General features: G+C 40.5%; 50 protein-coding genes (1 of these 50 only partly in view). 16 read left to right on the top strand and 34 right to left on the bottom strand.

Features of this window, described 5'->3' with window-relative positions:
- The 31 genes from FHS59_RS20245 to FHS59_RS20105 form a co-directional block, all read right to left on the bottom strand.
- Positions 1–237, bottom strand: the 5' portion of a protein-coding gene (locus FHS59_RS20245) for a DUF6943 family protein (protein WP_246388528.1). 198 nt of this gene lie to the left of the window's left edge; the window shows 237 of its 435 coding nt (coding positions 1–237); its start codon is at positions 235–237; the stop codon falls past the left edge of the window.
- Positions 238–849: 612 nt separating this feature from the next.
- Complete coding sequence (locus FHS59_RS23400) at positions 850–1068, bottom strand: GDCCVxC domain-containing (seleno)protein (protein WP_100626886.1); 219 nt, start codon at positions 1066–1068, stop codon at positions 850–852.
- A complete protein-coding gene (merTP, locus tag FHS59_RS20240) occupies positions 1065–1673 on the bottom strand; it encodes a mercuric transport protein MerTP (RefSeq protein WP_184497485.1) in 609 nt (202 codons plus the stop codon). Before merTP ends, FHS59_RS23400 begins: the two co-directional genes overlap by 4 nt.
- Positions 1670–2038 carry an ArsR/SmtB family transcription factor gene (locus tag FHS59_RS20235; protein ID WP_184497483.1) on the bottom strand — a complete coding sequence of 123 codons (369 nt, stop codon included), beginning with the start codon at positions 2036–2038 and terminating at the stop codon, positions 1670–1672. Before FHS59_RS20235 ends, merTP begins: the two co-directional genes overlap by 4 nt.
- A 1102-nt stretch (positions 2039–3140) precedes the next feature.
- Positions 3141–3932: a cation transporter gene (locus FHS59_RS20230; protein ID WP_014022292.1), complete on the bottom strand. Its 792-nt coding sequence runs from the start codon at positions 3930–3932 to the stop codon at positions 3141–3143.
- A gap of 10 nt (positions 3933–3942) precedes the next feature.
- Entirely contained in the window at positions 3943–5175 is a 1233-nt protein-coding gene (locus tag FHS59_RS20225; RefSeq protein WP_184497481.1) for an efflux RND transporter periplasmic adaptor subunit, read from the bottom strand.
- Between the two features lie 48 nt (positions 5176–5223).
- Positions 5224–9636, bottom strand: a complete 4413-nt coding sequence (locus tag FHS59_RS20220) for a CusA/CzcA family heavy metal efflux RND transporter (RefSeq protein WP_184497479.1) — start codon at positions 9634–9636, stop codon at positions 5224–5226.
- A gap of 187 nt (positions 9637–9823) precedes the next feature.
- Positions 9824–10153 (bottom strand): DUF6660 family protein, encoded by a 330-nt coding sequence (locus FHS59_RS23635; protein WP_394353576.1) that lies wholly within the window; start codon positions 10151–10153, stop codon positions 9824–9826.
- Between the two features lie 45 nt (positions 10154–10198).
- Complete coding sequence (locus FHS59_RS20215; protein ID WP_014022288.1) at positions 10199–10609, bottom strand: Fur family transcriptional regulator; 411 nt, start codon at positions 10607–10609, stop codon at positions 10199–10201.
- Entirely contained in the window at positions 10609–12708 is a 2100-nt protein-coding gene (locus tag FHS59_RS20210) for a Piwi domain-containing protein (RefSeq protein ID WP_184497477.1), read from the bottom strand. The genes FHS59_RS20215 and FHS59_RS20210 overlap by 1 nt, the downstream gene beginning before the upstream one ends.
- Positions 12708–15662, bottom strand: coding sequence for a type I restriction endonuclease subunit R (locus FHS59_RS20205; protein WP_184497475.1), 2955 nt, complete (start codon positions 15660–15662; stop codon positions 12708–12710). Before FHS59_RS20205 ends, FHS59_RS20210 begins: the two co-directional genes overlap by 1 nt.
- Before the next feature lie 4 nt (positions 15663–15666).
- A complete protein-coding gene (locus FHS59_RS20200) occupies positions 15667–16539 on the bottom strand; it encodes a DUF3226 domain-containing protein (RefSeq protein WP_184497473.1) in 873 nt (290 codons plus the stop codon).
- On the bottom strand, positions 16539–18665 hold the full coding sequence (locus FHS59_RS20195; protein ID WP_184497471.1) for an AAA family ATPase: 2127 nt from the start codon (positions 18663–18665) through the stop codon (positions 16539–16541). The genes FHS59_RS20200 and FHS59_RS20195 overlap by 1 nt, the downstream gene beginning before the upstream one ends.
- Positions 18655–19920: a restriction endonuclease subunit S gene (locus tag FHS59_RS20190; RefSeq protein WP_184497469.1), complete on the bottom strand. Its 1266-nt coding sequence runs from the start codon at positions 19918–19920 to the stop codon at positions 18655–18657. Before FHS59_RS20190 ends, FHS59_RS20195 begins: the two co-directional genes overlap by 11 nt.
- A complete protein-coding gene (locus FHS59_RS20185; protein ID WP_184497467.1) occupies positions 19921–21690 on the bottom strand; it encodes a type I restriction-modification system subunit M in 1770 nt (589 codons plus the stop codon). It abuts the gene before it with no gap.
- Positions 21691–21692: 2 nt separating this feature from the next.
- Positions 21693–21986, bottom strand: a complete 294-nt coding sequence (locus FHS59_RS20180) for a helix-turn-helix domain-containing protein (RefSeq protein WP_140938354.1) — start codon at positions 21984–21986, stop codon at positions 21693–21695.
- Between the two features lie 119 nt (positions 21987–22105).
- Entirely contained in the window at positions 22106–23923 is a 1818-nt protein-coding gene (locus FHS59_RS20175; RefSeq protein ID WP_184497465.1) for a DUF3987 domain-containing protein, read from the bottom strand.
- Positions 23924–23926: 3 nt separating this feature from the next.
- Positions 23927–24784, bottom strand: coding sequence for a BT4734/BF3469 family protein (locus tag FHS59_RS23185; protein ID WP_317168217.1), 858 nt, complete (start codon positions 24782–24784; stop codon positions 23927–23929).
- A 49-nt stretch (positions 24785–24833) separates the two neighbouring features.
- Complete coding sequence (locus tag FHS59_RS20165) at positions 24834–25130, bottom strand: helix-turn-helix domain-containing protein (RefSeq protein ID WP_053224400.1); 297 nt, start codon at positions 25128–25130, stop codon at positions 24834–24836.
- Complete coding sequence (locus tag FHS59_RS20160; RefSeq protein WP_073093951.1) at positions 25127–25426, bottom strand: helix-turn-helix domain-containing protein; 300 nt, start codon at positions 25424–25426, stop codon at positions 25127–25129. Before FHS59_RS20160 ends, FHS59_RS20165 begins: the two co-directional genes overlap by 4 nt.
- A gap of 231 nt (positions 25427–25657) precedes the next feature.
- On the bottom strand, positions 25658–26674 hold the full coding sequence (locus FHS59_RS20155) for a DUF6617 family protein (RefSeq protein WP_184497463.1): 1017 nt from the start codon (positions 26672–26674) through the stop codon (positions 25658–25660).
- Positions 26671–27765, bottom strand: a complete 1095-nt coding sequence (locus FHS59_RS20150; protein WP_184497461.1) for a site-specific integrase — start codon at positions 27763–27765, stop codon at positions 26671–26673. The genes FHS59_RS20155 and FHS59_RS20150 overlap by 4 nt, the downstream gene beginning before the upstream one ends.
- Positions 27762–28115, bottom strand: a complete 354-nt coding sequence (locus tag FHS59_RS20145) for a helix-turn-helix domain-containing protein (RefSeq protein ID WP_184497459.1) — start codon at positions 28113–28115, stop codon at positions 27762–27764. Before FHS59_RS20145 ends, FHS59_RS20150 begins: the two co-directional genes overlap by 4 nt.
- Before the next feature lie 242 nt (positions 28116–28357).
- Positions 28358–29740 carry a tRNA uridine-5-carboxymethylaminomethyl(34) synthesis GTPase MnmE gene (gene mnmE, locus FHS59_RS20140; protein ID WP_184497457.1) on the bottom strand — a complete coding sequence of 461 codons (1383 nt, stop codon included), beginning with the start codon at positions 29738–29740 and terminating at the stop codon, positions 28358–28360.
- A complete protein-coding gene (locus tag FHS59_RS20135; RefSeq protein ID WP_184497455.1) occupies positions 29737–30189 on the bottom strand; it encodes a thioredoxin family protein in 453 nt (150 codons plus the stop codon). Before FHS59_RS20135 ends, mnmE begins: the two co-directional genes overlap by 4 nt.
- The gene (locus tag FHS59_RS20130) at positions 30186–31100 is read right to left on the bottom strand and encodes a metal ABC transporter permease (protein WP_246388527.1); all 915 of its coding nucleotides are present in this window, start codon (positions 31098–31100) and stop codon (positions 30186–30188) included. Before FHS59_RS20130 ends, FHS59_RS20135 begins: the two co-directional genes overlap by 4 nt.
- Positions 31087–32379, bottom strand: coding sequence for a metal ABC transporter permease (locus FHS59_RS20125; protein ID WP_184497453.1), 1293 nt, complete (start codon positions 32377–32379; stop codon positions 31087–31089). Before FHS59_RS20125 ends, FHS59_RS20130 begins: the two co-directional genes overlap by 14 nt.
- 1 nt (position 32380) lies before the next feature.
- A complete protein-coding gene (locus tag FHS59_RS20120) occupies positions 32381–33169 on the bottom strand; it encodes a metal ABC transporter ATP-binding protein (protein WP_184497451.1) in 789 nt (262 codons plus the stop codon).
- The gene (locus tag FHS59_RS20115; protein ID WP_184497449.1) at positions 33166–34080 is read right to left on the bottom strand and encodes a metal ABC transporter solute-binding protein, Zn/Mn family; all 915 of its coding nucleotides are present in this window, start codon (positions 34078–34080) and stop codon (positions 33166–33168) included. Before FHS59_RS20115 ends, FHS59_RS20120 begins: the two co-directional genes overlap by 4 nt.
- The gene (locus tag FHS59_RS20110; protein ID WP_184497447.1) at positions 34077–34739 is read right to left on the bottom strand and encodes a metal-dependent transcriptional regulator; all 663 of its coding nucleotides are present in this window, start codon (positions 34737–34739) and stop codon (positions 34077–34079) included. Before FHS59_RS20110 ends, FHS59_RS20115 begins: the two co-directional genes overlap by 4 nt.
- A 320-nt stretch (positions 34740–35059) precedes the next feature.
- The gene (locus FHS59_RS20105; RefSeq protein ID WP_184497445.1) at positions 35060–36184 is read right to left on the bottom strand and encodes a glycosyltransferase family protein; all 1125 of its coding nucleotides are present in this window, start codon (positions 36182–36184) and stop codon (positions 35060–35062) included.
- A gap of 20 nt (positions 36185–36204) precedes the next feature.
- Between FHS59_RS20105 and FHS59_RS20100 the strand changes: the two genes are divergently transcribed.
- Together FHS59_RS20100 and FHS59_RS20095 are read left to right on the top strand one after the other, a co-directional pair.
- On the top strand, positions 36205–37020 hold the full coding sequence (locus FHS59_RS20100; RefSeq protein WP_184497443.1) for a 2,3,4,5-tetrahydropyridine-2,6-dicarboxylate N-succinyltransferase: 816 nt from the start codon (positions 36205–36207) through the stop codon (positions 37018–37020).
- A gap of 10 nt (positions 37021–37030) precedes the next feature.
- The gene (locus tag FHS59_RS20095; protein WP_184497440.1) at positions 37031–37633 is read left to right on the top strand and encodes a tetratricopeptide repeat protein; all 603 of its coding nucleotides are present in this window, start codon (positions 37031–37033) and stop codon (positions 37631–37633) included.
- 170 nt (positions 37634–37803) lie between these two features.
- Here FHS59_RS20095 and FHS59_RS20090 read toward each other — a convergent pair whose 3' ends face one another.
- Positions 37804–38514 (bottom strand): tetratricopeptide repeat protein, encoded by a 711-nt coding sequence (locus tag FHS59_RS20090; protein ID WP_317168216.1) that lies wholly within the window; start codon positions 38512–38514, stop codon positions 37804–37806.
- Positions 38515–38740: 226 nt separating this feature from the next.
- On the opposite strand from FHS59_RS20090, the gene FHS59_RS20085 reads away from it, so the two are divergent.
- The 6 genes from FHS59_RS20085 to FHS59_RS20060 all read left to right on the top strand — a co-directional run bounded on the left by FHS59_RS20085 (position 38741) and on the right by FHS59_RS20060 (position 45023).
- A complete protein-coding gene (locus FHS59_RS20085) occupies positions 38741–39148 on the top strand; it encodes a DUF4332 domain-containing protein (RefSeq protein WP_184497438.1) in 408 nt (135 codons plus the stop codon).
- Positions 39149–39238: 90 nt separating this feature from the next.
- Entirely contained in the window at positions 39239–40783 is a 1545-nt protein-coding gene (locus tag FHS59_RS20080) for a helicase HerA-like domain-containing protein (RefSeq protein WP_184497436.1), read from the top strand.
- A gap of 33 nt (positions 40784–40816) precedes the next feature.
- On the top strand, positions 40817–42031 hold the full coding sequence (locus FHS59_RS20075; RefSeq protein WP_184497434.1) for a BaiN/RdsA family NAD(P)/FAD-dependent oxidoreductase: 1215 nt from the start codon (positions 40817–40819) through the stop codon (positions 42029–42031).
- Positions 42028–42375: a hypothetical protein gene (locus FHS59_RS20070; RefSeq protein WP_184497432.1), complete on the top strand. Its 348-nt coding sequence runs from the start codon at positions 42028–42030 to the stop codon at positions 42373–42375. Before FHS59_RS20075 ends, FHS59_RS20070 begins: the two co-directional genes overlap by 4 nt.
- A 133-nt stretch (positions 42376–42508) precedes the next feature.
- Positions 42509–43474, top strand: coding sequence for a YheT family hydrolase (locus tag FHS59_RS20065; protein ID WP_184497430.1), 966 nt, complete (start codon positions 42509–42511; stop codon positions 43472–43474).
- Positions 43475–43517: 43 nt separating this feature from the next.
- Complete coding sequence (locus tag FHS59_RS20060; protein WP_184497428.1) at positions 43518–45023, top strand: FMN-binding glutamate synthase family protein; 1506 nt, start codon at positions 43518–43520, stop codon at positions 45021–45023.
- A 153-nt stretch (positions 45024–45176) separates the two neighbouring features.
- Here FHS59_RS20060 and lhgO read toward each other — a convergent pair whose 3' ends face one another.
- On the bottom strand, positions 45177–46376 hold the full coding sequence (gene lhgO / locus FHS59_RS20055) for an L-2-hydroxyglutarate oxidase (protein ID WP_184497426.1): 1200 nt from the start codon (positions 46374–46376) through the stop codon (positions 45177–45179).
- Positions 46377–46489: 113 nt separating this feature from the next.
- Between lhgO and FHS59_RS20050 the strand changes: the two genes are divergently transcribed.
- The 8 genes from FHS59_RS20050 (at position 46490) to FHS59_RS20015 (ending at position 56036) form a co-directional block, all read left to right on the top strand.
- Positions 46490–49018 carry a DUF5686 and carboxypeptidase-like regulatory domain-containing protein gene (locus tag FHS59_RS20050; protein WP_246388525.1) on the top strand — a complete coding sequence of 843 codons (2529 nt, stop codon included), beginning with the start codon at positions 46490–46492 and terminating at the stop codon, positions 49016–49018.
- Positions 49019–49040: 22 nt separating this feature from the next.
- A complete protein-coding gene (locus FHS59_RS20045) occupies positions 49041–49610 on the top strand; it encodes a hypothetical protein (protein WP_184497424.1) in 570 nt (189 codons plus the stop codon).
- A gap of 113 nt (positions 49611–49723) precedes the next feature.
- Complete coding sequence (locus FHS59_RS20040) at positions 49724–50908, top strand: 6-bladed beta-propeller (protein WP_184497599.1); 1185 nt, start codon at positions 49724–49726, stop codon at positions 50906–50908.
- Between the two features lie 109 nt (positions 50909–51017).
- The gene (thrS, locus tag FHS59_RS20035; protein ID WP_184497422.1) at positions 51018–52967 is read left to right on the top strand and encodes a threonine--tRNA ligase; all 1950 of its coding nucleotides are present in this window, start codon (positions 51018–51020) and stop codon (positions 52965–52967) included.
- 86 nt (positions 52968–53053) lie between these two features.
- On the top strand, positions 53054–53608 hold the full coding sequence (gene infC / locus FHS59_RS20030; protein ID WP_074224012.1) for a translation initiation factor IF-3: 555 nt from the start codon (positions 53054–53056) through the stop codon (positions 53606–53608).
- Between the two features lie 25 nt (positions 53609–53633).
- Entirely contained in the window at positions 53634–53828 is a 195-nt protein-coding gene (gene rpmI, locus FHS59_RS20025; protein WP_184497419.1) for a 50S ribosomal protein L35, read from the top strand.
- Positions 53829–53932: 104 nt separating this feature from the next.
- Complete coding sequence (gene rplT, locus FHS59_RS20020) at positions 53933–54277, top strand: 50S ribosomal protein L20 (protein WP_026951716.1); 345 nt, start codon at positions 53933–53935, stop codon at positions 54275–54277.
- A 124-nt stretch (positions 54278–54401) separates the two neighbouring features.
- Entirely contained in the window at positions 54402–56036 is a 1635-nt protein-coding gene (locus tag FHS59_RS20015) for an apiosidase-like domain-containing protein (RefSeq protein WP_184497417.1), read from the top strand.
- A 25-nt stretch (positions 56037–56061) separates the two neighbouring features.
- Here the strand turns inward: FHS59_RS20015 and FHS59_RS20010 are convergent, their stop codons facing one another.
- Positions 56062–57378: an Nramp family divalent metal transporter gene (locus FHS59_RS20010; protein ID WP_184497415.1), complete on the bottom strand. Its 1317-nt coding sequence runs from the start codon at positions 57376–57378 to the stop codon at positions 56062–56064.
- Between the last annotated feature and the right edge of the window lie 293 nt (positions 57379–57671).

Here is a 57671-nt window from a genome sequence, read left to right as displayed (position 1 = left end):
GACGAAAGGAATTACAGAGCCTTTCAGGAAATAGTGGAAGGATTTTGATTTCCATATTCCAAAGCAAAGCCAGTAGAGAAATTCCCTGTGCTCGTCACATTCTGTGAGGCAAACAAAGCAATTTGGGCAAGCGTTGTTGAGCGGTTTCCCGCTGTTCAATCCTTTATTCAGGATAAAGAAGTGCGGCTGTTGGTAGCTGCTGTCCAGTCGGTGTGTTTTGATACGAAACGATTTCATACAGTGAGCCATTAAAGTTTTGCTCGCTACGCTTCGCATACATTTTTTCAAAAGAGAAAAGAAAAAAGGGAAAAAAAGAAAAGAGAAAGCTCTTGAAAAGGCGGGCGGAGGTCGGCTGTCAAGGTTTTTGAGAAAAATACTACCCGAAGGGTGGAGATTTTTTTCAAAACCCGTAGGGCTTGACCTTTACAGTCCGATAGTGTGTTGGGATTGTGCGAGCCCGCCTAACTTTGCTTTTCTCTTTTTAAAATTTTCCCTGTACGAGTAAAAAAAAGAGCCCCCTAAAAAGGAAGCTCTGAAAGGCACAACTCGAACCAAAAGACACGTAGCGTATAATCGGTGATACCGAAACGCTGAATGCCTGCATGGAACGGATGACCTGAGGTGCGAACGCCCGCCAACAACCACCGGCTGCCGAAACGGACTCTGAATAAGAACTTATACATAATGCCCCGTCATCACAGGACGGTGCGATTGCAGCAAGGGCTGTGGGAAAAAAATACTACCCGTAGGGTGGAGATTTTTTTACCAAACAGGCGTAGCGAACCCTTGCAGCTCTCGCATCCGCAGGCCTGTAACTTTGCTTTATGTTTGAGTTATTTATTGTCTGATTTACCGACAGCATGAACTGTTACCACCTTCTTGGATTGGTGGGCATGCCACTGTACCATAAGAGCAGTAAACGCAACAATCACCTTGTAACGGTTTAAGTATCTCCTTACAATTTTCGCACTCATAGAAATACTGACACGCATCTGTAGGCATGGTTTCTTCTTTCTCATGTCCACATTTAGGACAAGTAATTGTTGATTTAAGGACTACTTCACTCATTTTGATTTGTTTACCGATTCTACTTTGTAACCTGTTTTGTTAACAGCTGATTTTACTTGCTCAATGTCTGTTTTAGATTCATCAAACGTTACCACTGCATTTGCTTTTTCATAAGAAACCTCTAATCCTAAAATACCAGGAAGCTTACCAATTTCAAGTTTTACATGTTCTTCGCATCCCGTACAGGTCATTCCAACAATATTGATTTCGTAGGTTGATTCGAAATTGACATTTTCTGATTCTGATAGTTTGGTTTTGGGGTAAAAAGTATCTGAGTAATAAGGGAATGCAAGCATGATCGCTGCAAATACCGTCACTATACCAAGGAATTTCTTTGACTGCCAAAAAGAGGGCTTTTCTTCATCACAAACGCAGGCAATTTCTTCCTCCGTTCTTGGCCTCAATTTCTGATACCATGCAAATGCTAAAACGACTACTGTTATTCCAATCAACCAAGGGCGAAAAGGTTCTAACCAAGAAAATGTTGCAGCTACTCCACTTGAACCTGCAAGTAGTGCCAACACTGGTGTAATGCAACAAAGTGATGCACTAATAGCCGTCAATACGCTTGTAATTACTAATGAGCTTGATTTCTTGTTCGTCATATTGTTGATTCTTTTTCTGATGTTAATAGCTCCAATATTGGATTTAGAATGAGGTTGTTGGATTCGGAAATAGAGTAGAATATTGTTTGACCTACTTTGTTTGTTTCAACCAGCCCTGCATCTTTGAGCTTTCTCAAATGCTGAGAAATTGCAGGAACTGTCATATCCAGAATTTCGCTAAGATCACATGGACACATTTTGGATTCCTTGTCCAATAGAAACAGAATTTTTAGGCGTACTTCATTACCAGCAAGGTTGAGTGCCCTTGCTATTCGGATTACTTCATCATCTACTGTTTCAATGGCTGTCTTACACTGTTTGATCTGTTGTTCATCAGCATAAACCCTAATACAAGTTTTCGTCATATAGAATCGTATTTAAGAGATTACTTAAATAAATACAAAGAAAGGAAAAGGAGTTTAATATTTAAGCAAATACTTAAATATATCAATCAGAGATAAGCATGATTGCGAAAGCTGAGTGAACGCAGGTAAACCAAGGCGAAGCCATTTCTGCGAGCCGCCTGCGAGCGGAGCAAGGGTGGTGGCTGCAAAAGCCCGAAGAATGAGGGCGGCAGACGCCTACCGTTTACGGCAGGGCTGGCGTGTTTTTTTGCATCAGGGTCGGCAAAGGCAAGGGTAGCGACTGAACGGAACGAAACGATTGTTGGAAAGGAATGGAGCAATAACTGCCTGCAATAGCTTTTGTAGGGTTTGTATTTTTTGAGTGTAGTACAAAACCATTGGAGGAGGATTGCAGGCAGATTGCGGAATGACGTTGGGTTGGCTCGTGTAGTGAAGTGAAAGAGCTACGCTTGTGAGCGGTGCTGAAAGTGGCTGAATTGAAGGAATGAGGAACGAATGACTGAAACGAAGCGACTGAAAGCACATTGGGGAAAGCAAAAAACATGACAGCCCGATCAGCCCGCAGCGACCCGCAGGCGAGCAAAAACAATAAGCAGCGGCAGACCCCCAATAAAAAATATTGTGAGTGTAGCGAACACCTTAGAAGGAGTTTGGGGGGCTGAAATAGCTGCGAGTGAGGAAGGAGAGAGTGTGTGAAGCAAAACAAGTGAACGGCAGTGAGTGAGCACCCACTGGAGCGCAAACGAACTGGTAAGTGAACGGTATACGCAAGGAGGATAAAGCCAAGCCCACGCTTCAATCAGGCTCCTTCGCTAAAACAATTCACTGAATTGTTTTTTAACGCTCGGCCCTCCTTGCAGATATGTTTTTGCGGAACAAAACGGAACGACTGACGAACACCGCTTTACCTGCGTTGGGGGGTGCGTTGGAAAAAGCAAGTGTAGCACGGTATGGAATGTATCCCGATAAGGATCGGGAGGAATGGAATAACGGGCTACTCTTGCTGTGCGGTGCTGGAAGTGGGTGAATGAAGAGAGTGAGGTACGAACGAACGGAATGAACCTATTGGAGGCACATGGGTGAGAGGTGGGATTAGAATCAATCATTTTGCCAATTTCAATATTCGAAAAGCACCACGCATAACAAAGGAGAAAACAACACCACCAACAACCAGATCCGGCCATTTACTTTTTAGAAAATAAACCAGAATCCCAGCTAGTATTACCCCTCCATTCACTATAATATCATTAGATGTAAATATCGCGCTGGCCTGCATGTGAGCTTCATCACTTTTAGCCTTGTTGATCAGCCAAAGCGAGACCAAGTTACCAATTAAGGCAAGTACCGAAATGATGATCATCCATTGAAACAGCGGTGTTTCGCTTTCGCTGAAAAACCTGCGCAAAACTTCTGAAAAACCTAACAGAGCCAATCCCATCTGAAAATAGCCACTGATTTTGGCTACTTTCTTCTTACGAGAAATAGCTGCACCGACAGCAAATAAGCTCAGGCCGTAGACGATGGAATCTGCCAGCATATCCAGCGAGTCAGCCACCAGACCCATAGAGCGGGATATCCATCCGGTAGTCATTTCTACTACAAAGAAGCCGAAATTGATGCCCAATACCCACCATAGTATTTTCCTTTGATGCGATTCGTCAACAACTGAAGGCAAATCAGCGTCTTCTGTGTTTTCCAATTTATCGTTTAGGTTCAACTCGCTGATAGCCTGATGAATTTGATCTATGTCACCAATGTGGTAAATTCCAAGTTGACGGGAAGGTATGTCAAATTCAAGGTGTTTTATATTGGAAAACGACTCCAATTTCATACGAATTAACTGTTCCTCAGAGGAGCAGTCCATTCTCGATATTTTGAATATTGTTTTTTTCATACTTCTATCTTTAATCATCGTCACCAGTCTCCCCTTTTTTCATTTCAGAAATTAGGTAATAAGCGTTGTTCCAGGCTACTTTTGTGCCCTCAGGAAGTGGCTCTAACAATTTAATTTCTACCCATCCGTCTTCTGTGATACCTGTTCGTACTTCTATGGCTTTAAACGCCCATTCGGTTTTGCCATCTTCTTCATGCGCTTCCGCCATAAAAATATAAGGCTTGCCTTCTTCTTCTATGATGGCACTTTCCGGCAAGGCTTTTACCTGATTATCACCCGTTCTTATTTTACCATTGATATACATCCCCGGGATCAAAAAATCTTCTTTTTGATCTATCTCTGCGTGTACATGCACCGCTTTCGGGTTTTGTTCAAATTGTTTGCCTACCGAATAGATTTTGGCAGTCAGCGTATTTCCCGGAACAGACTCCACAGTAAAGGACACTTTTTGTCCTACCTTTACTTTATAAATATCCTTTTCAAACACCATCAGGTCGGCATGAATGTGGTCGGTATTGACAATCATAAACATCTTGGTCTGAGGGTCTACATATTGACCAATCTGAACCTTGACTTTTTGTATGAATCCATGGATGGGACTGACTACAGGTACGTACCCATAGATTTCCCCACTCCGTATCTTCTCCACATTCAGGCTTAGCTGCTTCAATTGGGCTTCATAGCCTTTTACCTCACCTTTCATGGCCTGGTAGTCCGCCTGAATTTGCTGATAAGTTTTTCCGGAACCTACCTCTTCTTCATAGAGCCTTTTCTGCCGCTGGTTTTCTTTTTCCAGAAACTGTAATTGGCTATAAGCCCTTACATAGTCAGTCTGTAACCTGGTCAGGTTGGGATGAGAAATATAGGCCAATACCTGCCCTCTGCTAACCTGGTCTCCCTCTATCACTTTGATGGAGGTTACGTTGGCTCCCAGAATAGCTGTAACGGTTGCTTCATGCTGAGGTGGCACTTCTAACTGGCCATTTGCTTCTACCACGCCCGATAGTGAGCGAATGGGTAGTGTGTCAATTTTGATGCCCAGGCTTTCAAACTTGAGATCCGAAAGGTGAAGCTCAGCCATCCCTTCTTCATTAGTTCCTTCTTCACCCTCGTGCCCAGCCTCGCCCTCACTGTGTTCTTCGTGAGAGGCATCACCTGAGTTATCAGCCGAGTTGTTATCGCAGCCCGTAAATACCGATACCATCAGTACCAATGCCAGTATATATATGATTTGCTTTTTCATTGTGTTTATATTTTTAATCTGATTATCCATTCAGGTTTTATTAAATGCTTAATTTGATGTTTTTAAATAGTATTCCAGTTGGTAGCGGCTATTCAGGTAGTTGCCGAAGGCATTCCATGAGTCCACCTCTATGCGAATGGCATCCCTGATGTTTTGCAGAAAAGTCACATAGTCAATGGCCCCTTCCCGATAAGCCAAAATAGCTCCGGCTCGTTGTTCCTGCGCCAGGGGTAGTGCTTCATCCCTGTAGTAGTTCCATGAATAAAGCCATTTCAGATACTGCTCTTTCATTTCCTGATAAGCTGCATTCAACTCCAACTGGTTTTGTCGCAGGTTTTGTCCTGCAATATCCCGCTGTATTTTGGCCGATTGTGTTCTGCCAAGCTCAGGCCCAAAAAACAAAGGGATCCGAATACCAATTTGGTACTGATAAAATCCTGATTGCCCATCAACTTGTTGTCGTCCATATTGGCCTTGCAACTGTGGAAAAAACTGCGAACGCCTTTCTTTTATGGTCGCATCCGCTACATCTACCTGTTGTTTTGAAACATTCAAAATAGGATGGTTCATTAGGGAATCGGCTACATAATTCAGCGGTTCATCCAAGTGAGTGGCCGGGATATCCGGCACGGTAAAGAGGGTATCATTGGCAAACCAAAGGTTGAGCCGCTGCAAGGCGCTGAGATAATCTCTGTACGCCTGCTCCTTCTGTATCTGTACCTGATTGGCCTGGTTGGAAGTAGCCAAATATTCCAGCTTGGAAGTGGCTTCTGTTTCTAAGCGGATTCGTGCGGCTCTTTCAATATCGGTAAAAACCGAATCCAACTGCTCATACACCTGGTAATTATTCTTTGAAGCATATACCTGCGCCCAGGCCTGACTTACTTCCCTTTCCAGTTCTATTACAGACAAATCCAGAGCGGCTTCTGCCAATGCCACCCGTTCCTTTTGCAATTTCAAACGTGGTGCTATACCGAACACATCAATCTGCTGCTGCTGGATGCCAAATTGTGTGTAGACACCATCCGATCCATTGCCCACTTCCTCTTTACCAGTAAATATTTGGGTATTCCCTAAGTCCCAAGCTGTTTTCTTGAGAGCCTGCTGGCTTTCAATTTCCAGACGTGCCGATTGAATTTTAGGATAACTTTCTACAGCCCGCTTTCTGGCCTGTTCTAATGTGATCGTAGGTAGGCTGTCTTTCTCCTGTCCCTGCTGCTGTGCATTTGCCACAGCCGGTAAACCAACCAGTCCACCACAAACGATCAGGGCAATGATCACATTAGCATTCGGTGCTTTCAGGCTTTTTCTTCTGTCACTTCTTCCTTCTACAAGAGTGTATAGCACTGGGAGCACTACCAGCGTAAGCAAGGTGGCAGTAAGCATACCACCAATTACCACAGTAGCCAAAGGCCGCTGCACTTCTGCTCCGGCAGATGCTGAAAACGCCATGGGCATAAATCCAAGAATATCCGTGGTTGCGGTAAGCATAATAGGCCTGATCCGTTCTTTAGTTCCTGTAAAAATGCGGTCTCTGATGCTGGTGACTCCTTCCTCTTTTAGGGAATTAAATCGGTTGATCAATACCAAACCGTTCAGGACAGCTACACCAAAAAGCACAATAAAACCAACTCCCGCTGAAATACTAAATGGCATATCTCTAACCCATAGTGCAAATACTCCCCCAATAGCTGCCAGTGGAATAGCTATATAGATCATAATGGATTGAGAAAATGATTTCAGGGCGAAGTAGAGCAGAACAAAGATGAGAAAGAGAGCAATGGGTACAACAATTGCTAATCTGCTTTTAGCCCTTTCCAGATTTTCAAACTCCCCACCGTAGGAAATATAATAACCCGGAGGCAAGTCTAGTTGTGCATCCAGTTTTTTCTGAATGTCGTTTACTACTGATTCCACATCACGACCTCTTGTATTGACTCCCACATAAGTACGTCTATACGTGTTGTCTCTGGAGATTTGCATGGGGCCAGGCACATAGCTAATGTCGGCCACTTCTTTTATCGGAACTTGGGTACCATCGGGTAGATCAATGTAGAGTGTGCGCAGGTCATCAATACTTTTCCGGTGCGCCTCATCAAAGCGGATGACCAGATCAAATCTTTTTTCACCTTCAAAAATCACCCCGGCCACACCACCTGCAAAGGCTGAACTCACATACTCATTGATCTTTTGAATGTCCAATCCATATTGGGCAATTTTATCCCGATTGTAACGAACGGTCATTTGGGGAAGTCCTGATGTACGTTCTGGGTTTACATCACCGGCTCCTGGCACGGTAGAAATTATATCCGCCATTTCCTGCACTTTTGCGGCAAGCACTTCCAGGTCTTCGCCATAGAGTTTTACGGCAATGTCCTCCCGTACCCCTTCAAGCAACTCATTAAAACGCAGCTCTACCGGCTGGGTAAATACCAGGTTAACCCCGGTCAGATTGGTTTCCAGCTTTTCCTTGATTTGCTCAATTAGCTCGTCCTTGGTTTCAACTGAAACCCATTTATCTTTATCTTTTTCCAATATGAGGTACATATCGGCTATATCCATCGGCATGGGGTCCGTAGGGATATCGGCCACCCCAATTCTGGCAGTTACTGTTTTTATTTCGGGAAAACTTTCCAGCAACAGGTTCTCAATCTTGATTGATACCTCTTTAGACTCACTTAGGGAACTTCCGGGCCTGATGAGTGCCTGCATCGCGATATCTCCTTCATCAAGCTGTGGCACAAACTCCCCTCCCATACGTGAAAAAATGAAACCGGCTGCTACTAGTAGCACAATAGCTACGGTGATCACAATTGCTTTAAAACGCAGCGCACCTTTTAGCAAAGGCAAATAAACCCATTGAATGCCATCTATTATTTTATCACTAACCTTTTCCAGCCAGCGTTCAAATCGTCCAAACCAGTTCTTTTTGTTTTGAACAGGTTTCATAAACAAGGCCGACATCATCGGTACATACGTCAGACAAAGGAAAATGGCACCAATCATGGCAAAGCCAAATGTATAGGCCATCGGCTGAAACATCTTACCTTCCACCCCGGTAAGGAATAAGATGGGGGTAAATACAATGAGGATGATAATCTGTCCGAAAAAGGCCGAACTCATCATTGTACTGCCCGCATCATAAGCAACCTCATCCATTACGCCCTGGTTGAATTTGATTTTCCCTGACCGGATGCGCTTTTGGATTTCATACACTGTGCCCTCTATAATGATCACCGCCCCGTCAATGATGATCCCAAAATCAATGGCCCCAAGGCTCATCAGGTTGGCCCACACATTGAACTGCTTCATTAAAATGAAGGCAAACAGTAGGGAAAGCGGAATGGTAGTCGCAGTGATAATACCGCCACGAAGGCTACCCAACAGAATCACCAGGGCGAAAATGACAATCAGCGCCCCTTCTATAAGATTGGTTTTTACAGTATCGGTAGTCCTGGAAATTAAATCACTACGATCAATTATCGTATTGATCGCTAATCCCTCCGGAAGAGATTTTTCTATCTCTTCCATACGCTCTTTTACATTCTGAATGACTGCATTGGGATTGGAGCCTTTTAGCATCATAATAATGCCGCCAACAGCTTCTTTTCCATCCTGTGTGAAAGCCCCATATCGCACCTGGCTGCCGAAGTGTACTTTAGAGGCTACATCACCTACCGTAACCGGGATCCCATTTTCTGTTTTTATGACGATTTTTCGGATATCATCCAGAGAGCGCACCAAGCCTTCTCCACGGATGAAATTAGACATCCTGTTCTTCTCAATGTAAGCCCCACCGGTATTAACATTGTTTCTGGCCAGAGCCTCATATACTTGAGAGATGCTCACATTCTGTGCATTGAGTTTATCCGGGTTAATGGCCACTTCATATTGCTTAATATAGCCACCGAAAGAATTCACCTCAACCACACCTTCAAGCAAAGTTAATTGCCGTTTTACAATCCATTCTTGGATCGTGCGCAACTCCATAGGTGAATACATCGAGTCATAACCCTCTTGTGGTTCAATGGTGTATTCATAAATTTGGCCTAAACCGGTAGAAATGGGACCCATTGATGGGCTTCCAAATTTCTCAGGTATGGTCTCTTTTAATTCGATCAGTTTTTCCTGTACCAGTTGGCGGGGCAGATAGGTACCCATATCGTCTTCAAAAACAATGGTAACGACAGAGAGGCCGAACCTCGAAACAGAACGGATTTCATCTACTCCCGGCAGGTTGCCCATGGCCAGCTCCACAGGGTAAGTAACGAACTGTTCGATATCCTCAGTGGCCAGGTTTTCTGATACAGTAATTACCTGCACCTGATTATTGGTAATGTCGGGTACAGAGCCCAGATTGACGGTGGACATGGAGTATATACCCACTCCAATGAGCGCCAGCGTGAGGAGGCCAATAATAAGCTTGTTTTTTATTGAAAACGAAATTATTTGATTAATCATAGCTTTACTTTTATCAGGATCTCTTGATAAAGAAGTCCTGATGTTTATGACTTTTAAACATGTTGATTTGGAAATACAAGCCCTACTGTTCTATTGGACAGTAGGCGGGATGGTGGTTATTGAATAACACTGACGTGACTTTAAAAACACAGGTGTTAATGCCCGTGAATAAGTAAGCAATAACCTTTTAGGAAAACTTTGGGGGATGCCAAACGGCATTTATTAAATTAAAAGAAATACCATTGTTGTAGTTTCTGGGCAACTTATTATTATCCGCAAATACCAGATTGATAATTACCCTATTGTTTCCAAAAGAGATTGCATGTACATGACTACATTGACAACGACAGAGTGGGGGGCAATTTTCGTTATCCTGATTTCCGCTCTCCTGCTGACTAGATTCTGTATTTGAGTAGTTGTAAACACCATCATACGAGTTACTACGACAAGCTCCCTCAATAGGGACTGTGGAGAGCATCAGCGTAAACGTGGCGAATATCAAAGATAAATACTTCATTGGTCACAAAGATAATGAAGCGATAGTGCAACCCGATTGCAAAGGTTATTGGTTACACTTATCGCATAATCCTTTAATGACCATGTTAGCTTGTGCCATTTTAAAATTATTTGGTAGATTGACTAAAGGAATAGGGTGGTCTAAAAGGCAAAAAGTCATTTCACATGAAGTGCAATAGAAATGATAATGAAGGTCTTCTGGATCGCAATTGCAGCCTTCTACACATACAGCATACTTGGTCATCCCTGAGCCATCTTCGATACTATGGATCACCTTATGATCTTCAAAAGTTTTTAGTGTGCGAAAAATTGAACTTCTGTCTGATTGATCGAGACCAACTTCAATGTCCTTTAAAGACTGTGCTTTCTTTTGTTCTAATAGGTAGCGCAGTACTACTATCCTTACAGCAGTCGGCTTTACGTCCTTAATTTTAAATATTTCTTCTATTCTGTCCATTACAAGAACCAAAGGTTGTCTTTTCCGTAATCAGGAATCTCGTTGCCTTCAAAGTAGGGGAGCATTTCTGCCACCATTTCAGGGTACTTGATTGTTACGGGCAAATTTTGTTGTCTTACTGATTTCCAGTACATGCGACTGAATTGATACACTTGATCGATAAGCTCTTTGACTGTTTTGTAATCATCCACCAATTCAGGATTGGAGCAATTAATTTTGAGCTTTACCGGAAATGAAAATCCATCATTGAAATTGAACTCCGATGCTGAATACCTGGTATTGTTGAACAGTAAAAACCTGTTGTAGCCTAATTTGATGAATGTGCCACTTACGGGCATCAAATCTTTCCAGTCCAAATCAAAGGCAACAATATCGGATGATTCCGTTTTGTTGATGGTGACGATAAAGACCGGAATGTTCAATTCCAATTCTTTCAGGCCGTTCTCAATCGGTTCTACTTCCTCTCTACTCATGTCTTTGTAGAAGTGAATTACCAGCCTTCGGATTCCTGTATTTACATTCACATAGTCTTTCACCGCTCTTAGGATTGAACCTGCCAACTCTTTTGTTTGGTCTTTCTGAAAGCATTCAAAGCGATTAAATTTCCCTGTATTGGAGAAACTGAAAGCACTGCCGATATATTGGATGTCAACTTCTGTGTGCTTGAATGCTCCAACTCCAACAATCAATTCATTCTTCAGCTTTGTGTCCAACCTCCAAGGAGTGCCATTGAGCTTTGCGAGAATGGCAATTGCGATGTTTGGCAAGCTGAAATGATACTTGTCGTTGGTAATTACTTTATCAGGATCTATCACCTGAGAGGAAACTCCTTTTTTCAATAGTAGCTCTTTCAGCTTGTAGTAAACCAACCTCTGAGATTTGACTGGAACATTCTTGCTGATTGGGGTAATGTAAATAGCTATGTGCTGAATGTCGGTATCAAAGTCCTTGTTATTGATTTGGTCATACAGTTCCGGCCAAGGGTTATCCCTGTCCTTGAAATAGATTGCGAGTTCTTTATCTGGATGATACGGTGTATGAATGAACTTTGATAGCCCCCTAAAGCCGTTGAGTTTGCCGTTAAAGTAGTTGTGAATCTTGGTAGCTACTTCTCTATCATCTTCATGGAGAATAAAAAAGAAATGAATCTTTGATGATGGGCTTAACTCGAAAGGACCATTTTCAGTAATGCCATAATACGGTACATGGTGAAGCTTTTGATTTCCAAATACGAGTTTGTTGCTGGACTTTTCAATTGAACCAATGCGGACTTCATCAACTGGTATAAACCCTTTAGATGAAAGCGGAATGATGGCCTTGAACTCGGCTGTATTAAGCTGCTCTCTGTAAAATTTATCAATGGCCGTTTTGAATTTCTTGTATTTGTTCGTCTTGTCCGGGGCTTCTGTTTCCTGATGCAAAGCATCCCTGATTTCAAAATTCCAAACAGGATAAACCTTATCGTAATTTCTTTTTCCTTCATCCGGCAATTCATCAAAGCGGTGAAGTCCTTTTTCATAGAGCACCCAATTGAACGCCCTTACCGGTACTTCTTCAAATAGTTCCGATACAGGGGTTTTGAAAATCTTTGACTTGCCTTCAAATGTGACCAACAATTCAAGGCTATTGGAAACTGTCCTGAACTGTACCTTCAATGAAAAACGGTCAAAGGTTTTGTATATCCCTTCCTTGTCTTGTGTATCGCTTGGCAACCAAACTTCTGTATCGCTTACAAAATTAGGTTTGACCAAACAGCCCTTAGTTTTGAAATGGTTATGGATTAATGAATTGTAGTAGCGTTTGAGAATAGATGAAGACAATGCGGAATTGGAAATCGGAACGGTTTTCTCAATTCCTTCTTCAGTTGTGATTTTCTCAAAGGTTGGTGTAGTTGGCTTAGTGACCGGAATGAACCCTTCTTTTTCTTGGCAAAACGATGTGTAGTAATGCTCCTGCTCTCCATACTTATCAATGACCTCATCAGGAACTAATGAATGATAAATTCGTGTGGTTCCCTCTTGCTCCTTATCTGAAAAATAGAAGGTAAGCGAATCGCTCGGGTGATTGAATGTTAGTATGTTGAAACAGTGCTTTGCCATTATTTAGGTCTGTTTTGAAGATTAGATTGTTGATTCCAAATCTTGTCGAATACAAAGTCTAAATACTGGCGTTTGAAGTCTGGGTCGTCCGTGAATTTTTTATACAAGTCGGTGTATTGGAAAATGACGTCCTGCATCAAATCCTCCACCTTTTTATCAGAGGTTATTTTTGCATTCTGTTTGTCGCTGTTCTTTACGGCATTGACAGTAGCTTGATCACGGGCAAAATCTGCAGGCAACTGCTCAAACAGAAAATTCTTTACCTTATCATCATCAGTCCAGTTATCAATACCAAACTTTGTATTAAACTCTTTGAGGATAGCATCCAACTCATTAAAGCCGGGCTCACCTTTTGTTCCTTTCATTACTGGTGGTGTAGGGTCTAATTCTTCATTACCACTTAGTTTGATATTTTCCTGAGTTGTTCGGGTTAGTCTATAACTATCCAAGTCTATTGCTTCCAGAATGCCTTTGGCTAAATCCTCAATTTCATCTGGTTTGATTTTTGGAATCAGGAATTTTAGAAACCAATACAACCTTTCCCAATAGGAATTATTGAAGGAAAGCAGCTTAGAAAGGAAGGCATACATTCTGAAAAAGGATTTGGCCTTTACATAGAAATCAATCTGGGCATCTTCATTCAATTCATTTTTATACTCCGCAACGCACTTATCAATGATTGGGTCTAATTCCTGTCTTTCCGCTTCTTTGAAATACAATTCGGTGAAGTTTACCACATCATCCTGTGAATAGACCTGAGCTTTGTCCAAAGCATCCTGTAGGTCATTTAGTTTGTTTGCATCTGTTTCCTCACTAAGGATAGTGGTAGTATAGAAAGGCTCAAATGCCTTTTTAATATCTTCTGTGGTATTAAAGAAATCCATTACAAATGTGTCTTCTTTGTAAGGTTTGTATGCTCTATTGAGTCTCGATAGGGTTTGTACAGCCTGAACATCCGCTAATTTTTTATCTACATACATGGTATGCAAGAGCGGTTGGTCGAATCCTGTTTGAAACTTATTGGCTACTATCAGAAAGCGGTATTCTTTTTTCTTAAACTCGGTTGGAATGTCATTGCTCGGGAAACCGTTTAATCTGGCCTCATCCCAATCTTCTCCGTCTATTTCTTTTGTGCCTGAAAAAGCGACAATGGCTTTGTAAGGTGAGTTTATTTCTTTCATGTATTCTTTGAAAGCTTGATAGTAAAGAATGGCGTTTTTAATGCTTTTGCAAACAACCATCGCTTTTGCCTGACCATTGATGAGCTTTCTAATATCCGCATGGAAATGGTCTAACATGATTTTAGATTTTTCCATGATGGAGAATGGATGGCTTTCTACATAAGCACGTAGTTTCTTGTTGGCTTGGCGAGTTTCAAACTCAGGGTTATCTTCAACCGCTTTATCTAATTTGTAATAGGATTGATAAGTGGTGTAATTCTTAAGTACATCAAGAATAAATTCTTCCTCGATGGCTTGCTTCATGGTATAATTATCAAAAGCAATGAATTTACCTTCGGCTGTCTTTTCACCGAAGGTTTCTAGGGTCTTATTTTTTGGGGTGGCCGTAAATGCAAAGTAGCTTCCGTTTTTAAGCATTTTACGGTTCTCAATCAATTCATTGATAATATCTTCGGAAGTAGGGGGCTCTTTTTCTTCACCGTAGGCCTCTTCTTTATCGGAAAGCACCCAATTCATTTTGCTGGCCGTTTCACCACTTTGGCTACTGTGGGCTTCATCAATGATGATTGCAAACTTCTTTGCCTGTAATGTTCCAATTTCATCTATTATGAATGGGAATTTTTGAACTGTGGTTACAATAATTTTCTTTCCATCTTCAAGGGCTTGCTTTAATTGACTGCTACCTTTATCTATGGCTTCAACCACGCTGCTGACCTGAGCAAATTGTTTGATATTATCTCTAATCTGCTTATCTAAAACACGCCTGTCCGTCACCACAATAACACTATCAAAAACAGTCTCAGTATTTTCGCTATCATGTAAAGTCACCAACTGGTGTGCTAACCAGGTAATTGAATTTGATTTGCCTGAACCAGCTGAATGCTGAATAAGGTATTTTTGGCCAACACCGTTTTCTTTGGAATGATGCAGTAGCTTTTTTACTACTCTGAGTTGGTGGTATCTGGGAAAAATGAGTTTACGTTTGATTTTCCCTGTGTCTTCATCCTTTTCTTCAACAATTTGAGCAAAGTTCTCTACTATGTTGCTCAGGCTTTCCTTGGTTAAAATATCCTTCCATAGGTAATCAGTTTTTAAGCCTTCGGGGTTTAAAGGATTGCCAGCACCATCATTGTTGCCTTTGTTAAAGGGTAGGAAAAAGGTCTTTATACTATTGAGATGTGTGGTCATGTAAACCAAATCTGCATCTACGGCAAAGTGAACCATACATCTGCCAAAGGCAAACAAGGGTTCTTTCGGATCTCGGTCTGTTTGATATTGGCGAATGGCGTGTTTTACATTCTGACCCGTCCATTGGTTCTTTAATTCAAAAGTGCTCAAGGGCAAACCATTGATAAATAACACCATGTCTAAAGAGTTGCTATTCTCCAGACTGTAGTACAACTGGCGAGTAACAGAAAAAATATTGCTGCTGTATTGCTTTTGGGCTTTATCGTTAAGGAGTGAGGTTGGCTTTTTAAAGTAGAGCTGTACCCTTAAATCCAAATCTTTGACTCCATTGCGCAAAATTTCAACAATTCCTTTCTGACGAATTTGGTCAGAAAGGCGTTTCAAGAATTTGTCTTTGCCTCTTTTGATTATTGTATCATGGGCATTAGGTTGCGTTGCTGCCAAAAACTCGAACAACAGCTTTTCATTGATGCAAAAGTCACGGTCATAGTCTGCACTATAGCTGGCAATAAAGCCATTGTGATTGATTAAATGCTTTTCTATGATCGTTTCTAAGCCCTTTTCTGATGTATCTGTTGTATGCATTTCCTTAAATCAATACTTTGTTTATTCTACTCATAATATCCAGACAAGTACCGTTTGCATTGATTTTGGCATCTGTAATGTATTCAGCATCACTGATGCAAACAGTATTGGATTTTCCGCTTTTTCTTAGTTGGCCTACAGTGCCTACCAAGGATTTTTTATGACTGTACTTTTCGCCATTCACTTTTAAAATTTGACCTGAGGTGTCCAATTTTAAGGAAGCACTGAATAGTGTGCAGGTATGATTAACCGCCAAGAAGCCTTCCGCAGCTTGAAAAATATCATCATTGCCATCTCTCATTAAAGGCAACAGAACGTCTTCCAACATTCCTTCATCAGCATCAGGCTTTCTAAATATGTATGCACCTACCTGTATATCCTCAAACAGATGAAATTCAGCAGGGTCATATTCTTCCTCAAAGGCAACTTTTGGAAATGCCAGCTTACACTCTTCTATCACCTGATTCATTCTTGCCTCAGTACCTAAGTTATCGGCATCAAAAAAGTATAGCACTGATATTGATGTGTCAGGTATGGCTTGTATTGCATCCGGGTCGGGTTCATTAAGGGCGTTTAGTGCTTTTATTAATGAAATTCTAATATCAGCTCTACTTTCACCACCAATTGAATAGGTTAGAATAAGATTGTTGCCTCTATTCATCACATAGGCTGGCAGAAACCTTGAACGAGCTTCCTGAATTTTTACTTCGGGAATACTGACATTCAAAATGTCTCTTGAGAGAAAATCATTCAACGGTTGAGGGTAATTCTTGATTAACTCATTATTTGTGCTAAACCCGTTCGTTTTCAATATCCGATAAACAAACGCAGCGTCATGAGATCCCTCTGTTAGTATATACAATAAATTCTGAGCCATTATCTTATATCAAAATTTATTGAATCAATCAATTTTTCTAATCGGCCTCCTTCAATGTACTTGCAAGCTATTTCGCCATCTACTTCCGAAAGGGCATAGGCTCTTATGAAATCATTGTGGTAATCATTCTTTACAAAGGCGTCAATACATTCTTTGCTGTGGGTAGAAAGAAAAACCTGAACATTGAATTGCTCTGCTGTTTGCTGGATGAACTTGGTAAACTCTATCAATAAGGACTTGTGAATGGCACTGTCCACCTCATCAATACATATCACCCCATCCTTGCTGTAAACCATTAACAAGGCTATCTCGAAAACCCTTTGTAAGCCTTCTCCATATTTGGTAATGTCCACTACCTCATTAATGCGAGAGGAAGAAACCATAAATCTGCTTTCACCCTCATCACTGATCATCTCAATCTTTTCAATGCTAGGGTCTAAATTGACTTGTATGAACTCTATCACCTGGTCAAAATATTTTTCTTTTACCGCATTGGCGTGGGCTTTTTTGAGCAATTCAGTGTTGTATCTGAAAGGACTTGTAAAAGTGGCTGGACACAATACCTGAGACTTTGTGAAATGAAGTTCCGGGGCTTTATTGGTGTATAGATGAATAGAACTCTCTAAAGTAAGGTCGTTTACTTTGCCTTCTGATTCTATGGTAGATAGGTATCCAGACTTTTCTATATTCTCCTCGGTTTCTGTTTTTGAAAGGAACAGACTGGTTTCAGCTCCATTAAATGAGCCTTCTAATTCAATATCTGAAAGAAAGTTTTTATGAATCCACTTTGAATGAAAATCAGAATAGAACTTACCTCTGTATTTTTCTAAGTCCAGAAACGCATTTATGTCATTCAATTGGCTTAGTAAGTAAAAGCATTCCAGTATGGATGTCTTTCCTAAATTATTGCCACCTACAAATATGTTGACCTTAGACAGGTTCTTAACTCTTATTTTACGGAGCTTTCTGTAACTGTGGACGAATATCTCACTGAAGTGATTATCAACTGTGGTAAAGTAGCTTGCCAATCGTTTATCGTTGATAGCGACAATTGCTTTACTTGAAGGAATCAATCGGTCTAACTTATCTTTTAGACGCTGTATTTCGCCATAATCAGGTTCTGTTAAATGCTCACTAAAATTGAAAGCGACTTGTACCTCTTTTCGAAGGGTATCTAAAGCATTTCTTAGTCTATTCTCGCCAATTACATCACTGTAGGAATAAGCCTCAGCTATGCTGCGGCTTTCTTCCATAAGTTCTATTGCTCTTGGGTCGTTAATAAACTTTGCAATCTCCTTGATTTGTCTGTATTGGCTGATAATGGCCTCTTTGGTTGAGATACGTTCATTACCATCTTCATCAATTTCAATATCTTCGCTTTGAGATATCCAGCTAAACAGTCTTTCTAGGTTTACTGCATTATGAGCGGTCATATCTTCATTGCTCCATTCAATCCAGCTTCGCATTTCCGGTGTAGAAATAACTGTCTCAAAAATGGTGTACATGGGCGATTCAAATTGATCACCATAGTCACTCTGCTTGTATTGTTGGATGAGGCTAAGTGTTCTTAGACCTCTGCGGAGTTTTACTGTAGATATACCAAGCGCATCACAAACCTCTTGTTCTGTTTTGTTATGGTTGCTGATGAGATCACTAACTAATTGAGATTCGTTTACGGCATTCCATCTCTTTTTACCACTAATGTGGTGAAGCCCCATAGAGATTAAATGCTGAATTGGCTCTTCGTCTTCTATCGATACAAGGTTGACACTTTTAAAGTCTGATTCTGAAAGACGACCGACATCATTTCCTTTTTTAAATTCGTCATATAGATACTTTAAGGTGGCAATTCGTCTGTTTCCCTCAAGTACCAAGAAATTTTCACCAACTTCTGTCACTTGTATTTGGTCAATATCTAAAAAACCATTGGTAGTGAAGCTGCTTATCAGGTCCTTTACATTACTGTTGTTTTTGCCAAGGATAAAATTTAGCGTCCTCTGTTGTACACGAGGGTCTGCAACATTCTCCAGTTCTACAGGTCTGTACTCTGGTCTGTCTTTGAACCTATAGTTATTAGGATCAAGTATTAGACGGTCTATATGTCTGGTTATCCGTTTACTTGGCATGTTCCATTTCTTTTTTAGTGTGAACCTTTAAATCCAGTTTCCCCAATACTGCTTTAACTATCATGGCTTCCCGGTACTCTTTGATGAGTTCTATTTCTTTCTCTGCTTTGGCAATGGCTTGGTCTATTTTGGCGGTTTCGGTTTTTATCTCTTTAATCAATTCCTCTTGGCGTTCTATTGAAGGGGTGTAGATATAGTAGTTTTTTAAGGTACTGTTCGTTAAACCTTCTCTGGAAGCTCCTTCAATTGTTTTTATCTGATTTTGAATCATATCAGATTGCAATTGAAGCATTAAGAATTTGGGGAGAATTTTCTCCTTTTCTGGCCTTAAAATGCAAACGTGTTGATTGACGTTTGCTTCCTCTACTAATTCAAACACAAAGGTTCTTCCTATGGAAGCACCAGTGATATTTATTAAAACATCGTCTTTTTTGACTTGAGAGCCATTCATGCTTTTGTGAATATCTTCAGTGATAAACGCTACATCATCCAGCCTCAAGCCATCATTATGAATATTTTGACTTCTCAAAAAGATAACACCACTATTCTTGTAAACGGTCGCTCCACCTGTAGGGGTAACACCAGCTCCGACCTTCGTAACGCAGTATTTAATTTTTACCTTTTGATCTTCACTAATTAATTTATGATTTATAACCGCCTGCCTTTGCTCTTTAAGTAATTCAATAAAGGCTTTCTTTTTCTGGATGAAGTGCTTTATTTTTTTTGACTGAGCTTTTATGTAAAAAACGATTTGGTCTTGTTCATCCTTTGGAGGAACGGCTACAGGAATACTGAAAAACTTATCGGAGTACAAGCGTAATCGGCTATCTATGATACCGAAGGATTTTTTTCTAAATTCAGCCTTCATGATAGCTGTAGAAAACAAATAGCCGTAGTAATGCGGGTTGTTTTCTCCCTTGATGCGATATACGCAATATGCAGGGCTTGTAATACCATCGTATTTTGAAATACCCAAACTGCCATTCCAAGCCAACATGATATTGCTTACCAAATCATTCTCAGCTACTTTTTTGTAGCCCACCAGTGTTTTAGCATTGCTAATGAAATCATCCTCGTTTTCAAGGCTGTCTCTCTTTTTGGTTACTCCGGTATAATGAGAAACAGAAAGCAATTCTTCTTCGCCTGTTTCGCTTCTTTCATCTATCTCAGCAAAGAGATTTTTGATACGCAAAGTTTTCCAATGCTCAGGAACAGTGGATATCCATTTGGTAGTATTTCTGTCTTGTACCATCATTTACGCTTCAATTATTTCTTTTAACAGATGTTCTGTCTCTTCCTCAATTTTGAAAATATCGGCAGATATTTCCTCTAAGCTCCTTGGTGCTTTGTGCTGGTAGAAGTATTTGGCAAAGTTTATTTCATAGCCAACTTTGGTTTCGCTCTTTTTATACCAGGCATCCGGCACAAAAGGGGTAACCTCTTTGGCAAAAAAGGCATCTATGTCGTCCTTCAAAGGAATGTTTTCTTTGTCTTTAAGGGCATTATCGCTTTTGGGTTTGCCTTTGGCATCCTTGATGATATAGCCGTCTTCATCACGCTGCGGGCGGTGTACGGTTATCTGGCTGTAGCCAAAGTCTTCATTGTCAAGAATGATGCTGTGGTCGGTGTTCTCAAAGTTCAAAAACAGGTCTGTAATCTTACGGATATGGTCTTTGCTAAACTCCACACGTTTTTTGCCCAAAGGCTTGCGCATTTTGCTGTAAAACTGCTCCGAGGTAACATTGATGAGTTGTAGTTTTCCCTTTCGCTTTTCTTCCTTTTTGTTGTTCAGGATAAAAATGTACGTGGGAATGCCCGTGTTGTAAAACAAATCATTGGGTAGCGCAATTACCGCTTCCAGCAAATCATTCTCAAAAAGGTACTTGCGTATTTCTGTTTCTCCTTGACCTGCATCACCAGTGAACAATGCTGAACCATTATGGATGGTGGCTGCTCTACTGCCCAAATCACTATTGGTTTTCAGTTTGGAGACAATGTTCATTACGAACAGCAATTGCCCGTCATTTACTCGGGGGACACCTACTGAAAAGCGAGGATCTATGATGTCTTTTTTATCAAGTATGGCATCTGCATCTACTTTCCATGTTTTCCCATAAGGTGGGTTACTAATCATGAAATCAAATTGCAGGTTTGGAAAACCATCTTTACTCAATGTAGAGCCAAAAGCAATCTTCTCCGGGTCTTCATCTTTTATCAGCATATCTGCTTTACAGATAGCATAGGTCTCTGGGTTTACTTCCTGACCGTACAAGTGAAAAGTAGCTTTGGGGTTGAGTTTCTTGGCGAAGTGTTCCGCTTCGGTAAGCATCCCTCCACTACCACAAGCAGGGTCGTAAATCAAATACGTACCGTCCTTAATCTTTCCTTTGAGCGGTTCAAAAATAAGGTGGGTCATTAAGCGAATGATTTCCCTTGGGGTGAAGTGTTCTCCGGCTTCTTCGTTATTCTCTTCGTTAAACTTGCGTATCAGTTCTTCAAACACATAGCCCATCCCTAAATTGGTCAAGCCATCCATGACTACATTGCCGTCTTTATCTGTGACAGGCATTGGGCTCAGGTTAATAGTGCTTGAGCAAAATTTTTCAATCAGTGGAAAGGTAATGTTGCCTTCTTCCAAGGTCTCCAACTGGTTTCTCAATTTGAACTTACTGATGATGTCCTGCACATTGCTACTAAAGCCATCAAGGTAAGTTTCTAAGTTTTGACGAATATTGCCCGGTTCGTTTAATAACCTTTTGAAGGTGTATTTTGAAGTATTGTAAAAGACATAACCAGAGGTTTTACGCAATTGAGCAGATTGGTTATCAATCTTCATTTCGTTTAGTTTTTGATGCATTTCCAAGACTTTGTCTTTGGAGGGTTCCAAAATGGCATCTAACCTGCGAAGCACGGTAAAGGGCAAGATTATATCTCTGTATTTTCCTCGTGTATAGACATCACGTAACACATCATCAGCAATACTCCAGATGAAATTAACGATAGCATTATGTTGTACTTGGTTCATTCTTATTTGGTGTTTGCTTGGTTAATATCTTGTTCAGCAATTTTTAAGGCTTGCAATGCCTGATCTTCATCGGTTACAAGCTCCTTTATTTGGTCAGCCAACCACAAGGCCAGCAATTCTTGTTCATTTGTTTTGAGTAGTCCCGCAATTTTCAAAACCTGATCTCGTTTGGCTTTCCGTTCACCACGCTCAATTTTACTGAACATGGGTGTATCAATTTCAAGGTTTGCCGCCAATTGTCGTTGAAGCAATCCCTGACTTTCTCTAAGCTCTCTTATCCTTTCACCAAAGTGCATGACCTGTTAATTTATGACTTGTCAAATTTAGGACAATATAGGAAAAGAAAAGAAAGAAAAAAGAGGTTAGACTGATTTTTTAAGATTCAGGATTTTGAGGAAATGGAGGATGCCAAGGACTATACGTCCTCAGCATCCTTAGAATCCTTAACTTCCTCAAGTGAGGTGTTGATATAATTGTCCTGAGATTCACGGTGAACCAATCCCGATTTGGCAAAAGCGGTGATATAGCCTTCGGCTGTCTTTGCAGGAATGCTCATGGCCTTTGCTACTTCGAGATACTTCTGTCGATTGAATGTATGTGGCAAGGCATACAGAAACTTCTCCTTCTTATTCATGCGGGTTGGCTTAGGCTCTTCTTGTGGAAGTTCTCCAAACACTTTACTGGAATGCTTCACCAGCACTTTGACCATTGAAAGCGAAGCTTGAAAATCCCTTTCCTCACAAATCAGCTTATGGGAAGTGTCGCCTGTTTCCATGATTCGCAAAGCGGAAAATATCATGCAGATGCGGTAGGCAATCAAACCTAACCTTCTGATAGTTGCCATGTAGTCCAACCCTTGAAGGTTCATGTACTTTTCCTGTATCTGCCCAAAGAACTGGTTGAATTGCTCCTGTTGGTCCGCCGTAAGGTAGAACTGCTTTGGCTCATTCTGCATGATGACTTTGTAGAGTTCATAGAACTCATTGCCCAAGTCTTCAAAGTAATCGTCCAGGCCGTTATCCGTTTGACTGGCAAAGACATTTTTCCACACCGGGCGAACGTTCATGAAATAGAAGATGAAACGGCTGAATAAGCCGTTTTCAGCGTTGGGTATCAATGCCGAAACTTGTTTTGGCGTTCCTGAAAGGACAGTAGAAAGGCAAGGGCTTTCTATGTCCACAAACTCACGGTCGGTTCTGCGATAGTAGGAAATGGTTTCATGGTGAAAGGCTTTTCTAAAGCCATCACTGTAATTGCCGTAATCGCTCTTGAAGGCATGGGCCAAGGTATCACCTTCGGTCTCGAATATCAGACCTCTGCCATCACTATCACCCAAAAGCTGATAAGCACCCGTTGAACTGTTGTTGGCTGGAATGAACAGCATTTTTTCAGGAGGTTTGGCTGGTTTCTCGATACCTTCTTCCTTTCCCTTTTTTGAGTTGTATTCTACCATTTCCAATTCATAGTGCTGTTTATGGAGTTTGGCTTGTTCCCTCAATTCTTTATGAATGAGATTGACCAACTGGCGGCAATGCACCAAGCGGCCTTTACCTGCGGATGCCTGGGCTGTAATGAATAGGAATAGATTGGGGAATACTCGTTTGCCATCATAGATGCCCGATACTTTGGGCAAACATGCGCTGATAGCACCGAGGGAACCGAGGAGAAGAATATCTCTTTCTTCATTGGAAGTGGCAACCGCCACAACCTTTTGCAGAAATTCAGGAAGTTCAGGAAACAAGGAATCTGGAAGGGTTGGCATTTCTTCCGGTTCCTGATTTTCGGGCTGGTGGTAGTCAGATTGACTACCATTCAGCTTTTCACTTTTGAAAGTTCGCTGATCCTGTTTTTCTATTCGTGGAGGTGCGATGTCAATTCCTGCATCTTTGGCGAGGTAGAAAAAGGTCTTTAGTGAAACGCCATGACCTTTTGATTTCAAGCAATTGTCAAATTGCTTGTCGCACTCCGGTGCGGAATAGCCTGGATAAAACTGGCTCACCCTATGAAATAGGGTACGGCCATTTTCTCCAAACTCATCAGAGAAGGCAAAGCCGATATTTACCCAATCGCTATATGTGGAGGTAATATCTGTTCGGTTGGCTTCAATGCTTTGGATGATACGTTCTACTTCGTCTGGTTGAGAATCTGTATTGAAAGTTTGTTGCTCTGTAACTTTCGGTTGCGGGGTTGGCTGATTAAGCCAATCCTGCGGATTGAATGTTTTTCTTTCCATGTCCTACAAGTATTTAGGATTGATGAATATTTCTGAATCATGTGGAAGGAAACAGGCTCTTGAAATGTCCTTTCCGGATTGGTCTATTTCGAGTTGGTAGGTGTGGGAAACGTAGTTTGCCACTGCCTTGAAATAGTCCTGGTGTTTTGCCTGCGTCAAGTCGATTGGGATTACCCATTTTAAGCCATCACCTGAAGGAGATACAAACAATAGCTCCGTTTCAAAGTAGTGGTCGTTGAGTAGTGCCGTCTTGAGTGTAGGAATGTCCTCAATTTGGTCAAAATCGATTGTGAGCAAACCTGAATGTCTTTGAAGGTTTGCATCATTTCTCTTTGAGAAAGTGCCTGAGAAGGTCACATAATCGAAATTTTGAGCCTTGTACTTTCTGGCTTCCTTCGGATCGGGAAAGTTGCGGAGTGTACTTGTACACGAAGCAAATTCATTGCCTTTGATAAGGTGGTACACCTCAACCAAGGAGGCTTGCCGACTTGGTGTTACGTTGGTGACAGGCTTAATGAAATAGCTGAAAACTGGCGCAGCCGGTTTGACTATTTCAGGAAGAGCAACCGCAGGTTGCGAATCTGCCTGAACGTAAAAACCTTGTTGCTTACCGATGCGCAAATGCAGTTTTTCATTCAGCTTATCGAGAAGGGCTTGCCCTTCGAGGCTGAAATGCAGTGCAGCGAAATCAAAGACATTGCCTTGTGCAATGGCTTCTTCTGAATCGGTGTGCGTAGCACAACCGTCAACAACCTTTACCAACAATGTAGGCATGTCCTCATTGAAAGGGTTCTTCGCAGGTTTGCAGTCCCTTCCCGAAAGGGAAAGGACTGTTTCACCCGGATAGTACTGTCGTAGCACATAGGCGTAGATATTTAAGCCGTAGTGCGTTTTGTCGAGTATGGCTTTTCTACTTACCTCCATAGTGCTTTGATTTTGAAGGTGAGTAATTTGATTCCAGCAAGGCTTCTATATCAGAAACCTTGTAGTAGAACTTACCATTGATTCGGCTGTAGGGAAGAACCCCACTATCCCGAAGGGATTGGAGGGTTCTTTTGCTGATGTGAAGCGTTTGCATCACTACCTGTCCATCAATCCACTCTTCGCTGAATTGCTCCAAACGTGATTTGTGGAAGTTGAGGAGGTAGGCTTTGACTGTTTTAATGTCTTGAGTTAGCGTCAAGATCATATCCATTATCTCGTTCATAGCTTCACCCTCCCTTTCTTGATTAGGTAATCCGCTGCCCTTTGGTCTATTTCTTCCTGAGTGGAATTGCGGTTGCGTAGCAACCAGCTTTCCAACTCGCTTCTTTTGAAATAGAGCTTCTTTCCATTGGGCTTGTAGTGCGGAATGCTCCCTGCACTTGTCAACTTGTACAAGTGAGATTGGGAAAGCTCAAGATACTGGCAAGCTTCATTGAAGTTTAAAACTTCCTTTGTGTAAATCCCCTGGCTCTCAATTAGGCGTTGGAGATTTTCAAGACGTTCAATTATTTCGTCCATGACTTAATCAATTATGAATTAGGAAATGGACATCTGGCCAAATGTCATATTCGATTGTCGAATACAGGGCTAAATTAGAATGGCTAACAGGGCGTTATGAGTGCAGAAAGCAAGGTGCAGTGCAGAGTGCAGAGTGCAGAGTGGGGCATGAAAAATAAAAGCCCCCTTTTTGAGCAAAAGAGGGCTAAACAAAAACAGAAAAAAGATAGAAGGTGTAAAGTGCAGAGTACCTTATTTCAGGTTGGAAACAGACTTTTCAATTTTTTGAGCTGTTAGTTTCGGTTTCTTCTGCGACCTGAATTTTGCTCTTTCAAAGGGCTTACCATCAGCATCAATGAAGCATAGGCAAGTAACTTCCCATTGCTTCTGCTTCAAGTTCTCAACCAATTTCAGGTCGTTGTGAATGAGTTTGATGAAGTAGAACAGTTCGCTGATTGTGCCTGTCCAGACTACAGGATTTTTGATTTCGGCATTAGAAAATACTCGCTTGAAATTCGGAACGGTTGTGTCTTGACTTATCAGGTTGTTGAACTTTAAGCTGCTACACAAATCGGAAATCTTTTCCTGAGCGGTATTGAGTTGCTTGTAGGTAAATGAATTGAATGGAATGTCCTTTTGTTTGGGTTCCGGCTTTTTAACTGGTTTCTCCGTTGCTTCAACCTCAATGATTTGAATCTCGGTCAATAATGGTTTCTTCGGTATTGGTTCATGTAGAAGCTGGGTGTAAAAATCCTCTATCACCAACTTATCATCAATCCAAGTGCTGAAAGCATCTTGGATTTCGAGGTAAAGCTGCATGTATGCAAGCTTTAGCAATTGGATGATATAGGTGTTGGCTTTGTGTGCCTGATCAAACTCAATGGAAGCTTTCTTGGGATCTATGAATGTCAAATCAAATTCCTTCTCTTTAATCAGCTTTCCAATGTCTTTTAAACGGGTCTTTAAACGCTTGTTCAAAGTATCATCCAGCCAATAGCGGATTAGGTTTTCAGTATCATCTTCACTGATGAGGTTGTAGAGCCTTTCAACGTCCGTTTTGAGGGTGTTTAGAATCAGCTTTGAGTAGTATTTGGTTTTGTTGTCAAATGGCCTTTCAAATTTGATTTCATACCGGAATTGATAATCAGTGGAGGCTTCTTTTAGGGCACGGAACTTTGGAGCAAACTTTTCGTCCACGCTGTTTTTCTCTGACCAAGGGCGAAGCCCCTGGTAGAGAATGTCGTCAAGTATTTTTGTTTGATTGCTCATAGGTCAAGTTTGATTTTACTGGCTGCCTCTTTTTTCTTGTCGTCTATGATTTTCGCATAGACTTGAGTTGTTTTTAGCTCCCTATGGCCTAAGAGCTTTGAAACCGTGTAAATGTCGGTTCCCATTGTAAGCTGCAATGTTGCGTAGGTATGACGGGCGCAATGGAAAGTGATTGTTTTGGAGATTCCGGCTTTCATCATCCATTGTTGCAATTTCAGGTTGTGCCATGCCGAATACTTCAAACCTTTGAAAACTCTTTCTTCTCTTTCCTCACGTTCTCCGAGCAAGCCGAAGGCTTGTTCTGAAATGGGTAGGGTTTCCGCTCCTTTGGTTTTCTTCTGTCTGAATCGGATATAGTAGCCCATTTCATTTGAGTGCTGCACCTCCGACCAAAGGAGCTTATTTATATCTGACCAGCGAAGCCCTGTAAGGCATGAAAAAATGAATGCCGTTTTCAGGATGGGAATTTCACATTCTGCCTTTACTGCTGCTTGCAGCTCATCCAGTGTCAAAAACTCTCTTTCAGGTTCTCCTTGCTTGAAAGCTTCTACACCTTCAGAAGGATTGGTTGGAATGATGCCGTCTTTCACGGCCTGTTTCAGGGCTGCCCTTAGCTTATTGAAATAGGAGTACTTGGAATTTTGAGATAGCTTCTGGTTTCCGTGGGCTATGGCCTTCTTATCAAGGTATTGTTTGAAGTCCTGGACAAATTGCCTGTCAACTTCGGTGAAAGATAAATCATAGGTGCAAAAGGCTTTCAGGTGCTTAATCATGCTGGTCCAATTGCCATGATTGCCGGGGCTGTCGTCTCTTTGCTGCGCAAGCAATTCAATGTAGGAAAGGAAGCTGCCTTTTTGCTTCTCCTGATCACGAAAGCCATAAACACCGTTTTGGATTTCGATTTGTCTTTGCGCCCTGATGGTTTCTGCAAGTTGCATGGTCTTTTTATTGACCTCTTTTTCCTCCTTGGTCTTTGCATTGGGGTCGAGGTACAATTTTAGGTACTCGGTTTTCCGCTTTCCCTTGTGGTAATAGTCGAGGTATAAGCTGGTCTGTCCGCCCTGGTTGCGTTGTCTTAGTGTTACCTTCATATCTGAAACAGTTTATCGATTTCGGTTCTCTTGATGATTGTGCGACTGCCAATCTTTGCCGCTCGGATGTTTCCGGCTTTTATCTGCCGATAGATTGTCATGCGGCTTGCACCTAAGAGCTTGCAGGTTTCCTCTACACTGAGAAAATCTTTGTCCTTCAACTGTTCCTGATTGTATTCAATTCTCTGTACCACGATAGGGGCGACCTCCTCAACCTTTTCTTCTCGCTTACGCTTCTTGTAGTTTCGGGAGGCGCACTTGTGGCTGCAAAATTTGGTTACGGTTGTCTTTGCGATGAAAGACTTTCCGCAGTCCTGACAAATCTTTGGAACTTCTATACTGCTGCTCATGGTGTTTTCCTTTTTGGCTTAAAAATGTCTCAGAGAATATCCATTTGTATCAGTATGTATCCCGATGTAACATCATCTCGCCATTGCTCAAAAAATCTGTTGCTACCAACAAACTTGTTTCTAGTAACAACTGATTAGCAACAAATATACGGAAAAAAAGGGATAATTAGCAACAAACAAAGGAAGGAAAAATATCCTAAATGATAGAAAAAGAAGGGTTTAGCGTATTAATGGAAATGTAATTACTTTCCGATACAGAACTTGGAGAAGATGTTCGCAAGCAGATCATCGGTAGTAATCTCACCTGTGATTTCTCCAAGGTAGTGTAGGGAGCGACGGATATCCATTGCCACAAAGTCATTGGTGATCTGCTCATCGATGCCTCTTAAAATATCCAATAGGGAGTCTCTGGTTTTGATCAAGGAATCGTAATGACGCACATTGGTGACGATGGTATTTCCGGTTTTGAACTTGTCCAGATTGACCAATTCCAAGATTTTTGCTTTTAAACCTTCTAGATTTTCTTTGTTACCTGCAGAAATAAAAATGGTATCGGGGTATTTTGACTTCAGTTCAGAAACCAATTCAGGATTACCTTTATCGATTTTATTGGCGATTTTCAGAAAGGGAACACCCAGGTTTTCCAGCTTATTGACATCCCGATTGATCTCAACCAAATCCGTATCGCCCAAGTCAAATAAATAAAGGATCAGGGATGCAGTCTTCATTTTCTCCTGCGTTCTGCTCACTCCAATAGCCTCGATGGTATCCGTAGTTTCCCGTAAACCTGCCGTATCGATAAAGCGGAAAATCACTCCACCTAAATTGATTTCATCTTCAATAAAATCACGTGTTGTACCGGCAATATCGGAAACGATGGCTTTTTCTTCGTTGAGAAGGGCATTGAGTAGAGTGGACTTGCCTGCATTCGGTTTTCCGGCGATTACCGTAGGCACTCCGTTTTTGATCACATTTCCCAGATCGAAACTTAAAATCAATTCCTCTACCACTCGCAGAAGTCTTTCGACCAGCTCTTGCAATTCCGTTCGGCTGGCAAACTCCACATCTTCTTCGCCGAAGTCGAGTTCCAATTCGATCATAGAAGCAAAATGGATCAGCTTTTCCCGAAGTTGCTGGATTTCACTGCTGAATCCACCACGCATTTGGCTGAGTGCAGCCTGATGGCTGGTTTCCGAATCAGCATGGATCAAATCCGCTACTGCTTCCGCCTGAGCCAAATCAAATTGTCCATTGAGGAAAGCTCGCTGAGTAAATTCTCCTGGTTTGGCAGGTCTTGCGCCTTTCTTCAGGAAAAGTTTGATGACCTGATTGATGATATAGGAGGAACCATGCGTGGAAATTTCCACGACATTTTCCTTTGTGAATGATTTTGGAGAGATGAAAAGAGAAACCAAGACCTCATCGATGATCTTTTCTCCATCTCTGATAGTTCCAAAATGTATGGTATGGGATTCTTGTTTTTCCAGATTTTTGCCAAAAAAGACCTCATTTGTCAGTCGGATGGCATCTTTTCCGGAAAGTCGGATTACTGCAATAGCACCTACACCTTGTGGCGTTGCCAAAGCGATGATGGTGTCATTGCTTTCGGAAAGCGAAAAACTCATTGTCCTCTAAATCCTTTTTTTACGATAACTCCCAATCCTTCTAGAAATTGCTCTGGTTCACGATAGCCAGGAAGCTGGGTGATGTTTTTTAGAGTTTCGTCGATTATTACAAAATTAGGGTAGGACTGAACCCGCATTACTGCAGCCATTTGAGCTTCAGAATACTTTTTGCCCATAAAATCAAAGGTGCGTTTGGTGTCTTCCGCATTTAGTTTCACAGCATAAAACTGGCTGTTGATATATTCGATGACTTTTGGGTCTTGAAATGTCAAAGCATCCATTTTCTTACACCAGCCACACCAGTCGGTATAAACATCCACAATCAGCATTTTAGGATTCTTTTGATTTGCTGCTACAGCATCTTCAAATTTCATCCATTCGATTTTTTCCTGCGCATTGGCAGCTAGGCTGATTAAAGTTATAAATGCTACTAGAAATAATTTCTTCATAATTGCTTGTCTTCGAGGGCTAAACGACTCTTGTTCCAAGGAAGTTCCCATGTAAATTTAGGTTTTTTGCCATTAATTAACACACTTGCCAGAAATAGTATCCCTGAAACCGCTACCATCATTCCAGCTATGGAGCTATCTACGAGGTAAGCAAGATAATAACCTGATATCGCAATAAAAATGCCTAATCCACAAGTAAGCCGAATCAAAGGCATCAATTTTTTGGTCCAAAGGAAAGCGGTAGAAGGTGGAACCACCAATAAAGCCACTACTAGAATTGCTCCCACAGCCTCAAAGCTACTCACTGTAGTATAGGAGACCATGGACATCAAAGCAAGGTTTATTCCTTTGGAAGGAATGCCAATTACAGAGCTAAAGTTTTCATCGAAGCTGGTAAGGGTTAACTCCTTAAATAATAGGGTGATAAATGCTACTACCAATGTTACATTAAGGATTGCTAAATAGGTGATTCTTGGCCCGAAATTAAAACCTGAATCGGATATCCAAAGGTCAATCGGTAGGTAGGCAATCTCTCCATAAAGCACACATTCCTGATCTAGGTCGACTTTATATGCCAAGAGATTAATCAGAATGATGCCTACGGCAAAGAGTAGGGTAAAGGTAATTCCAATGGAAGCATCGAGCTGCACTCTGGCTTTTTGTCTTAGCCAGTCAATTATTAAGGTGGCAAAAATGCCCAAAATCCCAGCTCCAATAATTACTTCCAAGCCTCTTTGACTTCCAGAAATAAAGAATCCGATAACTATACCGGGTAGGACAGCATGTGAAATAGCATCTCCAGTCATGGACATTTTGCGCAGCATCATAAAGACGCCAAGAAGACCACAGGAAATCGCAATCAGCGAAGCTGTGAAAATGATTAGAAATGCATTTTGATCAAAGGTCATCATAGTCTCTTGGGATGTTTTCTTGATGGGGATCGAGTTTAGGAAAATTCAATCTTTTCTCCAGTAAGGCTTCCATTTCCGGAGTCAGGATATGTTCGAGTTTTTCGGCTGTATCATGCACATGATCTGGAGCGATATTCATGTACTCATTAAGGTACAATTCCCAAAGTCTATGCAATCTCACAATTCGTTTTGCTTCAGATTTACCTTCTTCTGTTGGGATGATAAGATTCTGATTTTTAGTGATTAATCCTGATCGAATTAAATTATCGATTGACTTCCTTGTTTTTGATTTTTGGTAAGGGAAGCTCTCATAGATTTCTTCTATAGTAAGGTATTTCTTGCCTTGCTCCAGTCCATGGTGAATGGCTTTCAATAAGTGGTCCCGATGGGTTTTGTTGAGGTATCTTTGTCTGGAAATAGTTCTGGAAAGCACACCTTTTTTCGGAGCAAAAAGGAAGGAGAACAATGCAAGAAAAGATAGGCAAACTACCACCCAAGGACCTGTTGGCATTTGTGGTAAAATAAAGGAAATATAGGTTCCCATTATCCCGGAAATCACTGAAAACAATCCAGCGATAATCAAAAGCTTTCCAAGTCTATCGGTCCAAAATCTGGCTGCTGCTCCAGGCGTGATCAGCAATGCAGCCATCAAAACAACTCCAATTGCCTGAATTCCGATTACCACTGCCAATATCATCAAGACATTAAATAGTAGTCTGATAAGCCCCATTGGATAACCTATCGCTTTACCGTAATCTGAGTTAAATACGAGCAGGCTAAATTCCTTTTGAAATAAGGTCAGCGTGATGATGATTAATAATGCCAAGCCACCATAGATGATCAAGTCTTCTTCCAGAATGGCGATAGCATTTCCGAAGATGAATTGATTGAGTCCGGCCATTTCCGGATTTCCGGATTTTTGGATCACGGTGAGCAGTACTACTCCAAAGCCGAAAAAGATGGATAGGATAGAGGCGATGATGGCATCCTCGCTGAGTTTGGTGTTGCTCCGAATCCAGGAAGTCAGAAAAGTTGCCAGAGCGCCAGATGCAAATGCCCCGCTGACTATATAAATCGGGTTTTTCTCCCCAGCCAAAATAAAACCGAGACAGATGCCCGGAAGTACTGCATGGGAAATAGCATCTCCCAAAAGTGCTTTTTTGTCCAGAAAGCTATAGGTGCCTACATAAGCAGATCCTAAACCAAGCAAAGTGATTCCTATCACCACAAAAACAATGGAGCTGTCCTGAAACGTAAAGAAGTAAAGGAAATCTTCCATGTTAGCTTTTTAATGGATTGAAGTCTTTTTGCTTGATCAGGTCAGTGACTTTAGTAAGTAGGTTGAGTTTGCCACCATAGGTTTTGCGAAGCATTTCCTCAGACATCACCTGATCATTTGGGCCTGAGGCAACCAAGTGCATGTTGAGCATAATGATCCAATCGAAATAATTCATGGCTGAATGGATGTCATGGTGCACAACTATGACGGATTTGCCTTTGGCTGTCATTTCTTTCAACAAATGAAAAATGGCTGTTTCTGTAGACATGTCCACTCCGGCAAAGGGTTCATCCATCAAGTACAAATCTGCTTCCTGAGCTAATGCTCTCGCGATAAATACCCGCTGCTGTTGCCCTCCAGAAAGCTCCGAAATTTGTCTATTCACAAAAGACATCATGCCTACCTGATCCAGGCAACTCAATGCAATGTCTTTTTCCTTTTTACCGGGTCTTTTGAAAAGTCCCAGCTTTCCATAGGTGCCCATCATGACCACATCGAGAACAGAAGCAGGGAAATTCCAGTCCACAGATTCCCTTTGGGGAACGTAACTGATTTTGGAGCGAACCTCTTCCAGCGTTTTATCAAATACTTTGACATAACCGCTGCTAGGAGTGACTAGGCCCATAATCGCTTTGGTAAGTGTGGATTTACCCGCTCCATTGGGACCTAAAATCCCGATCAGTTTTCCTGAGGGAATACTAAAATCTACATTCCAAAGCACTGGGCTTTGATCGTAGCTGACGATTAAATCGTGGATTTCGAGAATTGGATTATCTACTTGTGTGATCATGGGTTCAGGCTTTTAAAGATGGTTTGAAGATTGGTTTCTACCATTCCTATATAAGTTCCGGCAGGAGTGTCGGCAGCATCAAGGCTGTCTGTGAATAATGGTCCTGCCATAATGATTTGATGGTTTTGATTCGCGCAACCGGCAACCACAGCTTCTATTGCTTTGGGTGAAATGGTTTGCTCCGCAAAAACTGCATGTATATTTCTATCTACTATAAATTGAATCAGACCTGTCAAATCTCTTAATCCAGGTTCACTGAGAGTGGATAGACCTTGTAGTCCTTTTACTTCCAGATCATAGGATTTTCCAAAGTAGGCAAATGCATCGTGGGCGGTAATCAGAGCCTGATTGCTGCTTTTTAAAAGATCAACTTTGCTTTGGATTTCCTTGTCTAGGGCGCTCAGTTTTTTGAGATAAACATCTGTATTTGCCTCTATTTTCTCTTTCCATTCCGGCTTCCAAAGGATCAACTCCTTTGAGACATGTTGCAGGGCCAAAGACCAAAGTTTAACATCAAACCAGATATGTGGATCTACGCTGTGAGCCTCTGGACCGGATCTTAAAAGTAAATTTTGTGGGAGTTCATCGGCTGCATTGATCAGGTTTTGACTATAGGCGAGTTTCTCGAAAATCTCCGTCATTTTACCTTCCAAAAACAAACCATGGTAGATTACAATATCACCTTCCTGAAGAAGGTCAAGATCTCTGACGGAGGCTTTGTATAAATGTGGATCTACTCCTGCAGGCATCAAGGCTTTTACTTCTGCCAGGTCTCCGACCAAATTTCTGACCCCATCCGCAAGGATGCTGGTGGTGGCCACGATCAGTGGTTTTTCCCGAAGGGTTTTGTCTTCTCTTTTGCAAGAGAAAAGACAGGTGAATAGGAGTAAGAGGACTATTGTTTTTCTCATGACTGAATGACGAGAATATTTGCTGCAACATCCTTGGACATAAAGAGCGTTTTTTTCTGATCCACGAGAATTTCCAGTGAACCATCAAACTCCACTTTGTCCAAAACTTTGATTCTTGCACCGATGTATGCACCGACTTTATCGAGGTATCTGAGGAAGGCAGCGGAGCTATCTTTTACTGCGACGATCTGACCAGTCTGGTCAATTTCCATTTCATTTAAAGCCACTCTCGGTCTTGCTCTCACATCCCCAAATTCATCAGGAATGGGATCTCCATGAGGGTCGAATTTTGGATAGTTAAGATAAGCGTCTAATCGCTGAATGAGTAGGGGAGATTGGATGTGTTCCAGTTCCTCGGCAACCTCATGAACCTCGTCCCAGGCGAACTGTAATTTGTCCACCAAAAATACTTCCCAGAGCCTGTGTTTCCGGATCGTCTGAAGTGCACGTTTCTTCCCTTCTTCGGTGATGTTTACACCATAATATTTCCTGTATTCGATCACCTCTTTGTCTCCAAGTTTTCTGAGCATATCGCTGACGGATGCAGGTTTAGTTTTCATCTCTGCAGCGACATCATTTGTAGAAACACTTTTGGTTCCTCCCTCAGATAGGTGATAGATGGCTTTGAGGTAATTCTCCTCGGCGGTGGTCATATTCATAGTGATCCAAATTAATTGTGATAAAGGTAAAAATATATTTAGATATATCTAAATAAAATATTGATAATACCTAAATCGGCTGTTGATAAGTCGATTTCGAATGTTATTTCGATTTTAGACATATCTAAAATAAAAATTAGTCTCTGATAAATAAAATACTAATAAATTGAATGACAATTAAATAGGAATTGGAAATCCGCTTTTTGGAAGAGGATTTATGAGAAAATTGAAAATGAATGGGAGTTTCCGTTTGCCGAAAATGAGTGTAAAAAATAGGGAATGGGTGGATAACTTTTGTGGATATCCACAAGAGCTAATTCTTAAAGAAAGGAGGAAATGAGTTGCAGAAATGATTCTTCCTGGGAGCTCCAAAGAATTTCCTGACCTGGTGATTTTGTAAAAAATTGCTGTTGAATGTTCTGTTCAAATGAAGAAATAGCATCTTCAGCCGAATGGAAATCTATTCCAAATCCGGCCGTGTATTGGGCAAGAAAAGATTCCCATTTCTCATTTTTGGAAACCAAAACTGGAGTTCCCAGCGCTAGTGATTCAAAAAGTTTGGTGGGCATTTTACCTTGAATTGCCGGATGGTTTTGATAAGGTAAAAGTGTAAAATCAGCCTTCAGAATTTCATCTAAAATCAATTGATGATCGATGGGATTTGAGTCAATTTTCAGGCTTATTCCAGAGTGTTTTTCGGCTTCAATTTCTATGGTTTTTTGGAAGCTTTTTAAAGGAACATGTCCGATGATTTGAAGGGTGGATTCCGGATATTTTTTTGAAATGGAATTGAAAAAACGGATCCCTTCCAAGGTTCCAAAAGCTGGAGTGATGGTTCCGGAAATCAAAAAATGAAAGGCCTTTTTATCAAGGTAATCGAATGGGTTTTTCGGGACAATCTTTCCTGAAAATTTATTTTCCAGGATGAGATTCGGTTTCTTCTCAGGCATCTCTTTAGCATAGCATTCTTCAGCCAACAAGTAAAAATCAATCCCTTTAACTGATTCGGATTTTCGGATGATTTGCCTTGCTTTTGCCTTTTGGAAAGTGGATAGACTTGGGTTTAATTCCAGGTTAGCGAGGTAGTTTTCCTGCACATCATAGATCAATCGGAAACCTAGAATATGCTTGAAAAAAGAGGCGATTTTTAGGTATTCATAGGTGCAACAGATCAGGATTTTTGGCCGAACCTGTAGGAGTGTTTTTAAAAATCTAATTTGTGAAAGAAGTCTTTCTCTTTTTGAAGATTTGCCATTAATGGAAGGGTAACACTTAAATCCATCTTGATTTTCCGGCTTTTTCTTAGAAAATCCTATGATGTTTAGATCGTATCTATTTGTTTCACGCAGTGAAATGCCAAGCTTTTCCCAAGCTCTTGTATCTTTGAGCGGCTTCAGGCTGGATGCAATTAAAATTGGGATTTTGGAAGCTTGATTTTGACCCATAAACGAAACTAATTAAAATAATGGAACTAAAGACCATCATCGAAAATGCTTGGGATAACCGAGAACTTTTAAAAGAAAAAGAAACACAGTTGGCAATCAAAACTGTCATTGATGACCTGGATACCGGTCAATTGAGAGTAGCTGAGCCTTTAGAAGATGGAAGCTGGAAAGTAAATGACTGGGTTAAGAAGGCGGTGATTCTTTATTTCCCAATCCAAAAGATGCAGACCATCGAAGTTGGTCCTTTTGAATTCCATGATAAGATGGCTTTGAAAACCAATTATGCGAAGCAGGGTGTCCGAGTTGTTCCTCATGCTGTGGCAAGATATGGCGCATATTTGGCGAGTGGAGTGGTTATGATGCCAAGTTATGTTAATATCGGAGCTTTTGTGGACGCTGGCACAATGGTTGATACTTGGGCTACTGTCGGATCATGCGCGCAGATCGGCAAAAACGTACATTTAAGTGGTGGTGTAGGAATTGGAGGAGTTTTGGAACCAGTTCAAGCGGCTCCTGTGATTATTGAAGATGGGGCATTTATCGGTTCCAGAGCAATCATCGTAGAAGGAGTTAGAGTTTGTAAAGAGGCTGTGATCGGAGCAGGTGTGACCTTGACTGCCAGTTCAAAAATTATAGACGTGACCGGATCAGAGCCTGTAGAATACAAAGGAATAGTACCTGAGAGATCGGTTGTTATTCCAGGATCCCTTCCAAAAGAATTTGCAGCGGGAACTTACCATGTTCCTTGTGCGATTATAATAGGGAAAAGAAAAGCTTCTACTGACCTTAAAACATCACTGAATGATGCGCTAAGAGATAATAGTGTAGCAGTCTAAACCAACTAAGATGAAAAAGTTAAATCAAGTCCTTATGATGGCAGCAATGGCCAGTATGTTATGGGCTTGTTCGAAACCAAATCAGAATCCCGGAGATAAGTATTTTAATTCCGGAGATTACGCAAAAGCAGTTTCAGAATATTCGGAAAAATTGAAATTCAATCCAAATGATGTGCGAATGCTCTATAATAGAGGACGTGCTTATGAGGAGCAGAATGATTTTGAAAATGCTAAAAATGATTTCGAAAAGGCATTGGAACTTGATCCAAATAATTTTCAAGTCCTTTTGAGTCTAGCGAATCTTCACCATAAGGAAAAGAATTATACCAATGCTCTCTTATATGCGAGTAGAGCAGAGGAGATTCCTGGAGCTCCGGCAATGGCCTCTTTTATAAAGGCCAGAGCTTTGCATCAAATGGGCAAATCTCAAGAGGCTTTGACCTCTTATGCCAATGCGATCAAAAGAGATAAGGAATTTGGACAAGCTTATTACAACAGAGGATTGTTGAAAGTTGCTATGGGTAATATTGGGAGTTCCTGTGAGGACTTTCAATTGGCAAATGGCTTGGAATATCCAGGCGCCAAGGATGCACTTGACAAATATTGTAAATAAAAAAAAACCGGCGCTCCTGCCGGTTTTTTTATGTCTTTTTTATTCTAGCTCAACAGATAAGATTGAAGAGTGTCTTTTTTATTTCATCAAACTTCCGTCTCCAGTCTTCGGTCCTCTGTCCATAAAACAAAGAACGCCCTCATTTCAAGATTGAATAAAATCAAGCTATATCAATGAGTATGCTCAGGTTCAGCCTGATGATCGCATAAAACTTCAGATGCTAATCTTCCGCTTCCTCCACAGGTTTTACAAGCACTTACTTCTTTTAGCGAACCTTCGCAAACAGGGCATGTAAGCCTTCCTTTGCCGCTACAGCGTTCACATTCGAAATATTCCACGATATTGAATATGTTCTTTTTAGTGATCATTCCGGTGCCTCCACATCTGCTACAGCCTACCACGCCTTTGGCTTTACAATAGTCACAATCCTGCTGGATTTCCTTTTTGCCGTCACAGGAAAAGCATACTTTGTATCGGTATCCTTTTCTATCGCAAAGTTGACAGGTTTGAATCGCATGAAGTGGTCCTTCAAGCTTTTCCTGTAGTTCTTTGGCACCATCGTAATGCTTTCCTGTAAAGCCGGAAAGCTCCAGGTATTTATTCAGAAAATTGGCTGAGTTATCATACTGGCCTAATTGAAACAAGGTCTCTGCAAAGTAATAAGGCATTTCCTCGGGAAGAGGAAGTCCGGAGTCGATCAAATTCCTGAAAATTCCATTGGCACTTTCATAATCATTTCGCTCCATGGCAGCGACAGCAGATTTCATCCAACTATCGGTCTGGCCAAGATTTGGTCCGATTTGACCATAAGATTTCAAACTTACACTGAAAAGCAGAATCAGAATTGAAAGGATCGGGAGAGAGGGTATTTTAGAATTCACTGATTGATGTTCTTATTATTCAAGCAATAAAGATAGATCATTTGGGAAGTAAAAGTTAAACTTTACAAAGCCCATATTTTCCGATAAATTATTGAAAATGGATTTTGGAAGATAAAAATTGTCTTTATTTTAGGCCTACGAATAGATTCTGGCATTATTAAATGCTTTGAATATCTAATTCGAATTTATTTTGATTTTAACTTTAACAACTTAAATCCAAACGATTATGGCAAAACCAATCACAATGATTGAAAGTATCGGTCCGGTAATGAAAGAAAAACTAGCTGCAGCCGGTGTTACTTCTGTAGAAGGATTATTAGAAAAAGGTGCAACCAAGGCAGGAAGAAAGGCAATTGCTGAAGCTTCAGGTTTAGATGAGGGTAAGATTTTGGATTGGGTGAATATGGCAGATCTTTTCAGAATTGACGGAGTTGGAAGTCAGTTCGCTGAATTACTTAAAGCTGCTGGAGTAGATACAGTTAAGGAATTAAGAAATAGAAACGCTGAAAATCTACATGCTGCATTGGTTAAGACTCAGGAAGAAAAAGGCTTGACCAGAGCTGTTCCTGCAGCTTCTCAAGTAGAAAAATACATTGCTCATGCTAAGACATTAGAGCCAGTAGTTACATACTAAGATTTTTGTAAATACCTTTTTTATTGAAAAACCTTTTTGCCCATGGCATCAAGGTTTTTTTTGTAGTTTAGAATTCAAATCTTTTTCCCCATGAGTAAAATAGAATCATTTAAAAGTCATTTAGCTGAAGGTCAGGTATATAAAAAAGATTATATCGTTCTGGGAACAGGTATTTTAGATGGAGTTCCTGTAGAAAATGCTCAAATTAAAGTACCTCTTAAGACGCTAAACAGGCATGGCTTAATCGCAGGAGCCACGGGTACAGGTAAGACAAAAACCTTGCAGGTGATTTCAGAACAACTTTCCTTAAAGGGAATCCCTTCTGTCCTAATGGATTTGAAAGGTGATTTATCCGGATTGGCTCAGCCTGGAACCCTAAATGATTTTATTCAAAAAAGATCTGATGTCATCGGAGTGAAATACAATCCCATGGGACTTCCGGTAGAATTAATGTCTATATCAGAGGAAAAAGGAGTAAAGCTAAAAGCAACCGTTTCTGAATTTGGCCCCGTACTGATTTCGCAGATTTTAGACCTTAACGATACCCAGCAGGGCGTGATAGCAGTGGTTTTTAGGTATTGTGATGTGAATCATCTTCCATTGTTGGATCTAAAAGACCTTAAAAGAGTGCTTCAATACATCACCAATGAAGGGAAGGAAATCATTCAGAAGGAATTTGGACAGGTATCATCGGCATCTGTGAATACCATTATGAGGAAAATCATTGAGCTGGAACAGCAAGGTGCTGAAAGATTTTTTGGGGAGAAATCCTTTGAGGTACAGGATTTTGTGAGAACAGAGAATGGAAAGGGTGTAATTTCGGTAATCAGACTGACTGATATTCAAAGTACGCCGAAGCTGTTTTCTACATTTATGTTGAGCTTGCTTTCAGAGATATATGAGACATTTCCTGAGCAAGGAGATTCTGACCAACCTAAGTTGTGTTTGTTTATAGATGAAGCCCATTTGGTCTTTTCAACAGCTACTAAAGATCTGTTAGAAAAAATTGAAGCAATCGTCAAACTGATCCGATCAAAGGGAGTAGGGGTCTATTTTTGTACCCAGACACCTACCGATGTGCCAGACAGTATTTTAGGTCAGTTGGGTTTGAAAGTACAGCATGCATTGAGAGCTTTCACAGCGAAGGATCGAAAGGCAATCACCAAGACTGCGGAAAACTATCCTGATTCAGAATATTATGAAACTTCAGAGGTTCTGACCAATATGGGTATTGGAGAGGCTTTGATCACAGCTTTGAATGAAAAGGGAATACCAACTCCATTGGCTCATACCTTGGTAAGAGCGCCTATTTCCAGAATGGATATCCTGACAGAAAGTGAAATTGATACTTTGGTGAGAAGCTCAGAATTGGTTTCTAAATACAATGTAGATTTGGATCGGGAAAGTGCTTTTGAGATGCTGAATGAGAAGCTTGAAGAAGTGGAAAAAGCGCAGGAAAAGGCAAAATTACCAACGCCTACTATTCCTAAGCCAAGCACTAGAAGAAGAGCGAAAGAAGAGGAATCCTTGATTGAAGAATTGAGTAAAAATACCATGATCCGTCAGTTGGGAAGAACAATTTTCAGAGAGCTGACAAGAGGTATCTTAGGTTCATTTTCCGGTAAAAGAAGATAGTCATAAATGGCTGTAAATTAAATTGATATAGGATTGAAAATAGCCGTCATTGGTGGTGGAGCTGCAGGCTTTTATGCAGCGATACATGCAAGTAATAAAGGGAATACAGTGACAATTTTTGAGAAATCACCCAAGCTTCTCTCAAAGGTTAAAGTCTCTGGTGGGGGCAGGTGTAATGTGACCCATAGACCTTTGGAAATTTCCAAGCTTGTCAAGAACTATCCAAGAGGGGAGAAATTCCTTAAAAAAGTATTTAGGCATTTTAAGTCTGATGATACGATAGACTGGTTTGAATCACGTTCAGTACCTTTGAAAATAGAAGAGGATGGTAGGGTTTTTCCGGTTTCTGATAACTCACAGAGTATCATTGATGCTTTACTGGCAGAGGCAAATAAGCTGGGAATTCAGATTAAGACTTCTACAGGAATTAAGGAGATTTTTAATGAAGGAAATGGCTTCCAATTAGTATCTGATAAAGGAAATTTTACCGTGGATTCCCTAATAATTGCCGGAGGAGGTCATCCAAAACTGGATGGCTATTCGTTTATGAAGCAATTAAAGCATAAAATTTTGCCACCGATTCCTTCTTTGTTCACATTCAATACACCTAAGGAGCCGATTAGAAAGTTAATGGGTATTTCCTTGCCAAATGCGCATGTGAAAATAGAAGGAACTAAACTGAATTATAAAGGACCATTGCTAATTACCCATTGGGGAGTATCAGGTCCAGCCGTGTTGAAGCTTTCTGCTTTTGGTGCGGAGTGGTTAAACGAACATCAGTATCAAGCCAAAGCTATAATCAACTGGAATTCAGATTTTCAGGAGCAAAATTACTTGGATCACTTGTATTCCTATTCTACGGCGCATCCAAATAGAAAGGTTTTCAATTATCCACTTTTTGAAATTCCGGGTAGACTTTGGGAGCATTTATGTGAGCTTTCTGAAATAGATAATACCCAAACTTTTAATGGAATGAGTAAAAAGCAATTCAATAAATTGGTACAGAATCTTTTTTGCCATATTTTGAAGGTCAATGGAAAAACTACCTTTAAAGAGGAATTTGTTACCGCTGGTGGAATTGCCCTCGAAGAAGTGAATCCTGAAACTATGGAAAGTATACATCACCCAAATCTATACTTTGCAGGGGAAATCTTAAATATAGACGGCATTACGGGAGGTTTTAATTTCCAAGCGGCTTGGTCCACTGGTTATCTAGCCGGTATATCATCTGTAAAAAGTAATTTATGATACAAACTTCTACTGATTTAAATCTTAAAATTCTGGCGATAGCCGATGGAGATGAGGATTTCAAACTAGAACTCACCAAAGCGATTCATACTGGACTTATCGAGCTGAAAACCGTGTACAAGCAAGGGAATGATGCAAAAGATGAGGTTACCATTCAGCAGATACGCCATAAAATGAAACCTACTTTAGTAATGTTTGATTTTGATGAACTAATCGTGGAAATGCAAATTGGAAAAGACATTGTCGAGTCTGAAGGTTTTACCGATCGTTTTTCTGCGCATGTATTGAAAATGGATAAATTGGTGGATGCAGAAATAGAAAAAGTAGGAATGCTATTAAAATAAAATGGAGCTGCACATGCAACTCCGCTTTTTGTATAATTATTACCCTATGAAGAAAGCCCAAAGGTAATTTCTTACTTTTCTACATTGATTATCTAATCATGAACTTCTTGTAAAGGAATTGATTTATCTACACATGCCAGTTATTCAATCAACTTATCCCGGACCGCCGACTTTTTTATTCAATGGGCACTTGGAGACCATTTTTCCAAGTATTTACCGCAAAATAGAAGGTGTCACTTACCAAAGAGAAAAAATCGATACCCCAGATGGTGACTTTTTAAATTTAGATTGGTCCAAGGTGGGTTCCAGTAAACTTCTTGTGATTTCCCATGGGTTGGAGGGAGATTCTCAGCGTCATTATGTGAAAGGGCTGGTCAAGCTTTTCAACCAACATCAAATCGATGTAATGGTTTGGAACAACAGGACTTGTGGGGGTGAAATCAATAATCTGCCCATACTATATCATCATGGTGCAAGTTATGATCTAGAGACAGCCATTAACCATGTATTGAATTCATCATCCTATCAGGATCTTTTTCTGGCGGGGATCAGTATGGGAGGCGCACAAACCCTGAAGTATTTAGGTGAGAAAGGTGATTCTCTTCCCGTGGAGATAAAAAAAGCTGCGGTTTATTCTACTCCCTGCAATCTTCCTTCCAGTGCAGCAACACTTAAAAGGAAAGCAAACCTGTTTTACAAAAAGAGATTTCTTGGAAAGTTGAAAAAGAAAATCCTGGCAAAAGGAGAACAGTTTCCAGATTTAATTGATTTGAAATTGCTGGAAAAAATCAAGGATTTCGATCAGTTTGATACCTTATTCACTGCCAAACTTCATGGATTTACCGATGCTCAGGACTTTTATCAGTCTGTTTCTGCTGACAATTGGATGGAAAACATAAACATTCCTACCTTGGTCATCAATGCCAAAAATGATCCGCTTTTGGGGCCTGAATGCTATCCTGTCGAACTGGCAAGAAATAAACCAGAGCTAATTCTGGAAATGCCAAAAAGAGGGGGACACACAGGATTTGTATTGAAGGGCAAAGAATTTACCTGGGCGGAATACAGACTTTTGGAATTCTTAACTCAAGAAAACTAAAATTGAATTTGTTAGTTTTATAATCTGTCCTAGATAATTACTTATGAGAACCGTTTTTTTTACTGGCGCATTTATCCTGATCCTGATCACAGGTTTATCGATCTATTTCTTTGGCTTGGGATATATTTTTTTAGGAATCTTAATTGTCCTGTTGCTGGTAGGGCTTTATGATGTGCTCCAAAAGAAGCATGCTATCTTAAGAAACTTCCCAATCGTAGGGCATTTCAGATATATGTTTGAGGCGATTTCGCCGGAAATCCAACAATACTTTATTGAGAGCAATACCGACGGGAGACCATTTAGCAGAAACCTACGCTCATTAGTTTACCGTCGCGCAAAAAATGTGAATGATACACATCCTTTTGGAACGCAGCGGGATATTCATGGGGAGGATTATATGGCTTTAAGACATTCTATCTATGCCGTTAAACCCATAGAAGAAGAGCCTAGGATTACCATTGGGAGTCAGTTTTGTGAACATCCCTATTCAGCTTCCATTTTCAATATTTCAGCCATGAGTTTTGGATCCTTGAGTTCAAATGCTGTTTTGGCATTGAATAAAGGGGCTAAAAAAGGGAATTTCTATCATAATACCGGAGAAGGAGGAATTAGCAACCATCATCGTGAAGGAGGAGGAGATCTGGTTTGGCAGATCGGGACAGGTTATTTTGGTTGTAGAGATAAGCATGGGAATTTTGATGCAGAAAAATTTAAGGAAAAGGCAAATTGGCCGCAGGTCAAATTAATTGAAATCAAACTTTCCCAAGGAGCAAAACCGGGACATGGAGGAGTTTTACCAGGTGTAAAAAATACCGAGGAGATTGCTCATATAAGAGGAGTGAAGCCAGGTACCACCATCATTTCTCCTCCAGCTCATACTGCTTTCTCTAATCCAAAGGAGCTTGTGGAGTTTGTGGCAAAACTTCGGGAGTTGTCGGGAGGAAAACCGATTGGTTTTAAGCTTTGCATAGGCCGTACAGAGGAATTTGTATCACTCTGCAAGGAAATGGTAGCCCATCATATTTGGCCGGATTTCATCACGGTAGATGGGGCAGAGGGAGGAACAGGAGCTGCACCTCTGGAATTTTCAGACAGTGTGGGATTGCCTTTGGAACCTGCCTTGATATTTGTAAACGGTACGCTTGAGAAGTATCACCTGAGAGATCAGATCAAAGTGATTGCCTCCGGCAAAGCAATTTCAGCTTTTTCGATTTTAAAGAACATTGCTCTTGGAGCTGACCTCTGCAATTCAGCAAGAGGCTTTATGTTTAGCTTGGGATGTATTCAGGCTTTGCGATGCAATACCAATGAATGTCCTACGGGTGTGGCAACCCAGAATGCCAGCTTGACCAAAGGTTTGGTAGTGACTGACAAATCAGAGCGTGTGTATAATTTCCATAAAAACACGATTCATGCAGTGCAGGAATTACTTGGGGCTACGGGACATACCCATACTTCTGAGATCAGTATTCATGACCTTGTCAAAGGGGATGAGATGGTGAAGCTCGCCAATAGGTACTTCCCGGATACAGTGAATACCCAAGTGTAGATTTAGATTTAAAACCTTCCCATAAAAGCTATGAAAGGCAACCTTTGAGGTTTTTTCTAATCTCGAAGGTTTAATATTTCTAGCCAAAAAGAGAGCTAGTAAAGAGATAAATTGCGCCGTAGCGCCTTTGCGGGAATATTTTTTAGAAAATCCTTAAAACCTCTTCAGCGCTAATTCGGCAACAGTTCCACCGATGGAAAGCGAACTCGTCGCTGCAGGAGAAGGGGCATTAAGCACATTGATGGCATATTTAGACTCCCTAATGGCAAAATCATCCAAAAGTCCTCCAGTTCTATCACAAGCTTGAGCACGTACACCTGCGCCGCCATCAACCAAATCAGAAGATTGGATTTCAGGGATCAACTCCTGAAGAGCTTTGGTGAATGCTGCCTTAGAGAAAGATCGATACATTTCCCCAAATCCAGTTTGCCAGTATTTTGCAGCTACTTTTTGGAACCCTGGCCAAGCTAAACTTTCCGCCAATTCTGATAAATTGATCTGGGACTTTTTATATCCTTCTCTTTTGAAAGCTAACACAGCATTGGGTCCTGCTTCTACTCCGCCTTTCATCATACGTGTATAATGCACGCCTAAAAATGGAAAGTTGGGATCCGGAACAGGATAAATAAGGTTTTTAACCAAGTACTCTTTGTCTGCTTTTAACTTGTAATATTCTCCTCGAAAAGGAATGATTTTAACATCAATAGGAGACTCTTCATTCATTTGAGCCACCTTATCGGAGTAAAGTCCAGCACAGTTAATTACCAGCTTGGATTTGAATTCTCCCTTTGAAGTTTCAATGTAATTAATTGATTCCTTGTGGTTGATAGATAGAACTTTATGATTTAAAAATATTTCACTGCCACCTTGAACAATTTTTCGGCCATAGGCCAAAGCCACATTGTAATAATCGACAATTCCAGTTTGCGGAACGTGGATCGCTGCCACTCCGGCACAGTGTGGTTCGTATTCTTTCAACTCCTCAATTGTAATGGATCTTGTCCCGGTCAATCCATTTTGAAGGCCTCTTTCCTGAAGTGTATTTAATAAAGGAATTTGTTCTTGACGGGTTGCTACAACAACTTTTCCCGTGATTTCAAATGGGATTTTTTCCTCCTCACAAAATTGAATCAATTCATGATAGCCATTGATACAGTTGGTCGCTTTTAATGATCCAGGCTTGTAATAAAGGCCAGAATGGATCACACCACTGTTATTTCCTGTTTGATGTTTGGCGAGTTGATCCTCTTTTTCCAGAATAGCAATCTTCAAAGCAGGGTTTGATTTTTGGATTTTTAATCCTGTCGCCAATCCAACGATTCCACCTCCAACAATAACAATGTCGTATATCATATTCAATTATTTTGTGCCCCAAATATACAAGGCCAAATCCCATTTTCATGAGCTTCCTGTGAGTTCTCAAATTATGCATTGTGAATTTTTAACAAAACTTGAATGATTTCCTCATGTATAGAATTTATCTTGCAGCCGATTTTGATTTTGGAAATCACCAACGAATGATCCGAACACTTCTTTTTTTACTTTCCTTTCTGTTTTTGACAGAAGCCTCTGCACAATTTCTGGTAAAAGGTAAGGTTACGGATGCCGAAACTGGGGATCCAATCCCTTTTGCCTCAGTTTTACTAAAAGGCACCACTATCGGAATGAATACCGATTTTGAGGGGAATTATTCCTTGAGTTCCCAGTCACTTCCTGATAGTATTTTAGTTAGCTACATTGGATATTTAACCCAGTCCAAAGCTCTTGCAAATACAGCCGAACAAACGCTGAATTTCCAGTTGAGACCCTCTGATTTTGAGATGGAAGCTTTTGTTTTTGAATCAGGAGAGAATCCGGCATTTGATATAATAAGGAAAGCTGTGGATCGTAAAAAAGACTTTGATAAGAGGAGTTTAAATGCCTATGAAACAAAGAACTATACGAAGATAGAAGTTGATATTGATCATGTTTCTGAGGAGTTTTCTCAAAGAAAATCTGTGCAGAAAGTCACTTCTGTTTTGGATAGTATTAAGCAGTTGACCAATGATGAAGGGGAGAAGATTTTGCCCGTATTTTTTTCAGAGACACTTTCCAAATTCTACTACCGAAATAACCCTGAACTTCGGAAAGAAATTGTAGAAAAATCCAAAGTAACCGGAGTGGGGATTACTGATGGTTCCACTACTTCCCAGATTACCGGATCAGTATTTCAGGAATATAACTTTTATAAAAACTGGCTGAATATTCTGGAAAAGGATTTTGTCTCTCCAATTGCCGATGGGTGGAAAGCCTTTTATGATTATGATTTGCTGGATTCAGTTTTGGTGGGACAAGACAGTTGCTATAAACTGCAAGTTTACCCGAGAAGAGAGCAGGATTTGGCTTTTTCAGGGACTATTTGGATCAATAAGGAGACTTATGCGCTGAAGCAGGTGGATTTGACGATTCCAAAAGAGACCAATTTGAATTTTGTGGAGCGGATTAAAATCCAGCAGGAATTGGTGCCCACCACGGCAGGTCCTTTGATCCCATCCAAAAGTAGGATTTTGATCAAGATAGGGCAGGTGACGCCAAAAACAGCCGGTTTATTGGCTAAGTTTTATACCTCTTCCGATAGTGTGAAACTGGGGGAACCAGAACCAACATCATTCTTTAATCAGGCTGTAGAATTAAAACCGGATTTTGATCAGGCCACAGATGAGTTTTGGCGGCAAAACAGGCAGGATCCATTGAGTGCGGAAGATCTTGCGGTGCTTCAAATGGTGGATACCTTAAAGAAAATCCCAATTGTCAGGTTTTATTCCGAAGGCTTAAAGTTCTTTGCTACAGGTTATTTAAAGCATGGGAAAATTGATGTAGGACCTTGGCCCGGGTTTTTCAACTATAATAATGTGGAAGGAATACGTCTTGGAATGGGATTTCGTACCAATGCGGATTTTAGTAAAAAATGGCTTCTGCAAGGCTATTTGGCCTATGGATTCAAGGATGAACGGTTTAAATATACAGCCTCAGCCACCAGGATTTTGGATAGGGCTCATTGGACAACGATGAGTTTGACATCTCAAAGAGAGATTGATCAAGTGGGTTTGGAAATAGCCAGTTTGGAAGGAAATAGCATCTTTTTGGCAGCTAGTAGATTCGGTACTTTGCGAAGACCTTATATAACGACGAATCATCGGTTAAACTTCCAGAGAGAATTATTCAAAGGTCTTTTATTTAGTGCGGATGCCAATGTTTCCCAGTTTGATCCATTATTTGATTTTTATTATCTGGACAAAGACACAAGGGATTACCGATCCAGATTTGAGACTACCGAGGCAAGGTTTGCTTTGCGCTATGGTAGGGATGAAATTATCATTATCAATGACAATGAGCGGGTTTCTTTTGGTCCATCCAAGTGGCCGATTGTTCAGGTGAATTATGCCAGAGGCTTACGATGGTTAGGAGGGGATCTGACCTATGATAAGTTGAGCTTTTACCTCTATCAACGTTTGAATATGGGTATGCTGGGAGTTTCCAGGTATGAGTTGGACGCTGGGAAAGTATTTGGAGAGGTGCCTTATCCTATCCTCAAAAACCATTTGGGGAACGAGACCCTATTCTATACTTCTGCAGCGTTTAATACCATGAATTTCAATGAATTTGCTTCAGATCAGTATGTAAGCTTGCGATATAGACATTTCTTTGAAGGTTTCCTGCTAAATAAGATTCCAGCAATCAAGAAATTGAAATGGAGAGCTGTGGCAAATGCCAATGTATTGTTTGGTTCGGTACAGGATAAAAATATCAGCAATGTGCCTAATATCGATCCGGAAGGAAATCCTTTGGAGACTTTCGGAAGATTAGATCCTACCAAACCCTATGTGGAATTGGGCTATGGAATAGAAAATATCTTTAAATTCTTCCGAGTAGACTTTTTCCATCGGATGACTTATTTGGATAGTCCTGAAGCAAAGCCATTTGCAGTAAAAATCAGTGCTCAGATAATACTGTAGTATTTTTTATTATTTTAGCTGAATGAAAAATGAAAGAACTTTATTCAACCCACTTTTAGCCATTATTTGTGCTTTATTTTTTTCTTTTTCTAACGAAAGTCTGGCTCAAACTAAGGCAGTGACCTTTACTGCAAAAAATGCAGTTTATCTAGATCTTGGAGGGAATGCGGGTCAGTATGCCTTTACCTATGGGAGGGTTTTCCATCAAAAAGGGAAGCTAAAGCTAAGTGCAAGTGCAGGATTTTCCATGTGGTATCAAGGATCAGGTTCTAATACAAGATGGCTCCCTGCTATTCCAGTTGAACTAACCGCGTTCTATGGTAGGTCAAACCACCATTTGGAATTGGGAGCTGGAGTTACTTCTTACTTAGGCAGTAGTTTATATTTTGACCAGGAAACATTTGAAACAGTCGATAAGGTGGTTTTTGGTGCAATCCTTCCTGTTAGAATTGGATATAGATACCAGAAGCCTGAAGGGGGATTTTTTTTTCGAGTAGGATATACTCCATTAATTAATATTCCAATTAGAGAAGGCAAAACTTGGAACCTTGAGCCAAGGTTTGCAGGATTGAGTTTTGGAAAGAGTTTTTAAACCAATTGTCTTTTTATACTTAAAATGCTTGATCCCCATTTTAAAAGAACCATTTAGCGAATAATGAAACAATCAAAATATAATGAAGCAGCCTTTCTTTTTTACTTCTCCTTATATTTAGCGTTTTTGTTTCCTGTACTTCAGAAAAGGAAAGTTCAGATGAACAAAGTGATGGATTAGAAATCATCAAAATTGATCTCTCTGAAGCCAGAGAAGGGAAACTATCAGAATTTTTTGAGCCAGAAATCGAATATATCTGGTTAAAAGATGATTCAGAGGATGCTCAATTAAGCGGTGGATTACACAAAATTATTTTTCATGAAGATAAAATCCTGACCTTGGATATTTTTGGCTGCCATTGCATCAAGATCTTTGATAAATCGGGCAATTACCTATCAAAAATCCGAGCATATGGAGAAGGGCCAGGGAAATATTTAGACCTTGATAATTTTATTGTTGTTAATGATGAAGTTTTAGTCTTGGGAGTTTACCCACCAAAATTGATGTGGTTTTCTTTTGAAGGAGATTTATTGAGAGAAGAAAAACTGAAGAGTAGTTTAACTGCCGGAGTATTTTTAGAATCAACCAACAGGCACTATTTTTTTAAAGCACATCATCAAGCTGAAGATTTTTTGGTCTTAAGTTTCAACTCGAGTTTTAAGGATACCACATTTTATTTCCCGAAAAAAACTGACCAGTATTATGGTAATTATTCTAGTCGGGATAATTTCATAGACAATTCCGAAGAAGTTTATTTCAGCATGGCGTTTCAGGATACCATATATAAGTTGGAGGAAAATGTGTATGCTCCAAAAATGGTTTTAGACTTTGGGAATTATGGCCAAGATATTTCTGAGTATAAGATGAAAATGGATGATTTGGAAACCATGGAGCGAATGGACTTTATTAACAAAAAAGCAAAACTCCATTTTGTACCTAATTTTTGGTTTGTTACAGAGCGATATTTCTATTCAGATTTCAGGTTTGAAGGTCGTATGTTTAATGTAATTTTTGATAGGAAAACTCAAAAGACGGAAGTACTTGATTACGGAATAATCAATGATTTGGATGAGGGGTATAATCCTCATTTATTTAATTATAGATATGATGAAAATAAAGTTGGGCTAAGAATCTCTGGCAAGGATCTTTATGAAATCTTAGAAAAAAAGAAGGAAGAACTAGGGCCGGAAGCTTTTGAAGAATATATAAAAGGAAAGGGTAAAAACTTAGCTCAAGCAGCTTATGCAGCCAAAGATTCCGAAAACCCTGTGCTTATTATTTATACTCCGAAGAAATAACGTTTCTTTTTTGTATTCCTTTCCCATAAATTTTTTGGTTGCAAAGCCTATTTGCATATTTGCAACTTAAACCAAATGCCTGTTTGTATGGGCAGAAATAAATTTACAAATGTCACAACAAATTAAAATCACCCTTCCGGATGGCACTGTGAAGGAGTTTGAAAAAGGAACAACCGGTCTACAGATTGCTGCCAGTATCAGCGAGGGTTTAGCCAGGAATGTTCTAGCAGCCAAAGTAAATGGTCAAGTTTGGGATGCCACTAGACCTATTTTTGAAGATGCAAGTGTTCAATTATTGACCTGGAACGATGGAGAGGGTAAAAACACCTTCTGGCATTCTTCCGCTCACTTATTGGCAGAAGCACTTGAAGCTTTGCATCCAGGTATTAAATTCGGTATCGGTCCTCCGATTGAGACCGGTTTTTACTATGATGTCGATTTTGGGGACAAAACCTTGGATGGGTCTGAATTAGAAGCCATTGAAAAGAAAATGGTGGAGCTGGCTCGTGAGAAGAATGAGTACATCAGAAAAGAAATTTCCAAAAAGGATGCTGTAGCTTATTTCCAGGAAAAAGGGGATGAATACAAACTGGATCTTTTGGAAGGTTTGGAAGATGGTACTATCACATTCTATGAGCAAGGAAACTTTACCGATTTATGTAGAGGGCCACATATTCCAAATACAGGTTTTATTAAAGCTGTTAAGCTGACAAATATCGCCGGTGCTTATTGGAGAGGGGATGAAAACCGTAAAATGTTGACCCGTATTTATGGAGTAACATTTCCTAAAGCCAAGGAACTTACTGAATATTTAGCGCTAATTGAAGAAGCGAAAAAGCGTGACCATAGAAAACTCGGAAGAGAACTTGAATTGTTCACTTTCTCTGAAAAAGTAGGAATGGGGCTTCCACTTTGGTTGCCAAAAGGAACCCTATTGCGAGAGCGTCTGATCAATTTCATGAAAAAGGCGCAGGATAAATCTGGCTATCAGCAGGTGACTACTCCTCATATTGGGCATAAAGTTTTGTATGAAACTTCAGGTCATTATGAGAAGTATGGAAAGGATTCTTTCCAGCCAATTGCAACTCCTCATGAAGGTGAAGAGTTTCTATTGAAGCCGATGAACTGTCCGCATCACTGCGAGATTTACAAGCATAAGCCACACTCTTATAAAGAGTTGCCAATTCGATATGCAGAATTTGGAACTGTTTATCGCTATGAGCAAAGTGGTGAATTGCATGGTTTGACCCGCGTTCGAGGATTTACTCAGGATGATGCGCATATCTTCTGTCGTCCGGATCAGGTGAAAGAAGAATTTATCAAGGTGATTGATTTGGTATTGTATGTTTTCAAAGCGCTCGGTTTTGAGGATTATACGGCACAGATTTCCTTGAGAGATCCAGAAAATCCTGCTAAATACATAGGAGGGGATGAGGCTTGGAACAAGGCGGAATCTGCGATTATTGAAGCAGCAGCTGAGAAAGGGTTGGAAACTGTTACTGAGCTTGGCGAGGCGGCTTTTTATGGTCCTAAACTGGATTTTATGGTCAAAGATGCCTTGGGAAGAAAATGGCAGTTGGGAACTATCCAGGTAGATTATCAGTTGCCTGAACGTTTCCAATTGGAATATATCGGATCGGATAACCAGAAGCATAGACCAGTGATGATCCACAGAGCACCATTTGGTTCTTTGGAGAGATTCGTGGCAGTTTTAATTGAGCATTGTGCGGGTAATTTCCCATTGTGGCTTTCTCCAGAGCAAATCAATATTCTACCTATTTCTGAAAAGTATGTAGCGTATGCGGAGGAAATAAAAGCTATTTTGGAAGATGCCGGTATAACTGGATCAATTGATAATAGAGATGAAAAAATTGGTCGTAAGATCAGGGATTCTGAAGTGAAAAAAGTACCTTTTATGTTGATTGTGGGGGAAAAGGAACAGGAAGAAAGGATTCTTTCAGTCAGAAAACATGGTGAAGGCGACAAGGGTAACTACTCTCCGGAGGAGTTTATAGCGTACTTTCAGGGAATTATTTCGGATTCTTTGAAAAAGTCATAATCTGTGAATAATCGAATAAGTTTTTCTTAATTAGAAATTATTCCGATATTTGCAGGCAATTTCATAAAAAAACAATCTAATCAAACTTGAGAAACAACAGACAACCATACAGAGGTAGACAAGAGGAACCTTATAAAGTAAACCAGAAAATCAGAGCGCGAGAGGTGCGAGTAGTGGGTGAATTCGTAGAAGGAGGAAACGCATTACTTCCAACAGACAAAGCAATCAAACTAGCTCAGGAAAATGATCTGGACCTTGTTGAGATTTCTCCAAATGTTGATCCACCAGTTTGTAAAATTCTTGATTATGCGAAGTTTAAATACGAGCAGAAAAAGAAGCAGAAGGAAATCAAAGCCAACGCTGCAAAGGTTGTTTTGAAAGAAATCAGATTCGGTCCTAATACCGATGAACATGACTTTAATTTCAAAGTAAAGCATGCGATCAACTTTCTGAAAGAAGGGGCAAAAGTAAAAGCTTACGTACACTTCGTGGGCCGTACGATTGTCTTCAAAGAAAGAGGAGAGATGCTGTTATTGAAATTTGTTCAGGCTCTGGAAGAATACGGAGCAGTGGAGCAGCTTCCTAAAATGGAAGGAAAGAGAATGAACATCTTTATTGCACCGAAGGCAGGTAAAAAATAAATTTCAACTAAATAAATACAGCAAAATGCCAAAAGTAAAAACCAAATCAAGTGCAAAGAAGAGGTTCGCTTTAACGGGAACCGGCAAAATCAAAAGGAAACACGCTTTCAAAAGCCACATCCTGACGAAAAAATCTACTAAAAGAAAGAGAGAATTAACCAAAGCTGGTCTAGTTCACACTTCTGACGAAGGTAGAGTAAAAGACATGTTGAGAATCTGATCAACCTGTTTTAAAAATTAATTAAGGTTTATTTATTCACCAGACACTTTGGTTAACAAGATTCCGAATAGCTCGGAGCACCAAGCGTCAAAAAACAAAAAACTATGCCTAGATCAGTAAACGCGGTAGCGTCAAGAGCAAGAAGAAAAAAAGTGCTAAAGGCCACTAGAGGTTATTTCGGAAGAGGTAGCAACGTTTGGACTGTAGCCAAAAACAAGTACGAGAAAGGACTTCAGTACGCGTACAGAGACCGTAAAGCGAAGAAAAGAGAATTCAGAGCTTTGTGGATTCAGCGTATCAACGCCGGTGCTAGAGAGCACGGTGTGTCTTACTCTCAATTAATGGGATTGTTGAAAAAAGCAGAAATCGAACTTAACCGTAAGGTTTTGGCTGATTTAGCTATGAATCACCCAGAAGCATTTAAAGCTGTAGTTGAAAGAGTAAAATAAGGTTGCACTACCTTATTTTGCAGAAGCCTTCCCTCGGGAAGGCTTTTTTGTTTTTAAGCATTTTTGATCCATTTTTTCTAACTTTTGATTTCCAGATATCTGTTTTTCAATAAGCCCATAACATATGAACCTTAAAGTATTTTGTCTAGGAATAGCCTTCCTCTTCGCATCCCACATTTTTTCTTTCGCCCAAACAAAAAAATACGATCGCTTTGAGTACAGTTTTTCGAGTTCAAAGGAATATGAAAACCCTATTTATGAGGTTGGGGTTTTTGATATCACTTTTACCTCGCCTTCAGAAAGAGTAAAAACCGTCAGAGGCTTTTGGGATGGAGGAACTACCTGGAAAGTCAGATTTATGCCTGATGAGATTGGTACTTGGACATTCCAAACCACTTCATCTGACAAAGAAAATAATGGATTACATGAGGTAAAAGGAACTTTTGAATGTATAGAGAATGAAAGTGAGCTTGATTTATTAAAAAAAGGGAATATTGTTCATAACAAAGGGACCTACCATTTGAGTCATGCGGATGGGACTCCTTATTTTTGGACCGCTTGTACTGCTTGGAATGGAGCTTTGAGATCGACTGATGAGGAATGGACTTACTATTTAAATCATAGAAAAGAGCATCATTACAATACCATTCAATTAGTAACTACCCAATGGAGAGGTGGATCGGCAAATGCAGAAGGAGAATTGGCTTTTACCGGTTCAGGGAAAATCTCTATCAATCCCAAGTTCTTCGAAAGGATCGATCAAAAAATAGAAGAAGCCAATCAAAAAGGGCTATTAGTCTCACCTGTAATTTTATGGGCACTTCCATTTGGCCAAGCTACCGAATTGAGTCCAGGTTACTATCTTCCGATCCGTGAAGCCGTTTTATTGGCCAAATATATAGTGGCCAGATATCAGGGAAATCATGTTTTATGGACTTTGGGAGGCGATGGGAAGTATTATGGGGATTTGGAAGATCGATGGAAGTCCATCGGTTCTCAGGTTTTTGGAGAAAGAAAACATCAAGGATTAGTCACCTTGCACCCACATGGATTGAGCTGGATTGGGGATATTTATGAAGATCAGGATTGGTACGATCTGATCACTTATCAATCTTCTCATAGCAATTCAGAAAACACTGTTAACTGGATCAATAAAGGACCTATCGTCAATCAGTGGTATAATCTTCGTCCCATGCCTCTGATTAATACGGAGCCGAATTACGAGGAAATATTTTTTAAGATCACAGCAAAAGACGTTAGAAATGCTTCCTACTGGAGTGTTTTTGCGGCTCCTCCTTCGGGGATTACCTATGGAGCCAATGGGATCTGGCCTTGGCTGAGGGAAGGGGAAGATATAGAAAATCATGAATCTGCTATTGGCACTCACAGCTGGAAGGAAAGCTTGGATTTCGAAGGAAGTAAGCAAATAGGCTATTTAAATGAATTCATAAATCAGTTTGATTGGTGGACTTTTAAACCTGCAAATGATTTATTGGTCGAGCAACCAGGAGATGACAAATTTGATGAATTTATTGCTGTGGTGGCCAATGAGGATCATTCTAAAATTATGGTTTATTCTCCAGTAAAACAGGTGATTAAGCTATATAACTTAAATAAAGATTTATATCAAATTCGTTGGTTTAACCCAATTACTAATACCTATAGTGATGGAACATTAAATGCAGAAGGCTCTACTTTAGAAATTGAAAACAATATGGATCATGATATGGTGTTGATACTAGAAAAGATAAAACAATAGGAGGGGATTTCTGATATTAATTCTCTTAGAAAAGCTTCACAATTCCATAAACCGAAACCAAGCCAATAGAAAGCACGCTGACCCAAAAAAGAATGGCAGAAGATAAACTGGAAGCTAATTGAAACTTGCTATTGTTTTTTCGGAATTGGATTGCAGCAAAAACTACTAACAGCAATAATGCAGAACCTACCACTCCTCCGAAAAGAACCATAAATGCGGGCAATTTGATAAATGCAAAAGCCAATGACCATAGAATAGGCAGAACCCAAGCGAGGATTGCTACAGCTGATTTTTTTGATTTTGGATCCTTCCAATTGATCCATCCAAATCGTCCAAATACATCGGGAAGAAGTCTGGTCCAATAGGCTAATGTTGCGAAAACGCTGGAAAAAAGGACGAAGAACGCTCCAATAATATAGATGAGACTTACTTGCTCGCCCATTGATTTGGTGTAGATATTCGCAAGAGTTTCTAAAAGTTCGTTTCCACTTGGTATTATTTCATTTCCATAGAGAATGGAGGCTCCTAAAAGGTAAAATGCAGCCGTGACGAGGGTATAAATAAACATCGCAACAATTGCATCTAAATACATGACTTTAATCCACCCTTCCGCTCGATGTCTCCATTCAGGGCTTCCATCACTTTTACCAGTGTATTTGGCATAGCCTTTTTCTAAGCACCAATACGAATAGGCAATAATTTCATCGCTGGCCACGCCTGTAATTCCAAAAGCACCAATTGCTACAAAAATCAATTCGGAAGGTAATTGGAAAGTTAAGCCACTCAATATATCTGAAATTGAAAATGCAAAGGGACTATATAGCAGTGCGATAACAGAGGCTAAAGTGAATAATGTAAAACAAAGGACCATTAACATGGAAGTCCTCTCTACGATTCTGTAATAATTACGATAGATGAGTAAACTGGTAACTGCTCCTAATAAAAATGCGATGACAACTGGCGAAAGCTGAGGTAAAATCATATTTAAGGCAATTGCTGCACCGCCGATCATGCCTCCCAATTGGATGATTTTGAAAAGTGTTAAAATAAATGTGGTCCAAACTGCCCAGTTTTCAGGCCCTGGAAGTCTGGAAAATGAGGCCATTAAAGGTTTGCCGGTTATGATAGCATTCCTGCCAAATTCTAACTGAATAGCTACTTTAACAAAACAACTAACCAGAATTACCCAGAATGTAATAAAGCCTCCTGTAGCACCAAGAACTGTGGTGGCGATTAATTCACCTGAACCGACAATAGAGGCAGAAAGAATAAATCCTGGTCCAAGGAATTTGAGTTGATCAAAAAATAGAGTAGGGGGATTCTTTATTTTGGGTGATGTCATCCTTTAAAAATAGGAAAATAATCTCCTCTTTTTAAGATTGATACAGCGTTAAAAAAAGAAAAAGGCTTCCATTTCTGAAAGCCTTTGTAGTCCCGAAGCTTTCGGGAGGAGTTGAACCTGTGTCCGCCGTGGCGGATATGTGTCCTGCGCTCTATTTGATTAAAATGAAAAAGGCTTCCATTTCTGATAGCCTTTGGAGTCCCGAAGATTTCGGGAGGAGTTGAACCCGTGTCCGCCGCGGCGGATATGAATCCTGCGCTCTATTTGATTAAAAAGAAAAAGGCTTCCATTTC

It is taken from the genome of Algoriphagus iocasae (assembly GCF_014206875.1).
Taxonomy (GTDB): Bacteria; Bacteroidota; Bacteroidia; order Cytophagales; family Cyclobacteriaceae; genus Algoriphagus; species Algoriphagus iocasae.
Note: the sequence above shows the minus strand (reverse complement) of the source record. Positions and strands in the feature narration are given on the sequence as shown.

Bases quoted from the DNA above. Each gene is read 5' to 3' on its own strand.
- rplT (WP_026951716.1), top strand. From the start codon at position 53,933: ATGCCTAGATCAGTAAACGCGGTAGCGTCAAGAGCAAGAAGAAAAAAA.
- FHS59_RS20100 (WP_184497443.1), top strand. From the start codon at position 36,205: ATGGAACTAAAGACCATCATCGAAAATGCTTGGGATAACCGAGAACTT.
- FHS59_RS20105 (WP_184497445.1), bottom strand. From the start codon at position 36,184: ATGGGTCAAAATCAAGCTTCCAAAATCCCAATTTTAATTGCATCCAGC.
- FHS59_RS20085 (WP_184497438.1), top strand. From the start codon at position 38,741: ATGGCAAAACCAATCACAATGATTGAAAGTATCGGTCCGGTAATGAAA.
- FHS59_RS20135 (WP_184497455.1), bottom strand. From the start codon at position 30,189: ATGAAGAAATTATTTCTAGTAGCATTTATAACTTTAATCAGCCTAGCT.
- FHS59_RS20125 (WP_184497453.1), bottom strand. From the start codon at position 32,379: ATGGAAGATTTCCTTTACTTCTTTACGTTTCAGGACAGCTCCATTGTT.
- FHS59_RS20095 (WP_184497440.1), top strand. From the start codon at position 37,031: ATGAAAAAGTTAAATCAAGTCCTTATGATGGCAGCAATGGCCAGTATG.
- FHS59_RS20210 (WP_184497477.1), bottom strand. From the start codon at position 12,708: ATGGCAAAGCACTGTTTCAACATACTAACATTCAATCACCCGAGCGAT.
- FHS59_RS20190 (WP_184497469.1), bottom strand. From the start codon at position 19,920: ATGATGGTACAAGACAGAAATACTACCAAATGGATATCCACTGTTCCT.
- FHS59_RS20120 (WP_184497451.1), bottom strand. From the start codon at position 33,169: ATGATCACACAAGTAGATAATCCAATTCTCGAAATCCACGATTTAATC.
- FHS59_RS20060 (WP_184497428.1), top strand. From the start codon at position 43,518: ATGAGAACCGTTTTTTTTACTGGCGCATTTATCCTGATCCTGATCACA.
- FHS59_RS20045 (WP_184497424.1), top strand. From the start codon at position 49,041: ATGAAAAATGAAAGAACTTTATTCAACCCACTTTTAGCCATTATTTGT.
- FHS59_RS23635 (WP_394353576.1), bottom strand. From the start codon at position 10,153: ATGAAGTATTTATCTTTGATATTCGCCACGTTTACGCTGATGCTCTCC.
- FHS59_RS20235 (WP_184497483.1), bottom strand. From the start codon at position 2,038: ATGACGAAAACTTGTATTAGGGTTTATGCTGATGAACAACAGATCAAA.
- FHS59_RS23400 (WP_100626886.1), bottom strand. From the start codon at position 1,068: ATGAGTGAAGTAGTCCTTAAATCAACAATTACTTGTCCTAAATGTGGA.
- FHS59_RS20150 (WP_184497461.1), bottom strand. From the start codon at position 27,765: ATGAAGGTAACACTAAGACAACGCAACCAGGGCGGACAGACCAGCTTA.
- FHS59_RS20050 (WP_246388525.1), top strand. From the start codon at position 46,490: ATGTATAGAATTTATCTTGCAGCCGATTTTGATTTTGGAAATCACCAA.
- FHS59_RS20195 (WP_184497471.1), bottom strand. From the start codon at position 18,665: ATGCCAAGTAAACGGATAACCAGACATATAGACCGTCTAATACTTGAT.
- FHS59_RS20220 (WP_184497479.1), bottom strand. From the start codon at position 9,636: ATGATTAATCAAATAATTTCGTTTTCAATAAAAAACAAGCTTATTATT.
- FHS59_RS20010 (WP_184497415.1), bottom strand. From the start codon at position 57,378: ATGACATCACCCAAAATAAAGAATCCCCCTACTCTATTTTTTGATCAA.
- mnmE (WP_184497457.1), bottom strand. From the start codon at position 29,740: ATGAGTTTTTCGCTTTCCGAAAGCAATGACACCATCATCGCTTTGGCA.
- FHS59_RS20205 (WP_184497475.1), bottom strand. From the start codon at position 15,662: ATGCATACAACAGATACATCAGAAAAGGGCTTAGAAACGATCATAGAA.
- thrS (WP_184497422.1), top strand. From the start codon at position 51,018: ATGTCACAACAAATTAAAATCACCCTTCCGGATGGCACTGTGAAGGAG.
- FHS59_RS20225 (WP_184497481.1), bottom strand. From the start codon at position 5,175: ATGAAAAAGCAAATCATATATATACTGGCATTGGTACTGATGGTATCG.
- FHS59_RS20145 (WP_184497459.1), bottom strand. From the start codon at position 28,115: ATGAGCAGCAGTATAGAAGTTCCAAAGATTTGTCAGGACTGCGGAAAG.
- FHS59_RS20200 (WP_184497473.1), bottom strand. From the start codon at position 16,539: ATGGCTCAGAATTTATTGTATATACTAACAGAGGGATCTCATGACGCT.
- FHS59_RS20175 (WP_184497465.1), bottom strand. From the start codon at position 23,923: ATGGAAAGAAAAACATTCAATCCGCAGGATTGGCTTAATCAGCCAACC.
- FHS59_RS20015 (WP_184497417.1), top strand. From the start codon at position 54,402: ATGAACCTTAAAGTATTTTGTCTAGGAATAGCCTTCCTCTTCGCATCC.
- FHS59_RS20165 (WP_053224400.1), bottom strand. From the start codon at position 25,130: ATGAACGAGATAATGGATATGATCTTGACGCTAACTCAAGACATTAAA.
- lhgO (WP_184497426.1), bottom strand. From the start codon at position 46,376: ATGATATACGACATTGTTATTGTTGGAGGTGGAATCGTTGGATTGGCG.
- FHS59_RS20110 (WP_184497447.1), bottom strand. From the start codon at position 34,739: ATGAATATGACCACCGCCGAGGAGAATTACCTCAAAGCCATCTATCAC.
- FHS59_RS20160 (WP_073093951.1), bottom strand. From the start codon at position 25,426: ATGGACGAAATAATTGAACGTCTTGAAAATCTCCAACGCCTAATTGAG.
- FHS59_RS20070 (WP_184497432.1), top strand. From the start codon at position 42,028: ATGATACAAACTTCTACTGATTTAAATCTTAAAATTCTGGCGATAGCC.
- FHS59_RS20065 (WP_184497430.1), top strand. From the start codon at position 42,509: ATGCCAGTTATTCAATCAACTTATCCCGGACCGCCGACTTTTTTATTC.
- FHS59_RS20215 (WP_014022288.1), bottom strand. From the start codon at position 10,609: ATGGACAGAATAGAAGAAATATTTAAAATTAAGGACGTAAAGCCGACT.
- rpmI (WP_184497419.1), top strand. From the start codon at position 53,634: ATGCCAAAAGTAAAAACCAAATCAAGTGCAAAGAAGAGGTTCGCTTTA.
- FHS59_RS20155 (WP_184497463.1), bottom strand. From the start codon at position 26,674: ATGAGCAATCAAACAAAAATACTTGACGACATTCTCTACCAGGGGCTT.
- FHS59_RS20080 (WP_184497436.1), top strand. From the start codon at position 39,239: ATGAGTAAAATAGAATCATTTAAAAGTCATTTAGCTGAAGGTCAGGTA.
- FHS59_RS20115 (WP_184497449.1), bottom strand. From the start codon at position 34,080: ATGAGAAAAACAATAGTCCTCTTACTCCTATTCACCTGTCTTTTCTCT.
- merTP (WP_184497485.1), bottom strand. From the start codon at position 1,673: ATGACGAACAAGAAATCAAGCTCATTAGTAATTACAAGCGTATTGACG.
- FHS59_RS20180 (WP_140938354.1), bottom strand. From the start codon at position 21,986: ATGCACTTTGGTGAAAGGATAAGAGAGCTTAGAGAAAGTCAGGGATTG.
- FHS59_RS20230 (WP_014022292.1), bottom strand. From the start codon at position 3,932: ATGAAAAAAACAATATTCAAAATATCGAGAATGGACTGCTCCTCTGAG.
- FHS59_RS20185 (WP_184497467.1), bottom strand. From the start codon at position 21,690: ATGAACCAAGTACAACATAATGCTATCGTTAATTTCATCTGGAGTATT.
- FHS59_RS20130 (WP_246388527.1), bottom strand. From the start codon at position 31,100: ATGATGACCTTTGATCAAAATGCATTTCTAATCATTTTCACAGCTTCG.